44 protein-coding genes and 1 pseudogene are annotated in these 43159 nt (G+C 67.3%); 19 read left to right on the forward strand and 26 right to left on the reverse strand.

Features of this window, described 5'->3' with window-relative positions; genetic code table 11:
- The first annotated feature begins 135 nt into the window (after positions 1–135).
- From C662_RS16860 to C662_RS16890, 7 genes are all read left to right on the forward strand, one after another.
- Positions 136–777: an MBL fold metallo-hydrolase gene (locus tag C662_RS16860; RefSeq protein WP_002931778.1), complete on the forward strand. Its 642-nt coding sequence runs from the start codon at positions 136–138 to the stop codon at positions 775–777.
- 149 nt (positions 778–926) lie between these two features.
- On the forward strand, positions 927–3095 hold the full coding sequence (locus C662_RS16865) for a hypothetical protein (protein WP_002931780.1): 2169 nt from the start codon (positions 927–929) through the stop codon (positions 3093–3095).
- A 222-nt stretch (positions 3096–3317) separates the two neighbouring features.
- Positions 3318–4193, forward strand: a complete 876-nt coding sequence (locus C662_RS16870) for a branched-chain amino acid ABC transporter permease (RefSeq protein WP_002931783.1) — start codon at positions 3318–3320, stop codon at positions 4191–4193.
- A complete protein-coding gene (locus C662_RS16875; RefSeq protein ID WP_002931785.1) occupies positions 4190–5137 on the forward strand; it encodes a branched-chain amino acid ABC transporter permease in 948 nt (315 codons plus the stop codon). Before C662_RS16870 ends, C662_RS16875 begins: the two co-directional genes overlap by 4 nt.
- A 131-nt stretch (positions 5138–5268) precedes the next feature.
- The gene (locus tag C662_RS16880) at positions 5269–6432 is read left to right on the forward strand and encodes an ABC transporter substrate-binding protein (protein WP_002931790.1); all 1164 of its coding nucleotides are present in this window, start codon (positions 5269–5271) and stop codon (positions 6430–6432) included.
- A 373-nt stretch (positions 6433–6805) separates the two neighbouring features.
- The gene (locus tag C662_RS16885) at positions 6806–7453 is read left to right on the forward strand and encodes a flavin prenyltransferase UbiX (RefSeq protein ID WP_002931792.1); all 648 of its coding nucleotides are present in this window, start codon (positions 6806–6808) and stop codon (positions 7451–7453) included.
- 47 nt (positions 7454–7500) lie between these two features.
- Positions 7501–8100, forward strand: coding sequence for an LON peptidase substrate-binding domain-containing protein (locus C662_RS16890; RefSeq protein ID WP_002931794.1), 600 nt, complete (start codon positions 7501–7503; stop codon positions 8098–8100).
- Positions 8101–8133: 33 nt separating this feature from the next.
- Here the strand turns inward: C662_RS16890 and mutY are convergent, their stop codons facing one another.
- Entirely contained in the window at positions 8134–9201 is a 1068-nt protein-coding gene (mutY, locus tag C662_RS16895) for an A/G-specific adenine glycosylase (RefSeq protein WP_002931795.1), read from the reverse strand.
- 131 nt (positions 9202–9332) lie between these two features.
- On the opposite strand from mutY, the gene C662_RS16900 reads away from it, so the two are divergent.
- Positions 9333–9830, forward strand: coding sequence for a flavin reductase family protein (locus C662_RS16900; protein ID WP_002931796.1), 498 nt, complete (start codon positions 9333–9335; stop codon positions 9828–9830).
- Between the two features lie 16 nt (positions 9831–9846).
- Here C662_RS16900 and C662_RS16905 read toward each other — a convergent pair whose 3' ends face one another.
- Positions 9847–11028, reverse strand: a complete 1182-nt coding sequence (locus tag C662_RS16905) for a hypothetical protein (protein WP_002931799.1) — start codon at positions 11026–11028, stop codon at positions 9847–9849.
- Between the two features lie 228 nt (positions 11029–11256).
- Between C662_RS16905 and C662_RS16910 the strand changes: the two are divergent.
- Both C662_RS16910 and C662_RS16915 read left to right on the forward strand, forming a co-directional pair.
- Positions 11257–11535 (forward strand): annotated as a pseudogene (locus tag C662_RS16910) (HU family DNA-binding protein); the annotation flags it as partial.
- Positions 11536–12027: 492 nt separating this feature from the next.
- Positions 12028–13338 (forward strand): DEAD/DEAH box helicase, encoded by a 1311-nt coding sequence (locus C662_RS16915; RefSeq protein ID WP_002931806.1) that lies wholly within the window; start codon positions 12028–12030, stop codon positions 13336–13338.
- A gap of 12 nt (positions 13339–13350) precedes the next feature.
- Here the strand turns inward: C662_RS16915 and C662_RS16920 are convergent, their stop codons facing one another.
- On the reverse strand, positions 13351–13953 hold the full coding sequence (locus C662_RS16920) for a cysteine hydrolase family protein (protein WP_002931808.1): 603 nt from the start codon (positions 13951–13953) through the stop codon (positions 13351–13353).
- Positions 13954–14068: 115 nt separating this feature from the next.
- On the opposite strand from C662_RS16920, the gene C662_RS16925 reads away from it, so the two are divergent.
- Positions 14069–14956 (forward strand): LysR family transcriptional regulator, encoded by an 888-nt coding sequence (locus tag C662_RS16925; protein ID WP_002931810.1) that lies wholly within the window; start codon positions 14069–14071, stop codon positions 14954–14956.
- Positions 14957–14986: 30 nt separating this feature from the next.
- Here C662_RS16925 and hypE read toward each other — a convergent pair whose 3' ends face one another.
- From hypE to C662_RS16955, 6 genes are read right to left on the reverse strand one after another with little or no spacing between them, the layout of a single operon-like run.
- Entirely contained in the window at positions 14987–16048 is a 1062-nt protein-coding gene (gene hypE, locus C662_RS16930) for a hydrogenase expression/formation protein HypE (RefSeq protein WP_002931811.1), read from the reverse strand.
- Complete coding sequence (hypD, locus tag C662_RS16935; protein WP_002931812.1) at positions 16045–17202, reverse strand: hydrogenase formation protein HypD; 1158 nt, start codon at positions 17200–17202, stop codon at positions 16045–16047. Before hypD ends, hypE begins: the two co-directional genes overlap by 4 nt.
- Before the next feature lie 11 nt (positions 17203–17213).
- Positions 17214–17498, reverse strand: coding sequence for a HypC/HybG/HupF family hydrogenase formation chaperone (locus C662_RS16940; protein WP_002931813.1), 285 nt, complete (start codon positions 17496–17498; stop codon positions 17214–17216).
- Between the two features lie 2 nt (positions 17499–17500).
- Positions 17501–18706, reverse strand: a complete 1206-nt coding sequence (locus C662_RS16945) for a Kae1-like domain-containing protein (RefSeq protein ID WP_002931819.1) — start codon at positions 18704–18706, stop codon at positions 17501–17503.
- Positions 18703–19542: a hydrogenase nickel incorporation protein HypB gene (gene hypB, locus C662_RS16950; protein WP_002931822.1), complete on the reverse strand. Its 840-nt coding sequence runs from the start codon at positions 19540–19542 to the stop codon at positions 18703–18705. The genes C662_RS16945 and hypB overlap by 4 nt, the downstream gene beginning before the upstream one ends.
- A 39-nt stretch (positions 19543–19581) precedes the next feature.
- Entirely contained in the window at positions 19582–19923 is a 342-nt protein-coding gene (locus tag C662_RS16955) for a hydrogenase maturation nickel metallochaperone HypA/HybF (RefSeq protein ID WP_002931823.1), read from the reverse strand.
- Positions 19924–20067: 144 nt separating this feature from the next.
- Here C662_RS16955 and C662_RS16960 point away from each other — a divergent pair, with 144 nt between their 5' ends.
- Both C662_RS16960 and C662_RS16965 read left to right on the forward strand, forming a co-directional pair.
- Positions 20068–21057, forward strand: coding sequence for an META domain-containing protein (locus C662_RS16960; RefSeq protein ID WP_002931824.1), 990 nt, complete (start codon positions 20068–20070; stop codon positions 21055–21057).
- 64 nt (positions 21058–21121) lie between these two features.
- Positions 21122–21802 (forward strand): Lcl C-terminal domain-containing protein, encoded by a 681-nt coding sequence (locus tag C662_RS16965; protein ID WP_002931825.1) that lies wholly within the window; start codon positions 21122–21124, stop codon positions 21800–21802.
- Between the two features lie 100 nt (positions 21803–21902).
- On the opposite strand, the gene nusB is transcribed toward C662_RS16965, so the two are convergent.
- The 9 genes from nusB to C662_RS17010 all read right to left on the reverse strand — a co-directional run bounded on the left by nusB (position 21903) and on the right by C662_RS17010 (position 28468).
- Positions 21903–22412 carry a transcription antitermination factor NusB gene (gene nusB, locus C662_RS16970; protein ID WP_002931826.1) on the reverse strand — a complete coding sequence of 170 codons (510 nt, stop codon included), beginning with the start codon at positions 22410–22412 and terminating at the stop codon, positions 21903–21905.
- Positions 22409–22912: a 6,7-dimethyl-8-ribityllumazine synthase gene (gene ribH, locus C662_RS16975; RefSeq protein WP_002931827.1), complete on the reverse strand. Its 504-nt coding sequence runs from the start codon at positions 22910–22912 to the stop codon at positions 22409–22411. Before ribH ends, nusB begins: the two co-directional genes overlap by 4 nt.
- Positions 22913–22931: 19 nt before the next feature.
- Positions 22932–24023 carry a bifunctional 3,4-dihydroxy-2-butanone-4-phosphate synthase/GTP cyclohydrolase II gene (gene ribBA, locus C662_RS16980; RefSeq protein WP_002931830.1) on the reverse strand — a complete coding sequence of 364 codons (1092 nt, stop codon included), beginning with the start codon at positions 24021–24023 and terminating at the stop codon, positions 22932–22934.
- A 65-nt stretch (positions 24024–24088) separates the two neighbouring features.
- A complete protein-coding gene (locus C662_RS16985) occupies positions 24089–24700 on the reverse strand; it encodes a riboflavin synthase (RefSeq protein ID WP_002931837.1) in 612 nt (203 codons plus the stop codon).
- Between the two features lie 70 nt (positions 24701–24770).
- Entirely contained in the window at positions 24771–25064 is a 294-nt protein-coding gene (locus C662_RS16990) for a type II toxin-antitoxin system RelE/ParE family toxin (protein ID WP_002931839.1), read from the reverse strand.
- A complete protein-coding gene (locus tag C662_RS16995) occupies positions 25064–25276 on the reverse strand; it encodes an addiction module protein (RefSeq protein ID WP_002931840.1) in 213 nt (70 codons plus the stop codon). The genes C662_RS16990 and C662_RS16995 overlap by 1 nt, the downstream gene beginning before the upstream one ends.
- 39 nt (positions 25277–25315) lie before the next feature.
- Complete coding sequence (gene dsbD, locus C662_RS17000) at positions 25316–27169, reverse strand: protein-disulfide reductase DsbD (RefSeq protein ID WP_002931842.1); 1854 nt, start codon at positions 27167–27169, stop codon at positions 25316–25318.
- Between the two features lie 131 nt (positions 27170–27300).
- Positions 27301–27663, reverse strand: a complete 363-nt coding sequence (gene cutA, locus C662_RS17005) for a divalent-cation tolerance protein CutA (RefSeq protein WP_002931843.1) — start codon at positions 27661–27663, stop codon at positions 27301–27303.
- 226 nt (positions 27664–27889) lie between these two features.
- Entirely contained in the window at positions 27890–28468 is a 579-nt protein-coding gene (locus C662_RS17010) for a histidine phosphatase family protein (RefSeq protein WP_002931844.1), read from the reverse strand.
- Positions 28469–28654: 186 nt separating this feature from the next.
- On the opposite strand from C662_RS17010, the gene C662_RS17015 reads away from it, so the two are divergent.
- The 3 genes from C662_RS17015 (at position 28655) to C662_RS17025 (ending at position 29876) form a co-directional block, all read left to right on the forward strand.
- Positions 28655–29200 carry a hemerythrin domain-containing protein gene (locus C662_RS17015; protein ID WP_232433302.1) on the forward strand — a complete coding sequence of 182 codons (546 nt, stop codon included), beginning with the start codon at positions 28655–28657 and terminating at the stop codon, positions 29198–29200.
- Positions 29201–29347: 147 nt separating this feature from the next.
- The gene (locus tag C662_RS17020; RefSeq protein ID WP_002931846.1) at positions 29348–29593 is read left to right on the forward strand and encodes a type II toxin-antitoxin system ParD family antitoxin; all 246 of its coding nucleotides are present in this window, start codon (positions 29348–29350) and stop codon (positions 29591–29593) included.
- Positions 29586–29876 (forward strand): type II toxin-antitoxin system RelE/ParE family toxin, encoded by a 291-nt coding sequence (locus C662_RS17025; protein WP_002931847.1) that lies wholly within the window; start codon positions 29586–29588, stop codon positions 29874–29876. Before C662_RS17020 ends, C662_RS17025 begins: the two co-directional genes overlap by 8 nt.
- A gap of 259 nt (positions 29877–30135) precedes the next feature.
- On the opposite strand, the gene C662_RS17030 is transcribed toward C662_RS17025, so the two are convergent.
- The 5 genes from C662_RS17030 to C662_RS17050 all read right to left on the reverse strand — a co-directional run bounded on the left by C662_RS17030 (position 30136) and on the right by C662_RS17050 (position 34514).
- The gene (locus C662_RS17030; protein ID WP_002931848.1) at positions 30136–31386 is read right to left on the reverse strand and encodes an O-antigen ligase family protein; all 1251 of its coding nucleotides are present in this window, start codon (positions 31384–31386) and stop codon (positions 30136–30138) included.
- A gap of 52 nt (positions 31387–31438) precedes the next feature.
- Entirely contained in the window at positions 31439–32827 is a 1389-nt protein-coding gene (locus tag C662_RS17035) for a sulfatase-like hydrolase/transferase (RefSeq protein ID WP_083485776.1), read from the reverse strand.
- A gap of 181 nt (positions 32828–33008) precedes the next feature.
- On the reverse strand, positions 33009–33362 hold the full coding sequence (locus C662_RS20680; RefSeq protein ID WP_002931854.1) for a pilin: 354 nt from the start codon (positions 33360–33362) through the stop codon (positions 33009–33011).
- 254 nt (positions 33363–33616) lie between these two features.
- Entirely contained in the window at positions 33617–33892 is a 276-nt protein-coding gene (locus tag C662_RS17045) for a hypothetical protein (protein WP_002931856.1), read from the reverse strand.
- 10 nt (positions 33893–33902) lie between these two features.
- Positions 33903–34514, reverse strand: coding sequence for a glutathione S-transferase (locus tag C662_RS17050; RefSeq protein ID WP_002931858.1), 612 nt, complete (start codon positions 34512–34514; stop codon positions 33903–33905).
- A 197-nt stretch (positions 34515–34711) separates the two neighbouring features.
- Between C662_RS17050 and C662_RS17055 the strand changes: the two genes are divergently transcribed.
- Positions 34712–35302, forward strand: a complete 591-nt coding sequence (locus C662_RS17055) for a nucleotidyltransferase domain-containing protein (RefSeq protein WP_037983318.1) — start codon at positions 34712–34714, stop codon at positions 35300–35302.
- Positions 35303–35398: 96 nt separating this feature from the next.
- On the opposite strand, the gene C662_RS17060 is transcribed toward C662_RS17055, so the two are convergent.
- Genes C662_RS17060 through C662_RS17070 form a run of 3 tightly spaced genes read right to left on the reverse strand, consistent with a single transcriptional unit; the run spans position 35399 to position 37525 of the window.
- Positions 35399–36055: an alpha/beta hydrolase gene (locus C662_RS17060; protein WP_002931860.1), complete on the reverse strand. Its 657-nt coding sequence runs from the start codon at positions 36053–36055 to the stop codon at positions 35399–35401.
- Positions 36052–36375 (reverse strand): (2Fe-2S) ferredoxin domain-containing protein, encoded by a 324-nt coding sequence (locus tag C662_RS17065; RefSeq protein ID WP_002931861.1) that lies wholly within the window; start codon positions 36373–36375, stop codon positions 36052–36054. The genes C662_RS17060 and C662_RS17065 overlap by 4 nt, the downstream gene beginning before the upstream one ends.
- 49 nt (positions 36376–36424) lie before the next feature.
- Positions 36425–37525, reverse strand: coding sequence for a VanZ family protein (locus C662_RS17070; RefSeq protein ID WP_002931865.1), 1101 nt, complete (start codon positions 37523–37525; stop codon positions 36425–36427).
- A gap of 310 nt (positions 37526–37835) precedes the next feature.
- Here C662_RS17070 and C662_RS17075 point away from each other — a divergent pair, with 310 nt between their 5' ends.
- Entirely contained in the window at positions 37836–41348 is a 3513-nt protein-coding gene (locus tag C662_RS17075) for a transglutaminase family protein (RefSeq protein ID WP_002931869.1), read from the forward strand.
- 8 nt (positions 41349–41356) lie between these two features.
- On the forward strand, positions 41357–43159 hold a 1803-nt coding region (locus C662_RS17080; protein WP_002931871.1), incomplete at its 3' end, for a circularly permuted type 2 ATP-grasp protein.

Raw genomic sequence — 43159 nt, forward strand, 5'->3', positions numbered from 1 at the left:
AGGCATGGCTAGCGGCTGGCGCCGCTCACACAGGGGGGCGGGAGGCGTGTGCGCGGTGCTGTAGGAGCGGCGCAAGCCGCGAGCCTTTCATCGGCTAAACTGGCGGACGAACACGCAAACAGGAGCCCACCGCCCATGATCCAGGCCACCATCGTCCCCGTCACCCCCTTCCAGCAGAACTGCAGCATCCTGTGGTGCGAGAAGACGAAAAAGGCCGCGGTCGTCGATCCGGGGGGCGACATCGACCGCATCCTGGCGGCTGTCGCCAAGCTCGGCGTGAGCGTCGAGAAGATCCTCATCACCCATGGTCATATCGACCATGCTGGCGGCACCGCGCAGCTGGCGCGCAAGCTTGGTGTGCCGGTCGAAGGCCCGCAGGCCGAGGACCGCTTCTGGATCGAGGGCATGCCGCAGCAGAGCAAGATGTTCGGCTTCCCCGATGTCGAGACCTTCGAGCCCGAGCGCTGGCTCGAGGACGGCGACACGGTGACGGTCGGCGAGGAGTCCTTCAAGGTCATCCATGCCCCGGGGCACACGCCGGGCCATGTCGTGTTCGTGCATGAGGGCGCGCGCCTGGCGATCGTCGGCGATGTCTTGTTCGCAGGCTCGATCGGGCGCACCGACTTCCCGCGTGGCGACCACCAGACGCTGATTCGTTCGATCCGCGACAAGCTCTTCCCGCTCGGCGACGACATCACCTTCATCCCCGGCCATGGCCCTACCTCGACCTTTGGCGAGGAGCGCGACAGCAACCCCTTCGTCGGCGCCTACGGCTGAGCGGCTGCCCGCTGCGGGCGGGCTGATGCCGCCGGTGTTGCGGATCGCTCCCGCGCGCGATTGTTCTCGCCTGCATTCCGGCGCAATATCCCGCGTGAAGTCCAGTCCTGCGCGAGGGCTGGAAACAAGAACATTTCAGGGAGCATTCGATGAGCACTCAAGGCGACAACAAGAAGCCCTACCAGTGGCGTTTCTTCCGGTCCGGCGGCTTCGACCAGGTCCGCATCGAGACCGCGGACGACCTGCGCCACCTCGGCGAGCTCGATCAGAAGCTGTGGTCGGTGCTCGCGTGCCCGACCTCAGGGCTGGAGTTCGACACCCGCACGCTGCAATTGCTCGATGCCGATGGCGACGGGCGCATCCGCGCGCCCGAGATCGTTGCCGCGGTGCGCTGGGTATGTGCGGTGCTCAAGGAACCCGAGGTTCTCTTTCGCGCTCCCGCTGCCCTGCCGCTGGCGGCGATCGATGGCGAGCACCCCGAGGGTGCTCGCCTGCTCGCCACCGCACGCAAGGTGCTCGCCTATGTCGATAAATCCGATGCCGAGTCGATCTCGGTGGAGGACCTCGCCGACACCACCCGGCTGTTCGCGCCCGACCATTTCAATGGTGACGGCGTGGTGCCGGCCGGACTCACCACCGATGCCGGGGTCGTGAAAGCAATCGGCCACATCATCGACTGCTTCGGCGCAATCGATGACCGCAGCGGCACCCCTGGCGTTGACGCCGGCAAGGTCGAGACCTTCTTTGCCGCTGCGCAGGCGGTGTCCGACTGGCAGGCGCTGGCCGAGGCCGACCCGGCGCAGATCCTGCCGCTGGGCGCGGGGACGGCCGCTGCTGCTGCCGTGTTCGATGCGGTCGCCGACAAGGTGGGGGACTTCTTCACGCGCTGCCGCCTGGCCGCTTTCGACGCGCGTGCGGCGGACGCGCTGAACCCCGCGGACAGCGTATACCAGGGCCTTGCCGAGCAGGTGCTGGCTGCAGGCAGCGACGGTGTGGCGGCCCTGCCGCTTGCCCGTGTCGAGCCTGGACGTGCGCTGCCGCTCGCCGCGGGCTTGAATCCGGCCTGGGAGGCGCGTATCGCGGCGCTGCGTGAGCAGGTGGTCGCGCCGATTCTGGGTGATCGCGATGCGCTGTCGCAGGCCGAATGGCAGGACCTCGCCGCCCGCTTCGCGGCCTGGCGCGATTGGCAGGCGGCGCAGCCGGCGAGTCCGGTGGTGGCGATCCCGGTTGACGAACTGCGTGCGCTGCTCGGCGGTAGCGTACAGGCCGATCTGCTCGCCCTGATCGAGCAGGACCTGAGGGCCGAGACCGCTGCTGCTCAGGTCGATGCGCTCGAGCGCCTTGTCCGCTACCAGCGCGACCTGGTCACGCTGCTGCGCAACTTCGTCACCCTCAGCGACTTCTATGGCGCGCAAGCCAAGGCCATTTTCCAGGCCGGCACGCTTTACCTCGACCAGCGCAGCTGCGACCTGTGCCTGCGCGTGGCCGACATGGGGCGGCACAGTGCGCTGGCGCCGCTTTCGGGCACCTACCTGGTGTATTGCAACTGCGCCCGCCAGGGCGAGGCGCCGATGACCATCGTGGCGGCGATGACCGGCGGCGATGCCGACGAGATGATGGTGCCTGGCCGCAACGGCGTGTTCTACGACCGCCAGGGGCGCGACTGGAACGCCAGTGTGGTCCAGGTGGTCGAGGCGCCGATCAGCGTGCGCCAGGCCTTCTGGTCGCCTTACAAGCGTGTTGCACGCATGATCGGCGAACAGATCCAGAAGTTCGCCGCCTCGCGCGACAAGGCGGTCGAGGAGCGCGCTGCAGCCGGCGTCGCCGATGCCGGCGCGAAGGTCGAGGCGCCAGCGGCCGCTCCGGCTGCACCGGCCCAGGCCTTCGACATCGCCAAGTTCGCCGGTATCTTCGCCGCCATCGGCCTCGCCCTCGGTGCGCTGGGGACCGCGCTGGCCGCCGTGGTGTCGGGCTTTCTGTCGCTGCCGGCGTGGCAGATGCCTCTGGTCGTGGTCGGCATCGTATTGCTGATCTCCGGGCCGTCGATGCTGATGGCCTGGCTGAAGCTGCGCCAGCGCAACCTCGGACCGCTGCTCGACGCCAACGGTTGGGCGGTCAACACGCGTGCGCGCATCAACATCCCCTTCGGTGCCGCGCTGACCGGGGTCGCTGCGCTGCCGCCTGGGGCCGCGCGCTCGCTGTCCGACCCCTACGCCGAGAAACAGCGCCCCTGGGGAACCTGGATGTTCCTGTTGCTGGTCATCGCGGTCGCCATCTTGCTGTGGCGCCAAGGTGTGTACGACCAGTTCCTGGGCTGAGCCAGCTGGCCGAGCCCTAGGCTCACCCCGCAGGAGCGGCGCCAGCCGCAAGGGTTTGAAGGCGACGGGGCGTGTCGCAAGCCCCGAAAAGCTCGCGGCTGGCGCCGCTCCTACAGCAAAGCCACCCGCCGCGAGCCTTTCGGGGTCCGACCGCCTGCCCCTGCGGTGCTTGTGTGCGACGGGGCGTCGCGAGTCGTTGATCGGCTATGCTTCGCCCCCATCATGCTCGCCTTCATCCAGGTCCTCACCAGCGGCATCGCGATCGGCTGTGTATACGGCCTGGTCGCGTTGTCCTTCGTCCTGATCTACAAGGCCACCGAAACGGTGAGCTTCATGCAGGGCGATCTGCTCATGGTCGGGGCCTTTGCCGCACTTGGCCTGCATCTGGGGGCCGGATGGCCGCTGTGGCTGGCCGCGGCGCTGGCGGTGGCGTTCGTCGGTGTGCTCGGTGCCGGGCTCGAGCGTACCGTGTTGCGTCGTGCGATTGGTCAGCCGCACCTGGTGGCGGTGCTGCTGACTTTTGGCCTGGGTATGATGATGCGCGGCAGCGTGGCCTCGCTGCCGGCGGCGGCGCAGGAGGTACACCGCCTGCCTTTCGCCGCCGATACCTACGCCATCGGCCCCCTGGTGCTGGCTGCAAGCCATGTGTGGGTGGTGGTGGCCACCGTGGTGCTTGCGGCGGCGCTCGCGGCCTTCTTCCGCTATACCCGTGCCGGCCTTGCGCTGCGCGCCTGCTCCGAGGATGCGCGTGTCGCCGCTCTCATGGGGGTGCCGGTCGCACGCATGCACACGCTGGCGTGGTCGCTGGGTGCCGCGCTGGCAGCGGTGGCCGGGCTGCTGCTTGCGCCGGTCACCTTCATCCACCTCAATATGGGCCTGATCGCCTTGAAGGCGTTCCCCGCGGCGGTGCTGGGCGGGCTCACCAGCCTGCCCGGGGCCTTGCTCGCGGGCATCTTCCTTGGCGTCGCCGAGGCCGTGGCCGGCCTTCTGCTGCCCGAAGGGGCGAAGGATGTTGTCCCCTACGCGTTGCTGATGAGCGCGCTGCTGCTGTTTCCCAACGGCCTGGGGGCAGGGCTGCGCCGCGGGGGCGGCCGGTGAGCGGCCTGCGCACGGCCTGGCGCCATCTGTGGCCGTGGGCGCTGATCCTCGCCCTGGCAGTGCCTGCCATGGGGGCGGACTACGCCCTGGGCAAGGCGACCCTCGTCATCACCTATGCGATCGCCGGGCTGGGCGTGGTCATCGTCGTTGGTCAGGCGGGGCAGATCGCACTCGGGCAGGCGGCCTTGGTTGCGCTTGGCGCCTATGTTCAGGCAGTGCTGGTCGGGCATGGCCTGGCGCCGCTGCTGGCGATGCCTCTTGCCATTGCCGCCGGTGCGCTCGGTGGTGCGCTCGCCAGCTTGCCCGCGCGCCGGCTCGGCGGACTGTACTTCGGCATGAGCACGCTGGCCTTCGCCCTCATCGTGGAGGAGGTGCTGGCGCGCTGGGACTCGGTGACACAGGGTGCGGCCGGCATGGCGGTTGCGGGCTTCTCGGTGTTCGGCTGGCGCGCAGACGCCACCCTGGCGCAGGCGCTGGTGAGCCTGGGGGCGCTGGCCGCAGCGCTGCTGCTGTGCGCGCGCCTGGTGGATTCGCGCCATGGCCGTGCCTGGCGCGCGGTACGCGACGACGAGGTGGCCGCTGCAGCCTGCGGCGTGTCGCCGGCCGCGGCCAAGATGCAGGCCTTCGTCGTTGGCGGGGCACTGTCGGGCCTGGCGGGCGCCCTCTATGCGCACTGGATCGGTTTCATCAGCCCGGAGCAGTTCGGCCTGGTGTTCTCCTTCGAACTCCTGATGCTGGCCTTCATCGGCGGCGCCCGCCGTCTTGGCGGGGCACTCTGGGGGGCCTTGGTCATCGTCGCCATCCCGCAGCTGATCGCCGTGCTGCGCGACCACCTGCCCGGCGACTGGGCGCGGGCCGCCGGCCTGGAGCTGGTGCTGTTCGGGGCGGTGATCGTGGCCGTGGTCCTGCTGCGTCCGTCCGGCATTGCGGGCGCCAGGCCGTAAACTCGAGTAGATGCCGCAATTGACGCCCGTTCTGCATCGCCAGAGAATCGGCGCAGTCGAACATGGCTTGTTCGCCGCCCGGCAGTGTTGGCGTGGCGGCACGGCCTGGCCACCCACCGGAGACCCGCATCTTGAAGACCCTGCGTTCCTTCGCGCTCGCCGCACTGTCCTGCCTTGCCCTCAGCGCGCCGGTATCGGCAGCGCCCGGTGTGAATGCCAAGGAGATCGTCGTCGGCACTGTTTCGGACCTCTCTGGTCCGATCGCGATGCTCGGCGTGCCCGTGCGCGACGGCATGCTGATGCGCTTCGACGAGGTCAATGCCGGCGGTGGCGTCCATGGCCGCCGGATCCGCCTGGTCGTGGAGGATGCGGGCTACGATCCCAAACGCGCCGTGCTTGCCGCGCGCAAGCTGGTGCAGCGCGACCAGGCCTTTGCCTTCATCGCCAACATGGGCACGCCGGTAGTGATGGCGACCATGCCGATCATCGTCGATGCCGGCCGCCTGCACCTGTTCCCGTTCTCGCCCCACCGCGCGACCTACGAGCCGCTGCACCCGCTCAAGTTCCAGAACTTCGCGCCCTACTTCGACTACATGGAGGCGGCCACCCGCCACATGGTCGAGCAGCGCGGCTATGCGCGCACCTGCCTTCTCTATCAGGACGACGACTACGGCCTGGAAGTGATGAAGGGGGTCGAGGCCGCGCTCGCCCGGCTCGACCGCGAACTGGTCGAGCGCACCAGCTACAAGCGCGGCGCCACCGATCTGTCGAGCCAGATTGCACGCTTGCGTGCCGCACGCTGTGATCTCGTCGTTCTCGCCACCGTGGTGCGCGAGACGGTGGCGGCAATGGCCGAAGCGCGCAAGATCGGTTGGGAGGTGGACATGCTGGTGACGGCCTCGGGCTACTCGGCGCAGACTCACGAACTGGGCGGTGCGGCGGTCGAGGGCCTGTATGGCGTGTCGGTGCTGCCCCATCCCTATGTCGAAGGCGCCAACAGCCAGCTCGCCGCCTGGGTCGAGCGCTACCGCGCGCGCTTCAAGGCCGAACCCAATGTTTGGAGCGTGATGGGCTACACCCTGGCCGACCTCTTCGTGCGCACCGCCGAGGCCACCGGCCCCGAGCTGACGCAGGAGGCCTTTGCGCGCACCCTCGAGCGCATGCAGTTTTCCCGCGACTATTTCGGCAGCCCGAGTTACCGCTTCACGCCCGAGGACCATCTCGGCAATCGTCACGGCCGCCTGGCGCAGATCCGCGACGGGCGCTGGGTGCTGATCAGCGATTACCTGGAGTAAGTGGTGCCCGCGGTGAGGGTTGAAGGCGACATGGCCTGGTCGATATCCAGGAAGCTCGCGGCTTGCGCCGCTCCTACGGTAGCCTGTCGGGGCCGATCGCCCCGGTAGGAGCGGCGTTAGCCGCGAGGGGTTGAAGGCGACATGGCCTGGTCGATATCCAGGAAGCTCGCGGCTTGCGCCGCTCCTACGGCAGCCTGTCGGGGCCGATTATCCCGGTAGGAGCGGCGTCAGCCGCGAGGGGTTGAAGGTGACGTGGCCTGGTCGATATCCAGGAAGCTCGCGGCTTGCGCCGCTCCTACGGAAGTTCGCACGCGCCACGCTGACGTGCGAATGGGGTACGCTTGGGGGCGTCCGCTCACTCCCGCCAGTATCGATGAATACGCCCCGCACGATCACCGTCGCCTTTACCGGCGCTTCCGGCATGCCCTATGGCCTGCGCCTGGTCGAGTGCCTGCTGCAGGCCGGCTGCCGTGTGTGGTTGCTGTATTCGCAGGTGGCGCAGATCGTCGCCCGCCAGGAGATGGGTTGGAGCCTGCCGGCGCGCGCGGCCGAGGTCGAGGCCGAATTGTGCGCCCGGTTTGGTGCCGAGTCCGGCGCCTTGCGGGTGTTCGGCCGCGAAGAATGGTTCGCGCCGCCAGCGTCCGGGTCCAATCCGCCCGATGCCATGGTCGTGTGCCCGTGCACGATGGCCACGCTGGCCGCGGTCGCGGGGGGGCTCAGCCAGAACCTGATCGAGCGTGCTGCCGACGTCGTCATCAAGGAAGGCCGCAAGCTGGTGCTGGTGCCGCGTGAAACGCCGTACTCGGCGATTCATCTCGAAAACATGCTCAAGCTCGCCCGCATCGGCGTCTGCATCCTGCCCCCCAACCCCGGCTTCTACCATCATCCGCAGACTGTTCAGGACCTGGTTGATTTCGTCGTTGCGCGCATCCTCGATCAGCTCGGCGTGCCGCATGCATTGATGGCGCGCTGGGGAGAGGATCGCCTGCAGCACCATGATGGCGGGGCTGACCAGGGCTGAATCACGACCCGGGTTGCCATCAAGGCCGGCCCGTAAGGAGGCGCAACATGAACGAGCCCGTCCGGCTGCCGTTGTTCCCGCTCAAGACCGTACTCTTGCCCGGCGGCGTGCTGCCCTTGCGCGTGTTCGAGCCGCGTTACATGGACATGGTCACGCGCTGCATGCGTGAAAGCACCAGCTTTGGCGTCTGCCTCATCGCAGTCGGTGAGGAGGTGGGCGAGGCGGCGGTGCCGCATCCGGTGGGAACGGAGGCGCGCATCGAGCAGTGGGATATGGCGCAGGCCGGGGTGCTCAACCTGCTTGCGCGCGGTGGTGCGCGCTTTCGCATCGAGGATCACGAGGTGGAGCGCGACGGCCTGCTTGTGGCCAGTGTGCGCTGGCTCGAGGAGCCTCCCGCGCAGCCGGTGCCCGATGCCCAGGCCGACATGCTGCCCTTGCTGCGTACGGTCGTCGCCGAACTGGGCGAGCGCCTGCCGCCGCCTCACCATTTCGAAGATGCAGGCTGGGTGGGCGCGCGCTACACCGAGTTGCTGCCCATCCCGCTGCTGGCCAAGCAGAAGCTGCTCGAACTCGACGACCCGCTCAGTCGCCTGGAAATCCTGCAGCAGTTCCTGCGTGAGCACGGATTGCTGCCAAACCTTGCCTGAACGGGAGCGGGTGCCGCTGATGCGGCGCTGCGATCAGTTCGCGAACAGATCCGGCGCCGTCAGTGCGTCGAGGATGCGCCTTACCGGCGTCGGCAATGCTGCAGCATCGAGCTCGCCAAGCGCCTGCCAGCTCATCGTGCCGGCCTCGCCGGCCATGGTGGGGGGCGCTGCGGGCTCGGCGTGCAGCACCACGGGCTGGAGCTCGAGTACGAAATGGGTGAAGGCGTGGCTGAGCGGCGCCAGCCCGTCACCCGGGGTGCAGCGCAGGCCAAAGCGCTCGTACGCCCAGGCGAGGACGTCCGTGCTGTGCTCGGGAATTTCCGGCAAGGCCAGCAACCCACCCCAGATCCCCGCCGGTGGACGGCGTTCGAGCAGGACACAAGCGTCGCGCACCACGACCGCGTAGCGTGCGCTGCGCCGTGGTACGGTCTTGCGCGGGCGTGGAGTCGGTAGTTCGGCGATGCGACCATCGCGATAAGCGACGCAGTCGTCCTGGAACGGGCAGCGCACACAGGCCGGTCGTGCGCGCGTGCACAGGGTCGCGCCCAGGTCCATCTGGGCCTGGATGTAGCGGCCGATGTCGCGCTCGGGCAGCAGTGATTCCGCGAGCGTCCACAGCCGGTTTTCGACCGCCTTCTCCCCGGGGAAACCGTCCACGCCGAAAATGCGGCTCAGCACGCGCTTGACGTTGCCGTCGAGGATCGCACCGCGTTCGCCGAAGGCGAAAGCCGCGATCGCCGCAGCAGTGGAGCGGCCGACACCGGGCAGGGTGGAGATCTCGGCTGCGGTGGTGGGAAAGCGCCCGCCATGATCGCTCATGATGCGCTGCGCTGCACGATGCAGGTTGCGCGCCCGTGCGTAGTAGCCGAGCCCGCTCCACAGCGTCATCACGTCCTCGACCGGGGCGGCGGCCAGCGCCGTGACGTCGGGGAAGCGGGCCAGGAAGCGCTGGTAGTAGGGGATCACCGTTTCAACCTGGGTCTGTTGCAGCATGATCTCGGACAACCAGATCCGGTAGGGGTCGGTGCCGCCCTGCCAGGGCAGGTCATGGCGGCCGTGCTCGCGCTGCCAGGCAGTGAGGCGGGTGGCAAATTCACTCATGTAGCGGTTTTTCCGTGTGTTTTTCTCGCATCGGGGCAGTTGCGGTGTCGACGTTGTCGGCCGGCGCAGCGATAATCCGCGCTTCTTTCGCAATGCAGCAGAGCGCGGGTCGACCGTGCCAACCTTCTCCCATGACCCAACAGCAATTTTCCGGCGTCGACTTCCCGCGCCGCTTCCGCAACGCGCTCGGCATGTTCGCCACCGGCATTACCGTGGTGACGACGCGTACCCCGGCGGGTGAGCCGATCGGACTGACCGTCAATTCCTTCAATTCGGTGTCGCTCGACCCGCCGCTGATCGTGTGGAGCCTGTCGAACGACCTGCCAAGCCGTGGGCTTTTCGAGGCTTGCGAATACTACGCGATCAACGTTCTTGCCGAGGACCAGGTCGAACTCTCGCAGCGTTTCGCCAGCCGCCTTGACGACAAGTTCGCCGGCCTCGACTTCGAGACCGGCGTTGGCGGCGTCCCCTTGCTCAAGGGGTGCTGCGCGCGCTTCGAATGCCGCAACACTCAGCGTTACGAGGGCGGCGACCATCTCGTCTTCATCAGCGAGGTGCTCAGCTTCGACCGCGAGGAGCGCAAGCCGCTGGTGTACTTCGGCGGTGCCTACCGTCGCCTCGCGGACTGAAGCGCGCGGACGCGCTTCAGCGCGCCGGACTGCCCTTGCGTGGGCGGCGCTCGTCAACGAGTTCGACGCGATGAGGTAGCGAGGGGTCGAAGGCCAGCGCGAGCAGGGACAGGCGCAGCAGGGCTGCGTCGTGATCCTCGTTGCCGGCGCTCGGGCAGGTCGCCTCGCGGCAGAATGCGCCATCCGGGTGGAAGTTCCACGCGCCGGCAGGAACGATCGCGCAATCGGCAATCCGATCTTCCTCGAGTCTTACCCAGCACAGCAGCACGCCACGCGCGGTGTCCACCCGCGCCATGCCGACACCCGGGGCGACCTGAGTGGCATCCGCCAGCGGTGCGACCTCTTCATCGAGTGGGTAGCGCATGCGGCTCGCGCAGTCGCCGACGTCGATCGCCTTGGCGAACAGGCGGGCCGATACGCGATGGCCGCGTTCCAGCAAGACGCGCACCAGCGCGGATGCGGCGTGGCGCGCGAGCGGGCTGGTCTCCGCAGGCTCGCCGGCGTACTCCGGCTGGCGCACGAAGCTGGCATCGGGCCACGCGCCGACCGTCCCCACCCATGCCGCCGCGCTCAGCGTACCCAGCATGGACACGGGCTTGGGAACTGGTGCGCCCGATGGGCCGAGGGCAATCAGTTCGCTGAGCACCGCGCCCAGGCTGCCGCCGGCCTGCAGGCGCTCGAGGAATTCGCCGATGCCATGCGGCATGCGGATCTGGTTGAAGAAGCCGGCCAGCATTTCGCGTGCGACAAGGTCGAGCAGTTCGCCGCCCAGCGCGAACGCCGCCGGGCCGTCGGTATGCGGGTCGAGCGTCAGGCGGCGGTGGAACTCCGCGAAGCGGCTGTGGCGCGGCTCGAAATCGAGCAAGGGGGGCCATTCGATCAGCAGCCGGCGCAGGTGGGCGTCGGCCGCCTCCGCGGCCAGCGTGCGCTCGATGGCGAGGCGGCTGTCCACGTCGGGCTCGGGCCTGCCTTGGGCGGCCGCACAGGCCATGCTGAGGGCGCAGGCATGGGCTCGGGGGCTGTGGCTGGCTTCGTCGAGCAGGCGCTGTGCGGCGTGCTCGGGCGTAAGCCCCAGGACAGTGGCCCCCATCCAGGCGCACGGGGGCAGCGACACCGCAACCCGGGTAATCTGCCCCTTCGCATTGCGCGACGCGCGGATGTGGATGACGTCGCTGTCGCCAGCGTCCTGCTGTTCCATGCTTGGTGTCTTTCTGTTGTGACTTCAGTTGCAAGCATAGCGCGACTGGCCCCGGGACGGCAGCTGTATTGTGCACTGCGGCATGCGTGATCGGCTCAGGCGCGGATACGCGGCCGCAGGAACCTGCATCCATCCTGCACGCTCCGGATGCGCCAGAATCCGCGGCGGTGCTAGAATCCGCGGCGTAGATCGCGATATCCCACATCACACTCACACCAATCGAGGAAAAGCATGAACAAAGGTGAATTCGTCGAGGCTCTGGCCGACCGTCTGGATGTTTCCCGCGCGCAAGCCGACCGTGCACTGTCCGCCGTGCTCGACATCATCGCCGAGCAGCTGGGCAAGGGCGAGAAGGTTGCCTTCACCGGTTTCGGTTCCTTCGAGGTTTCCGAGCGTGCCGCCCGTACCGGCCGCAACCCGCAGACCGGCGCCACCATCGAGATCGCCGCGTCGAGCGTGCCCAAGTTCACTGCCGGCGCCACCCTCAAGGCCGCGGTCAACAAGTAAGCAGCAGCCGTATTTCCGGGGCGCAAGCCCCCGCAGGCTGGGCAGGCGCGACAGTGCCTCCCCAGCCTTTTTCTTTTGTTTCAAAGATTTCTAGAGACAGTCGAGCGATTGGCGGTTATACTCCGCGTCGTTGTGCAATGCAGCAGCAGGGCCACCGGCGCAATCCGCGACGGACAGGGGATCAGGTAATCTCCACTCCATGGCCCGAGGGACTGTAACCACAGCCCCATCGCCCCCGACCTCCCGCCGATTTCATTCGTTCTTCCGATCGTCTGGCTCGTGACAACCGGTTGGTGCCGATGCGCGGTCTTTCCGACATTGTCGGTTTGACCGGCCACGCCCATCGCGTTCGCCATACCAGCGACTCCGCATCCTGCCTCGGCATAGCCCGGCAGGCTGTGGCGCGATGTCCTCGCGGCCCACTCAATGGGCCCGGACCCGCCGTCCCTCTTGCCTTCAAGAGGCCGGCACGCAATGAACAGGAAGTATCAGATGACGTTCCAGACCCTCGGCCTTGCCGCAGAACTCCTCAAGGCCGTCGAGCAGACCGGCTACACCACCCCTACGCCGGTGCAGATGCAGGCCATTCCCGCAGCCATCGCGGGCCACGATCTGCTGGTGTCCAGCCACACCGGTAGCGGCAAGACCGCGGCCTTCACGTTGCCCGCGCTGCACAAGATCATCGATCGCCGCCCGGCTCCGGGCAGCGGTCCGCGCGTGCTCGTGCTCACCCCCACCCGCGAGCTTGCGCTGCAGGTGGAGAAGGCCGTGCAGACCTACGGCAAGGCGCTGCGCTGGCTCAACACCGCCTGCCTGGTCGGCGGCGCGCCGATGTTCGCCCAGCTCAAGCAACTGCAGCGTCAGTGCGACGTGGTCGTCGCCACCCCCGGCCGTCTGCTCGACCACCTCAACCGGCGCAAGGTCAAGCTGTCGGACGTCGAGGTGCTGATTCTCGATGAGGCCGACCGCATGCTGGACATGGGCTTCGCCGAGGACATCGACGCCATCGTCGCCGCGACGTCTTCCAAGCGCCAGACCCTGCTGTTCTCGGCTACGCTCGACGGCGTGGTCGGCAGCATGGCCGAACGCATGACGCGCAATCCGCAGCGCATCGAGATCGAGGTCGCACAGCAGGACCGTGGTCAGATCGAGCAGCGCCTGATGTTCGCCGATGACCTTGGTCACAAGAACCGCCTGCTCGAGGCACTGCTCGGTGCAGAGGGCCTCAACCAGGCCGTGGTCTTCACCGCGACCAAGAGGAGCGCCGACGAGCTGTCGCTGTCGTTGCAGGAAAAAGGCATTGCCGCTGCTGCGTTGCATGGCGACATGCACCAGACCCAGCGCAACCGCACCCTCGACCGCCTGCGCCAGGGCCGCATCGGCGTGCTGGTGGCGACCGACGTCGCCGCGCGCGGCATCGACGTTGCCGGCATCAGCCACGTCATCAACTTCGACCCGCCGCGCCAGGCTGAAGACTACGTGCACCGCATCGGCCGCACCGGCCGTGCGGGGCGCGATGGCGTGGCGATCACGCTCTCCGGGCCGCGCGAAACCGGCCTCATCCGTGCCATCGAGCGCTTCACGGGCGATCGCCTTGCGGTGCACACCATTCCCGGCATGGAGCCTTCGCCGCGCAAGCCTGCCGGCCCGCGTCCGGCTGGCAACGGTGGTCGCCGCTTCGGCAGCGGCGGTGGCTTCGGCCGTCCGGGTGGTGACGCACGCCGCAGCGGCGGCGGCTTTAGCCGCGACGGCCACCCCTCGCGCAGCGAGCGCAGCCACGGCGACCGCCGCTCGCGCGGCTGAGCGTAAGGACGCTCAGTCGGGAATCGCCGAACTGTCCGCCACCACAACGGCGAACAGGTCGGCGAGCGCGGCGAGCGCAGCAGACTGCAGGCTTGCCGCCTCGACCACGCTGCCGTCGGCTGCGGGTAGCGCCCGGGTTGCAGTGGCTGCGGCGGGTACGGTCACTGCATAGCCGAGGTTGAAGGCACCGCGCGCGGTTGAGTTGATGCACATGTGCGTCATGAAGCCGGTGATCACCAGGTTGTTGACGCCAGCGGCTTTCAGGTGCGCATCGAGGTCGGTGCCGACGAAGGCGTTCGGGTAGTTTTTGACCACCACCGCCTCGCCGGCAGCCGGCGCGACCTTATCGGCGATTGCGCCGCACTCGGCGCTCGGGTCGTAGGGCGAGCCCGGACCGGCGTCGTGCTGGATGTGCACGACCGGGATCTTCAGCGCACGCGCACGCGCCAGCAGCCGCGCGCACTCGTCCAGCGCCGGCTCTACCCCCTGGAGTTGCATCACGCCGTTGCGGTAGGTGTTCTGGGCATCGACGATGACCAGTGCCGACTCCGACAGACGGGCCGGTGTTGCCGGCAGCCCCGAAAGCGCGCGCAGGGTGGTGGAAGCGATACTCATCGACAGTCTCCTTGTGTGGTCGAGGAACAATCCAATCAGGCTACCCGCGGCTTGACGTCTGCGTAAATGTACATTCCTGCCTTACACTGCGGCATTTTTGCAGGGGCTGTCGGGCATGAACTGGGACGATCTGCGCATTCTCGTCACCCTCGGCAGGGAGGGTACGCTGGCCGCCACGGCGCGCCAGCTCGGCGTGGATCAGACCACCGTTGCCCGCCGCCTGCGCGCGCTCGAGCAGAGCCTGGGGACGCCGCTGTTCGAGCGTGACGAAGGCCTGTGGCGGCCTACCGCAGTCGGTAACCGGGTGCTCGAGAGAGCGGGCCGGATCGAGGAGGATGTGGCGGGAATCGGCCGCCTGGCCGAGGCCGGTGCGGGCAAGGTCGGCGGCGTGCTTCGCGTCACCGCAGTGAGTGCGCTGATCGCCGACTGGCTGGTGCCGCGGCTGGCGGATTTCTATGCCCGCCACGGCGAGGTCCGGGTCGATCTGGTGGCCAGCAACGACAACCTCAACGTTGCGCGGCGCGAGGCCGACATTGCCATCCGCCTGGCTCGTCCGGCGAGCGGCGACTTTCTCATGCGCAAGCTGGCGGACATGGGCTTCGCGCTCTACGGCGCAGCGCGCGGCGATCTGGCAGTCAGTGCCGGCGATTGGGTGGCCTATGGCGAGGATCTCGATCACACGCCTGAGATGCGGCGCCTGCAGGCCATGCTCGGCAGCGGGCGCATCCGGCTGCGTACCAATGACGTGCGCGCCTTGCTGCAGGCCGTCGCTGACGGTATCGGCCATGGTCTGCTGCCGTGCTTCGTGGCCGACCGCCACCCCGGCCTGGTGCGCCTGTCCGGTTCGGCGCCGATCCTGAGCCGGGAACTGTGGATGCTGATTCATCCCGATGCGCGTCCGCTGGCGCGTGTCGCCGTGATGGCCGACTGGCTGGTGGAGCGCTTCGCCGCCGATGCGGATGGTCTGCAGGGACGGCTGGGCGCCGGTCGGCCCAATGCATGATGGCGCCGATCGCGGTGGCGGCCGACGGTATCAGCAGATCCGCGGCAGTGGTTCGCCCGCCAGCCAGTCCAGCATACGCCGTCCGCCCAGGCAGGTGCGCAGCTGCACGAAACCTTGCGGATCGATGCACACCTCGCCGATGCAGGCTGCCCCACCACCGAGGGGATGGGCGCGCATCGCCGCCAGCAGCGAGGCAGTGGCGTGGGGTGCGCAGATCAGCACCAGCTTGCCCTCGTTGGCAAGATTGAGCGGGTCGAGCCCGAGCAGCTCACAGGCGGACTGCACCGCCGACGACACGGGGATGCTCGCCTCGTCGACCAGCATGCCGACACCCGACTGCGCGGCAATCTCGTTGAGCGTGCTCGCCAGCCCGCCGCGGGTGGGGTCGCGCAGCACGTGGATGGCGCTTGCGTCGGTCGCAGCGTAAAGCGTTTCGACCAAGTCATGCAGTGCGGCGCTGTCCGAGCGGATTTCGGACTCGAAGGCCAGCGCTTCGCGCTGCGCCATGATTGCCATGCCGTGATCGCCAAGGGGGCCTGAGACCAGGATTGCATCGCCGGGCTGCGCCCGCGCGCCGCCCGGATCGCGCCCTGCGGGCAGTGCTCCGACCCCGGTGGTGGTGATGAAGATGCCGTCGCCCTTGCCGCGCTCGACCACCTTGGTATCGCCGGTTACCACCGCCACGCCTGCAGCTCGCGCCGCCGTCGCCATCGAGTCGACAATGCGTGCGAGCTCGGCGAGCGCGAAGCCCTCTTCTAGGATGAAGCTCGCCGCCAGGTAGAGCGGCCGCGCACCCATCACCGCGAGGTCGTTGATCGTGCCGTGTACCGACAGGCTACCGATGTCGCCGCCGGGGAAGAACAGCGGGCTGACCACATGGGCGTCGGTCGCCAGTACCAGGCGCTCGCCCGCGGTGAGGGCCGGCAGTACTGCAGCGTCGTCACCGCGTGCAAGGTAGTCGTTGGCGAAGGCGCGTGCGAACAGTTCGGCTATGAGCTGGGCCATGGCCTGGCCGCCCGCGCCGAAGGCGAGGTCGACGCGGCCGTGCTTGAGGTCGATGGGCCGGCGATAGGCCGGATCGGGTGTGCTCATGGCTGTGTTCCAGTCGTGGCGGCTCGCTCCCGGTCGCGGAAGCGGCCATAGCTGAAGTGCGCGGCGCAGGCGCCCTCGGCAGAGACCATGCAGGCGCCGAGCGGGGTTTGCGGCGTGCAGACGGTGGCGAACAGTGCGCAGTCGCTCGGGCGTTTAGCGCCACGCAGGATCGCTGCGCACTCACAGGCCCTGTGGTCGGGTACCGGGCGGTCCTCGAGGGCGAACTTGAGCTCCGCGTCCCAGCGCGCGAAGGCGGGGCGGATGCGCAGCGCCGAATGCGGCAGGCTGCCGAGTCCGCGCCAGGCGAAGGCTTCGCGTCTTTCGAACACACCCTCGACCAGCGCTTGCGCCTTGCGGTTGCCCGTAAGGCTGACCGCGCGGGTGAATTCGTTCTCGACCGCCACGCGCCCTTCATTGACCTGGCGTATCAGCATCAGGATGGCCTGCATGACGTCGAGTGGCTCGAAGCCGGCGATCACGACCGGCGTGTGATGGTGCTCTGCGACAAAGTCGTAGGGCGCACTGCCGATCACGGTGGATACATGCGCGGGACCGAGGATGCCGTCCAGGTGCGGGGCGTCGTCCCGGCCTGTCGCGGCCGCGCCCAGCAGGGCGTCTATTGCTGGCGGCGTCAGCACGTGGTTGCAGATCACGCTAAAGTTGTCGACCCCAAGGGCGCGGGCCTGTTCGATCACCACTGCGGTCGGGGGCGTGGTGGTTTCGAAGCCGATGGCGAAGAACACCACTTCGCGCCGCGGTTCGCGCTGCGCGAGGGCGAGTGCATCCGCGGCCGAGTACACCATGCGCACGTCCGCGCCCCGTGCCCGGGCCTTGTGCAGCGACAGTCCGGCCGAGGCCGGCACGCGCAGGCAGTCGCCGTAACTGCACAGGATCACGTCGGGGCGTGCCAGCGCCAGTCCGATCGCTATGTCGATACGGCCGATCGGCAGCACGCACACGGGACAGCCAGGGCCGTGGATCATGTGCACATTGGCCGGCAGCAGGTCGGTGATGCCATAGCGCGAGATTGCATGGGTGTGGCCGCCGCAGAATTCCATGAAAGCGTAGTTGCGCCGGGGGCGGGCGGCATGCGCGATCGCACGTGCCAGTCCGGCCGCCAGCTGCGGGTCGCGAAACTCGTCGACGTATCTCATGCCGGTAGTGCTCATGGCTGACCGCCCTGCGGCGTGTGGTGCGTGCTCCTTGCGGTCTCCGGTTCCTTGTCTGCCTCGGGTAGCTGTCCGGCAGCGGTGAGCAGCGCGAGTGTTTGCGCGGCTTCCTCCGGGTCGAGGCGGTTGAGCGCGTAGCCGACGTGCACGATCACGTAGTCGCCGACCGCCACGTCATCCACCAATGCCAGCGAGATTTCCTTGCGGATGCCGCCGAGTTCGACGCGGCAGTTGCCGCCGGCGACCAGTTCGACGACCCGCGCGGGGATGGCGAGGCACATGTTCAGGTTTCCTTGAGGGTGAGTCGATGCCGGGCCACCCAGGCTTGACCGAGCGCGATGCCGGCATCGCCGGGCGACAGTCGGCGCGCACCGAGCACTGTGAGTCCGCGTGTGCTCAGAGCGGTGTCGAGCATGGCCGACAGCACGCGATTGTGCATGCAACCGCCGCCCAGCACGACGGTGTCGCAGTGCTCCAGTGCGAGCGCGTGCTCGATCCAGTCGGTCAGCGCCGCGGCCAGGGTGACGTGGAAGCGAGCGGCGCCGCGCGCGGCATCGGCCTCGTCGGCCAGCAGCAGCAGCAGCGGGTGGAGGTCCAGCTCCAGGTCCGGTGAGATGCGCCAGCCGTCAGCCAGTGCGGGCAGCTCGCCGTACGCGCGGGCAAGGCTCTCGAGCGCGACTGCGGCCTCTGCATCGGTGTGCATGACCTCGCACACGCCCAGCAGCCCGGCGGCGGCGTCGAAATGGCGGCCAAGGCTAGTGGTGGGCGGACTCAGCGTCGGGCGTGACAGCACTTGGGCAAGCAACGCCGCTGCCGGCTGGTGCGAGAAGCGGTGGGCAATCTCGCTGCCACGGCCGCAGGCATAGAGCAGCGCCGAGGCCATGCGCCAGGGTTCGCGTGCGGCACGGTCGCCGCCGGGCAGGCGCAGTGGACGCAGGTGGCCGATGCGCTCGCAACGTGCTCCGCGCACACGCAGCAGTTCGCCGCCCCAGGCCTGGCCGTCGCTACCCAGGCCGACGCCGTCGACAGCCAGGCCCAGTACGGGGCGCGTGTCGAAGCGGCCATGCTCGGCGAGCACGGCGCCGATGTGGGCGTGGTGGTGCTGCACGGCGAGCGCCGGCACGCCCAGGCGGTTGGCGGTGGCGAGCGCGACGCGGGTGGAGTGGAAATCGGGGTGCAGATCGTGGGCGACGACGAGCGGCGGCACGGGCGTGGCGGCGAGCAGGGCGGCGACCGCGGGCTCGACGCGGCGGCAGGCGTCGGGCGTATCCAGATCGCCGAGGTTGGGGCTGAACAACGCGCGCTCGCGCTCGAGCAGGCAGGGCGTGTTGTTGAACCAGGCACCCAATGCCAGGATCGGGCCTGCGAGCGCGGCGCCGTCGCCCGTGCAGCGTAGTGACTGCAGGATAGCGTCGCCTGTGTCCGCGAGCGCGGTCCGGCCCTGCCGATGCGCCTCGTCTGGTTGCTGCGCGCGCTGGGGCGGCCTCATGCCGAGGCCCGCTCACGCTCGATCCACGCCAGCCAGGCGTCGATGCCGTCGCCTCGGGTGGCGGAAGTCAGGATCACCTCGAGCCGCGGATTGACACGATGGGCGTATTCGATCGCGCGCTCGACGTCGAAGCTCAGGTAGGGCAGCAGGTCGGCCTTGTTGAGCAGCATGAGGTCGGCCGCGGCGAACATGTCCGGGTACTTGAGCGGCTTGTCCTCGCCTTCGGTCACCGACAGGATCACCACTTTGTGCGCCTCGCCGAGGTCGAAGGCTGCCGGGCAAACGAGGTTGCCGACGTTCTCGATCAGCAGCAGCCCGCGCTCTGCGAGCGGCAGGCGGGGCAGGGCGCGTGCCACCATGTCGGCGTCGAGGTGGCAGCCCTTGCCGGTGTTGATCTGCAGTGCGGGTACGCCGGTGGCACGGATGCGCTCGGCGTCGAACTCGGTCTGCTGGTCGCCTTCGATCACCGCTGCGGGCAGGCGCCCGCCAAGCGTCTCGAGCGCACGCACCAGCAGGGAGGTCTTGCCCGAGCCCGGGCTGGACATCAGGTTGAGGGCAAGGATGCGGCGTTCGGCCAACCAGCTGCGGTTGGCCGCTGCAATGCGCTCGTTCTTGCCCAGGATGTCGCGCTCGACGCGCTGCAGCCTGGCGACCGAGGCGCGATCGGTGCTTTCGTGGTCGAGGCCCGCCGGCGAGGCGGCCGGCCGCCGAGTATCGATCGCTCGCCAGGCCTGCGTAGTCCCGGTGCCCGCCCGTTGCACGCGCTTGTTGCGGTCACCGCCGAATACCGACCCGATACGCGCCTCGCTGCCACCGCATCCGCAGACGCCACACATGATCTGCCCCCCGCTGTTCGTTCCGTCCCTTGCGCCGTCCTACTCGAGCTCGACCGCCTGCACCCGCATGCGGTCCCCTTCTAGCACCTCAAGCCCGTACGCGCCGCAGCTGGGGCAGGGCGTGTGGCGCTCGTCGATCGGCGCCAGCGTGCCGCACTGCCGGCAGCGGCCCCGGCCGGGAACCTCGATGACATCGACCTCGGCGCCCTCGGCAATCGAGTCGCTCAGCACCTCATCGAGGCAGAAGCGAAGGGCGTCGGCGTCTACCGCCGCCAGTGCGCCGATCTCGAGCACGATGCGACGCACCCGTGTCGCAGCTTCCATGGTGGCCGTCTCTTCGACGATGTCACGAATGCCTTCGGCGAGCGAGAGTTCATGCATGGTGGTGGTGATGCCCGGTCATGCTAAAGTCGGCGGGTTTCACGGCAAGCGACGCGCTGGCGCGTGCGAGCCGTTGCGGTTGGTGATCCTGTGGCCGTGAGCGGTTTCGAGCCTGCGCGTGCCTCATAGACCGGAGTTTATCCCATGGTCCGAACTTATCTTCAGCTTGCGCTGACGGCATCCCTGCTGGGTGGTTGTGCGCTGTTCGGCGGGACGCCCGCGGGCAATGGTGCGCCGGATGAAGGGCGTGCCGCGGCCGTCCTCGAACTCGACCCCCAGCCGCCCCTGCACTACCGCTGCGGCGAGCTGGCGGTGAGCGTGCGCAGTTTCGGCGAACTGAGCACGCTCAGTACAGGTGAGCGCAACTTCACCCTGCGTCCGGTGCGTACCGCTTCGGGCGCCAAGCTGGTCGCGGTCGATGACGAAACCACCAGCTTCTGGAGCAAGGGCGATGCGGCGATGCTCGAACTCGCGGGCGTGGCTCAGCCCGAATGCCGGCTCATTGCCGACAAGCGCTTGTTCCGTGCTGTCGGCAATGAACCGGGCTGGCGGCTGGATGTGATCGAGGCAGGCCTTGACCTGCGCATGGATCATGGCGCGACCCACGTGTTCGCTCCCGGCCCGCTGGTCATCGATGCCGCCGGTGCGCGCAGCTACCAGGCGATGTCGGCGGGCGGCGAACTGGGGGTGCTGGTGTTCGACCGCGTCTGCGTCGACAGCATGAGTGCGATGCCGCACCCCAATACCGTCGAGGTGCGCTGGCAGGACCGTGTGCTGCGCGGCTGCGGTGGAGAGCCGGCAAGCCTGCTGGTGGGTGGCACCTGGCGTGTGCTCGATATCGACGGCCGCAGCACCGGCGACCCGCAGCGTGTCACCCTGGACTTTGCCGAGGATGGCCGCGTTGCCGGGCTGGCGGCCTGCAACCGCTACACTGGCGCCTACGTGCTGTCGGGCGAGGGCCTGCGCCTGGGGCCGTTTGCCGGCACCAGGATGGCCTGCCCGCCTGCTGTCATGGACGAGGAGATGCGCTTCCATGCAGCGATCGGACGCGTCACCCGTTTCGGTGTGGATGAGCAGGGCGGGCTGCTGCTGTATGCCGGTGACGACGTCGTGATGCGCGCCACGCGCGATTGACTGCCTGCAGTGCGCGTCAGCCAAGTTGGCGCGCCTTGACCCGAGAACCCGAGCTGGAGCAACGATGCCCTTGCGCAACACCGTGCCGCACCCCTTTCCGCTGTCCCGCCTTGCCTTGTGCGTGCTTGCTGCTGGCCTGCTCGGCGGCTGCGAATTCAAGCCGCCCGCAAGCGAGGCGCCGCCTGCCGCGGTGCTGAGCCCCGAGCAGGAGGCCGCGCGCCAGGCGGCGCTGGAGGCGCAGCAGGTGCGCGAGCAGGCCTTGCTGGCACGCTATCAGATCGCCGGCGATGGCACCGTGACCGATACCGAAACGGGCCTTACCTGGATGCAGTGCAGCCTCGGCCAGAGCTGGAGCGAGGGGCGCTGCCTGGGCGAGGCAAAGCTCTTCAGCTGGACGCATGCGCTGCGTGCGGCCGAGGGCTTCGAGTTTGCAGGCCACGCCGACTGGCGGCTGCCGACCCAGCCCGAGCTGCTCACCTTGGTGTATTGCAGCACCGGCAGGCGCAACGCGGTGAACGCCGAAGGCTATGGCGGCAGCTGTGCGGGCGACTACAGCAAGCCCACCTTGCTCACCGCAGCCTTCCCAGACACGCCCGCGGGCAACTTCTGGACATCGACGCCGCACGAGCGCTATGGCTACGCGTCCTGGGGCGTGGCCTTCGGCAGCGGCGCGACCGGCGTGGGTACGCACACCGACTATACCCACGCCCGCCTGGTACGCGGCACCTTGCGCACCAGCCAATAGGCGAGCGCAACGCGCCCGTGCAAAAAAGCGCCGCACCTGTTGCCAGGGCGGCGCCTCGATCTTGTACGCATCCGCGTGGATGCGGCGTCCCGGCCTTGTCTCAGCGCTTGGCGGCGCGTGCGGCCTCGACCTCTTCCGGGCGCAGACGCGCGGCGAGCTTGTCCATCACGCCGTTGACGAACTTGTGGCCGTCGGTGCCGCCGTAGCCCTTGGCGAGCTCGATCGATTCGTTGATCGCCACCCGGTAAGGGGTGTCGATGTTGTGGCGCAACTCGTAGGTGCCGAGCAGCAGGATGGCGTGCTCGATCGGCGACAGTTCGGCGAGCGGGCGCGACAGCAACGGCTCGAAGCAGCCGCGCAGCTCATCGGCGTCACCGATTGCGCCGCGCAACAGCGTGACGAAGAGCTCGCGATCGGTGCGGTCCAGGCTTTCGCTCTCGGATTCGAGGTGGCGCTGCACGGTGGCGCTGGAGTTGCCCGACAGCAGCCACTGGTACACGCCCTGCAGGGCCATCTCGCGCGCGCGGCGGCGCGCCATCTTGCTCGTCGGGTTGCCTGCGCCTGCGCCCGTGCCCTCTGCGGCGGGGCCGCCGTTGTCGATCTCGCTCATCGCACCACCTTCAGCAGATTGGCCATTTCGACCGCCGCGCGGGCGCAGTCTGCACCCTTCTCGCGCATGCGCGCGATTGCCTGGTCGTCGTCTTCGGTCGTCAGCACGCCATTGGCGATCGGCAGGCCGGTGTCCAGGCCGACGCGGGTCACGCCCGCGCCCATTTCGTTCGACACCAGCTCGAAGTGGTAGGTCTCGCCGCGGATCACCGCGCCGAGCGCCACCAGGGCGTCGTACTTGCCACTCCTGGCCATGGTCTGCAGCACCAGCGGGATCTCGAGTGCGCCGGGCACGGTGACGATGCGGACGTCGCCCTTGGCGACGCCGAGGCGCAGCAGCTCGTCGGTGCACGCCGACAGCAGGCCCTCGCAGATGTCGAGGTTGAAGCGTGCCATGACGATGCCGACGCGCACGCCCGTGCCGTCGAAATTGGGGTCGATCTCGTCGATGCCGTCGTAGCGGGTGCCCTGGCGGGCGTTTTCGGGTTGGTTGCGTTGCATGCTGTTCCCTGTAATTCGATCAGTTCTTGTCGACGAAGCCGGTGATCTCCAGTCCGAAGCCGGTCATGCTGGGGATCTTGCGCGGGCTGGCGAGCAGGCGCATCTTGCCGACGTTGAGCGCGCGCAGGATCTGGGCGCCGACGCCGAACAGGCGTGCGTCCCACTTCACCGGCGCGCGGTCCTGGGCGTTGTCCAGGCTGGCGAGCAGCTCGCGGCCCGACTGCGGGCGGTAGAGCATGACGATGACGCCGGCCTCGGCCGCCGCCAGGCTTGCGAGCGCGTCATTGACCGGGAAGCTGTGGCGGCCGCTTGCGGGGTCGAGAAAATCGACCACCGAGATCGGCTCGTGCACCCGCACCAGGGTCTCGCGTTCGGGCGTGATGTCGCCGCGCGACAGCGCGAAGTGCACGTCGCCCGAGGTCTTGTCCTCGAAGGCGGACAGGCGGAAGCGGCCGTGCGGCGTGTCCACCTCCTTGTCGATCACCTTTTCCACCAGGTGCTCGGTGGCGGCGCGGTACTCGATGAGGTCGCGGATGGCGCCGATCTTGAGCCCGTGCGCCTTGCCGAACTCGATGAGGTCGGGCAGGCGCGCCATGGTGCCGTCGTCCTTGAGGATCTCGCAGATCACCGAGGCGGGCTCCAGGCCGGCGAGCTGGGCGAGGTCGCAGCCGGCCTCGGTGTGGCCGGCGCGGATCAGCACGCCGCCCTTCTGCGCGGTGAGCGGGAAGATGTGGCCGGGGGTGACGATGTCTTCCGGCCTGGCATGGCGGCCCACCGCCACCTGCACGGTGCGGGCACGGTCGTGGGCCGAGATGCCGGTGGTGACGCCGGTGGCGGCCTCGATCGACACGGTAAACGCAGTGCCGTGCGGGGTGCGGTTGTCGCGCACCATCTGCTGCAGGCCGAGCTGGCGGCAGCGCTCGTCGGTGAGCGTCAGGCAGATCAGGCCACGGCCGAACTTGGCCATGAAGTTGATCGCCTCGGGGGTGACGAACTCGGCCGCCATCACGAGGTCGCCCTCGTTCTCGCGGTCTTCTTCGTCCACCAGGATGACCATCTTGCCGGCCTTGATGTCGGCGATGATCTCGGTAATCGGCGCGAGTGCGCTCATGCTGTGTCCTTTGTGTGCGTTCTTGCGGGCCTTGCCGTGTGGCATGGGGCGGGGCGGGAGGGCTTTCAGCCCTGCGCCGCTTCTTCCCGCTTCCACTCGAGCATGCGCTCGACGTAGCGGGCGATGAGGTCGATCTCGAGGTTCACGCGGCTGCCCGGCGCGAGGTGCTTGAGGTTGGTCATCGCCACCGTGTGCGGGATCAGGTTGATCCAGAAGTCGCGGCCTTCGACACGATTGACGGTGAGGCTGACGCCATTGACCGTGATCGAGCCCTTCTTGGCGATGTAGCCGGCGATCGCCGCCGGGGCGCGGATCACCAGTTCGTGGCTCTCGCCGATGGGGGCGAACTTCACCACCTCGCCCACGCCGTCCACATGGCCGGTGACCAGGTGGCCGCCGAGGCGGTCGGCCAGGCGCAGCGCCTTTTCCAGATTGACCTCGTTGCCGACGGCGTCCAGGCCCACCGTGCAGTTCAGCGTCTCGCGCGAGACGTCGTATTTGCACAGGGCGCCGTTCATCTCGACCACGGTCAGGCACACCCCGCTGTGAGCGATGCTGTCGCCGACGATGACGTCAGCCAGGTCCAGGCCGTTGGTGTCGACGCTGAGGCGAATGCCGTCCGCGAGTGGCTCGATGTGTTCGATGCGGCCGACGGCCGCGACGATGCCGGAGAACATGAAGGGTTTGAACCGAAAGGGGAAAGGCGGGATTGTAGGGGAAAACGTGGGGCTTGGTTCCGGACGCCGCTTACTCGACCCGGTCGATCCAGTACTCGGGCGCGCGATGCTGGTGCGCAAAGGCGATCACATAGAGGTGATCCGCCTCGACCGAATAAAGCAGCTTGTAGGGAAAGCGCGTCAGCAACAGGCGGCGGATGCCTTCTTTCTCGACCGCGCAGGACAGCGGCCACTGCCGGATGCGCAACAGCGCTTGCCGCGTGTCCTGCTTCAGGCGCTGTCCAAGCCCTTGTTGCTGGGCTTCGTAGTAGGCGTATGCGTCCTCGTACTCCAGCCGTGCTTCCGGCGAGAACAGAACACGCATCAAAGCGGCCCGAGGATGTCTTCGGCGGGGATGCCTTCGACCCGGCCCGCGCGGTAGGCTGCGAGGCGACGAGCAGCTTCTTCCTGCCACAGGCGATCAATCGCAGGGTCCGGGCGGTCAAGGCTGTGCAGGATCTCTTCGACAAGTGCGAAGCGCTCTTCAGGTCTCAGCTGGCGGGCTTTGGCTGCAAGTTCATGGGTCAGCGTGTTCATGGTGTTGCAAGTTTGCGTGTTCGGTCGTGCAAGTTTAGATCACAGCGCCCGATCCAGCACCGTCGCGAACGGCTCCGCCTTCATGAAGCCGACGACCCGCATGCCCTCGCGCTCCTGGCCCCCGGCGTCGAAGAAGATGATCCCCGGCGGACCGAAGAGGCCGAAGCGCTTGAGCAGCGCCTTGTGTTCGTCGGTGTTGGCGGTGACGTCGGCCTTGAGCAGCAGCATGCGGCCCATGCGTTCGGCCACGCGCGCGTCACTGAAGGTGAAGCGCTCCATCTCCTTGCACGACACGCACCAGTCGGCATAGAAGTCGAGCATCACCGGGCGGTCGGCGGCGGCCAGCCGCGCGTCGAGCTCGGCGATGGAGTCCACCTTCTCGAACTGCGGCACATTGACCGGTGCCGCAGCCTGCGCGCGCAGCACCGACAGCGGCTGCAGCGGGTCGCGCGAGCCGGCGAGTGCTCCCACCAGGATCGCTGCGCCGGACAGCAGCAGCACCACGCCCACGCCCTTCCAGAAGCGCTGCCAGCCCTTGGCGTTGTGCGGCAGCGGGTCGATGGCGTGCAGGAAGATGCCGGAGAACAGCAGCAGTGCTGCCCAGCCCAGCATCATCGCCAGCGCGGGGATCACCGGCGTGATCATCCACAGCGCCACTGCCAGCAGCATCACGCCGAAAGCCTTCTTGACGCCTTCCATCCACGGTCCGACCTTGGGCAGCAGGCTGCGCGAGGCCACCCCCACCGCCAGCAGCGGCGCGCCCATGCCGAGTGCCATCACGAACAGTGCCCAGCCGCCCAGCACGGCGTCGCCAGTTTGCGCGATGTAGAGCAGGGCGCCGGCCAGCGGCGCGGCCACGCACGGGCCGACGATGAGCGCCGACAGCACGCCCATCACCGTCACCCCGCCCAGGCTGCCGCCCTTGTTGTGGCTGGCGGTGTCGGCGAGCTTGCTCTGCAGCGCCGAGGGCAGCTGCAGCTCATAGAAGCCGAACATCGACAGCGACAGCAGCACGAAGACGAGCGCGAACACCGACAGCACCCACACGTTCTGCAGCGCGGCGCTCAGCATGGTGCCCGACAGGCCCGCGGCGACGCCCGCCAGCGCATAGGTGACCGCCATGCCCAGCACGTAGGCCAGCGACAGCACGAAGGCGCGCATGTGCGACACCTTGTGGCCCTGGCCGACGATGATGCCCGACAGGATGGGGATCATCGGAAAGGTGCACGGGGTGAAGGCGAGTAGCAGGCCGAAGCCGAAGAAGCTGAGCAGGATCAGCGGCACGCTGGCCCCTGAAAGCATGCGCGCGATGTCGCCGGTCTCGTCGCTGGAGACGGCGCCGCTGGCTGCGGCTTCGGCTCCCGGCTGTGCGGTCTGGTTGCCGAAGCCGCCGCTGCGCAGCTTGTCCAGGAAACCGCCGCTGGGTTGGATCGGGGGCGCATCGAGGTCGATCGACACCTGCTGCGTGGTCGGCGGGTAGCAGATGCCGCCATCCCAGCAGCCCTGGCTGGTGGCGAAGAGCTCGAAGCGGCGCACGCCCTCCGGCACCTGCACCGGCAACAGCAGGCGGAGCTCGCCGCGATGGGTCTCGACGTTGCCGAAGAAGTCGTCCTTCTTCCACTTGCCTGCAGGCTTGTCCACCGGGCCGAAGCTGATGCCTTCGGGCTCGGCCTCGAAGCGGAACTTGTCGCCGTAGAGGTAGTAGTCCTTGGCGATGGTGAACACCACTTCCACCGTTTGTCCGTCGAGCGCCTGTGCCCGCGGCACAAAGGCCTTCTCGGGAGCGATCGGGTTGGCCTGGGCGGCGGGGGCGAGCGCGAACAGGCTCGCGACCAGGGTCAGGAGCCAGAGCAGGCGGCGCAGGCTGAGCGATGAGCGTGTGGTGGAAGGCATGAGTGGGGCGTCAGGGAATAATCTCGGGGCAGGCTGTGGTCGAGTTCGTGCTCGAGGCAGGCGGTGGGCAGCAGCGCCCGACGGTGGCGCTTGAGCTCGGGCCCGGGACACGATTCACCACGATGCGCCCGTCACGTATCCGGAAGGGCGGTTTCGGTGGCGACCCAGCCGAGGTAGGCGTCCAGGCCTTGCTCCACAGGGACCGCCACGATCTCGGGAAGTTCGTAGGGGTGACGGGCGCGGATGGCTGCCTCCAGCGCTGCGTAGCGTGCGGCTGTGGTCTTGAGCAGTACCGGCACCTCGTTCGCGGTCTCGAGTGCGCCCTGCCAGCGATACACCGAGGTGCAGGGCGCGAGAATGTTCGCGCACGCGGCCAGGCGGGCTTCGACCAGTTCCGCAGCCAGCGCGGCTGCCGCGCCATGGTCGGGCAGGTTGGTGAGGACGAGCAGCACGCGCGCATCGTCACCCGGCGGCAGGGGTGGGCTTGCAGTCATCGACGTTGGTCAGCGAGGAGAACGCCGGCATTGTTCCAGAAAAAGTACGCGGGCGACCTGCGCAGGATCAAGCCTGCAGGGCGAATCGCCCGGATCCTTCCCAATACGCCGAGGATTGCGCCCGGGCGTTGCGTTCCCACAGGGCGCGCCGCGCCTGTTCACGCCGTAGGAGCGGCGCCAGCCGCGAGCTTTTGAGGGCGAGCAGGCGGGTTGCAATCGCCTTGTCTCAAGGCGCTGTCCGGATTCGCCCGGCCAGGCTCAGCGCATCCCCTTCCACCCGCATCACGATGATTTCGCCCGAGGCCGGGAACACGCCCGATAGCGCGGTGATGTTCACCTGATGCGTCACCAGCACCAGCGGCTTGTCTGCGCTCGCCTGTGCGGCGATGAGCGCGCGGGCGGCACGGGTGTGCGCAGCCTCCTCGCCGCGGTCGGCAAAGAAGGAGTTGAGCGCGGCGTCTGGCGTGACCTCGCCCAGCGCCAGCCCACGCGCCGTATCCAGGGCCCTGCACCATTGGCTCGAGAACACGGCCGCCGCTGCGATGCCGTTGGCGCGGAAGCGCTCGCCGATCGCCCGCGCCTGGGTGTGGCCCGCCGCCGACAGGTTGCGCTGCGTGGCGCAGTCATCCACACGGAAGCCCGCCGGGTCACCAGTGCCGGGGGCCAGCGCATGGCGCATCAGCGCGACGTGCCCGCCCGTACGCAGCGCTGCCCACAGTGCGGCTTCGTCCGTGGCGGCATCGGCATGAGCCGTCGTCGGCAGCAGAGGGGCGAACAGCGCCAGGATCAGCAGGAGTGGTCTCATGGGTGGTCATCGTCGAGGGGTGAGTGTGGGTGAGTGCTGGGGAGTGGCAACGCTCGATGGACCATGGCAAGGGGTCGAAAGTGCCCCTCGATACTTGATCTTCAGCAAAGACGCTGGTCATGCATTTGTATTACGTTGCGTCCGCCTCAGGGCGATCGGAATCGGATGCTTGTTGCGGAGATGCTCATGTTTTTTCTCGATTGGCTGTTTGGCAAGCGTCAGGCGCGGTCGGCAGCGGCCGCGCCGGCAGGGCGTGAGGATCTGTCGGCGGCGGCACAGGCCGGAGGGTGCGCGCCAGGGACGTCGATCCGCTACAGCCCGGAGCTGATCGACCGCCTCGTACGCGACCACCGCAGCCTGTTCGATCGCTTTGGCGCGATCCGCAGCGCCGCGCGCGAAGGGCGGTTGAAAGAGGCGGAGGCCTTGCTGGACCGGTTCCGGGCCGATCTGCACGATCACCTGCTGGTGGAGAACGTCCGGCTCTACGTCTATCTCGAGCATGCGCTCGCCAATGACCCGGTCAGCCATGCCCTGATTCGCGAGTTCCGTCACGACATGGATGAGATCGGCCGAAGCGTGGTCGCATTCCTTGCGCGATACGCGCAGATCGGCAGCAGCCCGGCGCTCGCCGAAGCCTTCGTGGCCGAGTTCGACGTCGTCGGCAAAGTGCTGGCCGACCGCATCAAGCGCGAGGAGGAGGTTCTTTACCCGCTGTACGCGCCGGTGGGCTGACCGGCGGGTTGTCCGCACTCAGTCTTGGGCCTGTCCGCCTGATGGGAAATTGGGGTCTGTCCCCTATTTCCTGTCCCCTAAGTGCTCTATAGTGCACCATTCGTACGAACTAATCATACTTTTGGTGTAACTCCAGGAGGCTACGTCATGGGCACCGTGCGCAAGACGATTACCTTGACCGACCAGCAGGACAACTGGGTCAAGGCACAGATCAACGCAGGTCACTACACCAACGATAGCGAGTGCATCCGCGATTTGATCCGCCGCGAGCAGGAGCGCAGCGCCGAGATCGAGGCGATCCGCGCCGCGCTTATCGAGGGGGAAGCCAGCGGCGAGCCGAGACGCTTCGATGCTGCGGCCTTCAAGCAAAGGATGCTTGCCGAGCATGGCTGAATATCGCCTGACCCCGGCGGCTGAGCGCGACCTCGAGGCAATCTGGGTCCACACGGTTCGGGAATGGGGCGTTGAGCAGGCCGTGCGCTACATCGACTTGCTTACGATGGCGTTCGCCAGGTTGGCTGCCTCGCCGAGGACGGCTCCAGCCTGTGACCACATCCGGTCAGGCTATCGGCGATGGAGCGTTGAGCGACACATGATCTACTTTCGAGCGACCGACTACGGCATCGCCGTAGTTCGTGTCCTGCATGAGCGGATGGACGCGCCTCGCCACCTGTGATCAAACGCTGCGCGAAGTTGCTGCCGCCTGCGCGGGAAGTCGGCAGTTCGGCCGGGCTTGTCCCTTTCTCGCCCGCAACCGCTGCCATCATCTGTCCATGTGGTCGTCTGGAGGGGCGTCATGCGTACGGTTGCAGTGGTCGAGGCCAAGAGCCAGTTTTCAGCGCTGCTGTCACTGACCGCCACAATAGGGGGAATTGGGGTCTGTCTCCTATTCCCGTCTGAGGGGGTAAATGAAGGATCCGAGCTCTTTCGCCCGACTACTCGCCAACTCTCTCGGAGCGTTCAATTGCCGCGAATATCATGCCGAAGCCTGCCATCATGAAGGCCATTGGTGTGCCATGGTAGAAGACGCCATCCACGATTGAAAGCGCCCATAGACCCATTGTCAGCGCAACGCCAAGTACGAGTTCAGCCGGCATCTTGCCATGTCCGAGCTGAGCGCAATACATGCGCAGTCCCTTGGTAGTGAGCCATCCGAGAGACAACAGAACCAACAGTGCGCCGATTGCTCCCCACTCAATCAATAGTTGCAGGAGGCCGTTGTGCGCCTGCACGGCTCCTCCCTTGGTCCAGACGGCGAGGAAGCCTTCGCCACCCCAGCCCAAGAGTGGGCGCTCGGCAATATAAGGCAGCAAATGAGACCAGATCGTGAGTCGACTGGTACTGAGCTGATCAAGGGACGCCGCTGTCGCAGAGCGCTCGAAAGCTCCCAGCCAGCCCATCGACCGCTGGCCGATGTCAAAGTGCGCGGATAGCGCCAGCGCGAGCACTGTGCCGACGAGCAGCGTGCCCCACCCTCTTGCGTGCCGTCTCGGAGAAAAGTGTAGAGACAGCGCAAAAAGTCCCACAAGCGCGGCAAGGAAGGCACCGCGACCGCCACTCCAAAGGAGTATCGAAAGCGCGACTACGTATGCAGCTAAAGCCAATCTTCCTTGCACGCCTCGATACTGGAGCGCCCCCCAGCTTGAGACGATGACGCCGACGCAGAGGAAATACCCGGCATGGCGTATGTGATTGAACAACGGGGGAGCATGAAACCATGGGTACGCATACGGATCCTCGGTCGATATCCAGCGCACGGCCAGGGCCACGAGGTAGAAGATTGTCGCTGCAAGAATCGCGTTTACAAAACAGTTGATTGCCCATCTTCTCGACATGAACCAGGCCGCACAGAACGCGCCAAATGCCATGTGGGCGCATGCACCGATCACGCGGCTCCAGTCCGACGTTTCTATCGCGTCGTATTGTGCGAGCCCGTTCGAGATGATCAACGACAGTGCTGTGAGTGCGGCCACCGATGCATAGGAGGCAAGTCTGGATAGGCTGCCGCGAAGATAGTAGATTGATGCTGTCGAGAAGGTGATCTGCAGGGTTGCAATAGTGATGTTGTTTTCCTGGATCGTACTGGAGTTGAACAATCCAAGGCCAAAAAAGCATGCGAACAATAGTAGAAGCTCTGTCGTGCGCATATCTCCAGGCGCTTGACTGCGTTGGTCGAATGTCTTCATCGTGACCGTATCCATGCTTCTAAATGGACCGAGGTCCTGGTCTTGCCTGGAATCACTGTGCCGGCGTCTTGAAGCGTACCCACGGAACTGAGCCAGAGCGGAAATTCTCCTCGCGCTCCTTCAGATTGAGCATGTTGGGTGCGTGGTCACCAACGATGATTACATCAACGTCCCTTAGCGACTCATGCCTCAGTTGTTCTGCGAGCCCGGCGAAAAAGTCAGCCTGCAGGCGTATCAGCCTGCAAGTTTCCGTTTCTTCCGGGAGGTTCAGTGCAGTGCAGTCGGCGGCGGGGCCGCGGAGATCCCGAAGGTCATAAGGGGCATGCGTGTTCAAGGTGAGCCAGTACATGAAGCGCTTGCCAGGTTTACTGAAGAAATTCTCCAGGACGGGCAGCATGTCAAGGTCGCATGCGCCGGGGAACGAGTAGCAGCGACGCGGCCAGATCCGGTCTTCGAAAAACGTCGTTTCCTGAAAGCCAACTCGAGGGTACCAATGCCGCCTGTCGTACATGAGGCTGGTTGCACCGTGCATTGCACCCGTGGTGTAGCCTGCGTCTTGAAGCATGTTTGGTAGGCAGTTCTCAAAGCCGACCTGTGTCTTACGAAGATCAAAGTGCAGAGGGGTAAGTTTGCACAGTTCTCGCAACTCGCCCGCGATAGTGAACCCATGGAAAAGCATTTCCCCGCTTTGATACTTCCCCTCTGATAGCGAGATTAGCGGCGCTAATAGAGTCTCGTTGACTCTGGGGCTATTCGTCGAGCCCCAGGATTCAACAACGATAAGCAGCAGTCGGTCCTCGTTGCCCAGTTGATTGAACCACGGCTGTGATGCTCCATCGGGCCCTGGCTTCAGCGCACTGCCGTCGCCGTTCAGTTGATCCAGGAAGGCGGACGATCGCATTGAGATGAGGGTGGATGTTTGACTCGCAATCGCCGGGGCTTCCAGTTTCCTATAGGTCGCCATGCGGTCGCCATCGCCGCTAGTGCTCATTAACAGCCACGCTGATGCTGCAAGAATGTTCAGCGTAATCAGAGCGGTCAACGGTGTGATGCGTTTTCCTGCGATGGAGAGAGTCACCAGTTTGCCGGCGAATATCACCATGACTGCCATCATGATCAGAAGGTGATCTGTTGATGCCAGCGCCGTGAATTTCAGTAGATAGAGAAGATCGGAGAGCCTAGGAAACGGGTAAAGCTGGCCGAGCAGAACCAATGCGTCAGTCAAGAGAAACAGCGCGGCCAGAGTCAAGCCAAGGCTTGGCAAACCAAAGGCGATGAGGACGACTGCGATCGCATAATCTAGGTTGATCCATGCGCGATCCGTGCCGGTCAAGTTTGCAGCTATCAGAAATCCGGCATTGAGCGCCAGTGCTAGAGCGATCGACAATGCTGGATTCTCGACCATTCCAATATTTTTGATTCTGAGCAATGCATTAAGCATTTATTTTGTCGCCGCTTGACTGACTTGTCTGGGCTTTAAATTGCCGCATTTTCAAGTCGAAGCCATTGCTTGAGGACGAATTGAATCTATAAAGTTGAGCCGCCGAGCGTGTATCTCGGCGGCTCAACTTTTCACAGCGCTTAAATCAGGCGAGTGATGCTACGCATCCACAACTCTAAGCTTAGCTGCCAAGTCGGCAGGAGGTGGTCGTCCAGTCACACGTGATAGTGACGTCGGTATTCCCCTTTTCGCCTTTGGCAGTCAAGTTGCCGGTCAGCTCGGCGACCGTCGTCGGGGTCTCTTGACCACCCACTCCAGTGCATGCTCTCCACACAGGAGCATTGAGATCCATGCTGGCAGTCACTGCCGCAGCGCGTGACTTGACGTAGGCGTTTGCCTCTGCAAGGCACGAATTGTCAGACGACTTCTTCACGTAATCCTGATACGCCGGCAGTGCCACTGCGGCCAAGATACCAATGATCGCCACCACGATCATCAGTTCGATCAGGGTGAAACCTTGTTGTGCCTTTTTCATGTCAGTGCTCCTTGAGAGGGAAACCACGGTAAGTCCGCTTGCGTACTCTTTAGCAACCCCCGTGCCAGCCCAGAAAACCCTGGTTTTCGTGACGCATTGCCGCCGATGTGACACGAATACAGGGCGGAATGTGACAAACACCCCGAGGCGGGCTGTCAACATGTGACAAAGGGGCGTGCGGCTCGGCGCGTCTGGCATGGGTGCCCGAACCCTGAAAGCCTGTGTGAAAACTGGGGATCAGGTCTTTCATCTGCTCACCCCGCCCGCTGCACGGCCACGCCGACCTTGTGTGTCGCCCGCGCCAGCGTGTCGTCCGCTGTGCACAGTGTCGCGCTCAAGCGCATGCATACGGCCAGATGCAGCGCATCGCGCGCACGTAGTCTGCTGCGGCAGTCGGCAATCCGGCCTCTGGCGCGGCCGAAGTCCGCGGTATCGACCGCTTCCACAGCGCGTCTTGCTCTGAGGAGGTTGTCGAAGCGCTCGAGCCCTTCGCGATCGAAGTCCGTGGAGACATCGCCTCTGCGCGCCATGATCCCCGCGTCACCCCGCCGGCGGCTGGGTGTTGGCGAAGCTGGGCCGCGCAAACAGGCGGTCGGCGAAGGGAACCAGCCCGGGGTGGCGGCTGCGCCAGTCGAGGTCGGGAAAGCGTAGATCGAGGTAGGCGAGGGCGACACCCACGGCGATGTCGCCGAGCTGCATGGCGCTGCCGTTGAACCAGTGGCGGTCGTCGAGGCGGCGCTCGAGTTCGGCCAGGCCGCGGTCGATCTTGTCTTTCTGGCGTTCGATCTCGCGTGCGCTGCGTTCGCCGTCGGGGCGGCGCGATTCGAGCAAGGCGGCGACCGCGGCATCGGTCACGCCGTCGGCGAGGGCCTCGGTCTGGCGTACGCGCACGGCGTCGAGCGCGTCGGCCGGCAGCAGGGCAGGCGGCGCGGCGAGGGTTTCCAGGTAGCCGGCGATGACCGGGGAGTCGAAGAAGGTTTCTCCGGTGGCGGTGATCAGCACCGGCACCTTGCCCAGCGGGTTGAGCGTGGGGATGCGGGTGTTGACCTCCCAGGGCGAATCCACCACCAGCTCGAAAGGCAATGCCTTTTCGGCGAGGATGATGCGGATCTTGCGGGCGTAGGGGCTGGTGAGCGAGGCGAGCAGTTTCATGGTGGCGTGTCTCCCTAGGGGTGAAGAACACGATACGCCACGCCGCAGGCCGCCGACATTAGGGAAACCGGAGAGCTTGTGGGCGAACGCCCGGCGGCAGCGTAATCGAGGGCTGACCCCGTTTCCCGTTTTCTCCCAACTGCGTTCCCCTGCCGTACAATGCAATTGTTTCTCAACAGGCAACGACCGTTTCCATTGTGAAAACAGAATCTGGCCTTTCCGACCTGCTCTTCCCTAACCAGTACCGGCGCAGGGTGTTGGGGTTGCTGCTCATGCGACCCGAGCAGCAGATTCATTTACGCGAACTTGCCCGGGTAATTGGGGCCGCACCCGGAACGCTCAAGAAGGAGCTGGATGCGCTTTGCGACGCCGGGCTGCTGCGTGCCGAGCGTGTGGGCAACCAGGTGCGGTTTTGTGCGAACACCGCGCACCCGGTGTTCCCGGAGTTGCAGGCCTTGATCAGAAAGACCATTGGCCTGGCCGATGCCTTGCGGCTCAGCCTCGCTCCGCTCGTCGACCGGATCGATGCGGCTTTCATCTTCGGCTCCATGGCTAGCGGTACGGAGCGTGCCGGGAGCGACATCGACCTCATGGTGGTTGGCGATGCCGGCTTCGCTGAGATCGTGGATGCGACCTATGAGGCGCAAGCTGCGCTCGGACGCGAGATCAACCCCAAGGTGATGAGCGCAAGCGAATGGCAGGCGAAGAGGTCGGAGCGCAATGCCTTCCTCCAGGATGTGTTGAACAAGCCCAGAATCATGCTGATCGGAGATGCCGATGCCCTCTGAGGCCGCGCTCGAGGCTTGGGGGCGCAGGGAAACCCCGAAGCCTTGCATTCGCTCAGGTCTCCCGCCGCTCCCTTACCCCGCACCTGGGTGCGCCGCTCAGGCGGGATCGACGTTGCGTGCGATCAGCTCGCGGATGAGGTGCAGCTTGCCGTGGAAGAAGTGGTCCGCCCCCGGGACGACCACGATGGGCTGCTCCTGCGGTCGCGCCCAGTCGAGCACGTTGGCCAGCGCCACGGTTTCGTCGTGCTCGCCGTGGATGACCAGGGCGGGGATGTTCTTCGGCAGCGCGGGGGTGTCGTAGCTGCGTCCGCTGCCGGTGGTGTCGCCCGCGGCCATGCCGACGAGGACGAGCTGGCGCGGCGGTGCGATGCCGTCGGCCAGGCGGTTGGCGACGCGTACCTGCACGTAGCCGCCAAAAGAGAAGCCGCCCAGCGCCAGCGGCTTCGCCCCCCAGCGCGATTCGGCCCAGCTGATCACCGCCAGCATGTCCTCGGTCTCGCCCTCGCCATGGTCGTGCGTGCCCTCGCTCTTGCCCACACCGCGGAAGTTGGGACGGATCACGGCGTAGCCGAGGTCGCGGTAGGCCCGCGCCAGGGTGTGCGCCACCTTGTTGGTGTTGGCGCCGCCGAAGAGCGGGTGCGGGTGGCATACCAGGGCGATGCCCCTGACCGCCTCGGGGGCGTCGATGAGTGCTTCGATGTGGCCGGCGGGGCCGCGCAGCAGGGCGGGCTCGGTGGGCAGCGGCCGGCTCATGCCGCGCCCTCGGGCAGGCGCAGGCGGTCGACGATGCGGCCTTCGCGCAGGTGGCTGTCGATGATCTCGTCGATGTCTTCCTTGTCGACGTAGGTGTACCAGACGTTGTCCGGGTACACGACGATCACCGGGCCGTCGTCGCAGCGTCCCAGGCAACCCGCCTTGTTGACGCGCACGCTGCCCTGGCCCTTGAGACCGAGCGCTGCGGTGCGTTCCTTGGCGTAGGTCTGCAACTCGCTGGCGCGATGGTCGTTGCAACAGGACTCACCTGCCGGACGCTGGTTGCAGCAGAAGAAAACGTGGTGTTTGAAGTAGCTCATGCCATCTCTCTTGGGCGGGGCAGCGGCGGGGGCGCTGCGCTGGCGGCCATTATAGGTGGCGCCGGCGCGGGTGTGCCGGGCTGGCGAGGCGTTCGCCGCGCCACAGCCCGAGCGCGGACAGATAGGCCAGTGCCAGGTAGGGCCACAGGCTGTCGACCAGCTGGGTGAGGCCGTGGAAGTTGAGGAAGTTGCTGTAGCTGGTGAGCTGCTGGTTGTAGGGCAGGTAAGGGTTCTCCGGGATCAGGTTGACCAGCGCCGTGGCCAGCAACAGGCCGGCGCCGGCCAGCGCGTGCTGTGCATAGCGCGGCAGCAGCAGGCAGGGCAGCAGCAGGGCAGCGCCGATCATCATGCCGCGTTCGGCGCCGGGGGTGAGCCAGGCCAGCGGCGCGGCGGGTTCGAAGAAGGTCCACGTGGCAAGCGTCTTGGCGAGCACGCCCAGGCCGAGCACCAGCAGTACGGGGGCCGGGTTGGCGCCGCGTGTCATGCAGCGCGCGAACAGGCCCACGGCGAGCAGTGCGCTGGCGGTGAGCGCGGTGTCGAAGGCGATGAAGCGTTCCGGGCTGAAGGGCAGGGGGGCAGGGATGCCGAGCAGGCTGCGCAGGTCTCCACTGGAGAACAGCAAGTCGTTGGCGGTGAGTTGGCCGAGCAGCCACAGGCCCAGCAGCACCAGCCCGGCCTCGCCGCTGCGTCCGCCGATGACGTATTGCGCCCGCCAGCGTTGCAGCCGGCCTTGCGGGCCGAACAAGGCGCCGCCCCAGCGTGCGCCAAGCAGTGCGCCCACCAGTGCGCCCGCGATGTTGCCGCCCAGGTCGAGGTTGCTGGCGACGCGGGTGGGCAGGTAGTTCTGCGCCGCTTCCAGGCCGAAGCTGAACAGGCCTGCGAGTACCGTTGCCACCGCCAGCTTGCGCGCCATGCCCCAGCCTTGCGGCAGCGCGGCGGCGAACAGGAAGCCGAGCGGCAGGTAGCCGAGGATGTTGAACAGGAAGTCCTCGACGATGAAGTAGCGCGGCCATGGCGCCCACAACCAGTCGAACGCCGGCAGCCCGCTGTCGCGCCATCCGGTCAGCGGATGCAGGCAGGCATAGGCGACGAGCAGGGCGTAGGCGAGCGCCAGGGCGCGCGGCAGGGATGATGATGTGCTGGCGGGCATCGTTAGAGGGCAGACGAGCCCACGAGTGTAACGGCAACGGAGGGTGGACAAGGCAGGGTAGGTGAGGGTTGCCGGGCAATGACACGACTTGCTGCATCGGCGCAGGGCGCTCGGACGATGCAAGGCTCGCCGTTGGCGCAGCGCGATGGTGCCAGGCACCAACCTGGTGCGCGTGCGGGCGGGCGTGGTGCGCCAGTCCGCGAAAAACCGTCCCCTGCTGCTGGCGATGCCTTGTGCTGCGGTTGGTTTGTCGGTTGCACGAATCTTGCTGTCGAGCTTGTATCGACCACCTGCACGCCGCGAGGGCTCCGTGTCCATCCACGTCAAACTGAACCACGTCACCCACTACCGCTACGACCGTCCCGTGGCCCTGTCGCCGCAACTCGTGCGCCTGCGCCCGGCGCCGCACTCCCGCACCCCCATCCATGCCTATTCGCTGAAGGTCGAGCCGGGCACGCACTTCATCAACTGGCAGCAGGACCCGCAGTCGAACTATCTCGCCCGCCTGGTCTTCCCCGAGAAGACGACCGAGTTGCGCATCGAGGTGGATCTGGTGGCCGAGATGTCGGTCATCAACCCCTTCGACTTCTTTCTCGAGCCTGAAGCGGAAAAGATCCCATTCGCCTACGACGAGGGGCTTGGCGTGGAGCTGGCGCCCTACCGCCTGCATGCGCCCGCGGATGCGCTGGGCCCGAGGTTCGACGACTATCTGGCCGCGATACCGCGCACGCCCCGGGCCAGCGTCGACTTCCTGGTCGCCCTCAACCAGCGCCTGCAGCAGGACATCCGCTACCTGGTGCGCCTCGAGCCCGGCGTGCAGACGCCGGAGGAGACGCTCACCCTGGCCAGCGGCTCGTGCCGCGACTCGGCCTGGCTGTTGGTGCAGTTGCTGCGCCACCTCGGGCTGGCGGCGCGCTTCGTGTCCGGCTACCTGATCCAGCTCACGCCCGATGTGAAATCGCTCGACGGTCCATCGGGCACCGAGGTCGATTTCACCGATCTGCACGCCTGGTGCGAGGTGTACCTGCCCGGTGCGGGCTGGGTCGGGCTCGACCCGACATCGGGACTGTTTGCCGGCGAGGGCCACATCCCGGTGGCGTGCACCCCAGAGCCCTCGTCCGCTGCGCCGATCACGGGCTTCACCGACGAGTGCGAGTGCGAGTTCGAACACCACATGCGGGTCGAACGCGTGTGGGAGGCGCCACGCGTCACCAAGCCCTACACCGACGAACAGTGGGCGGCAATCGAGGTCCTGGGGCAGCGCATCGACGGCGACCTGAACGTCAACGACGTTCGCCTCACCCAGGGCGGCGAGCCCACCTTCGTGTCGCTCGACGACCGCGACGGCGCGGCCTGGAACAGCGATGCGCTCGATCCGCAGCAGCGCGACACGAGCAAGCCGAGCAAGCGCACCCTGGCCGAGAACCTGATGTTCCGCCTCAAGGACCACTATGCGCCGCAAGGCCTGCTGCATTTCGGCCAGGGCAAGTGGTACCCCGGCGAGCAGCTGCCGCGCTGGTCGCTGAACTGCTACTGGCGCCGTGACGGCGAACCGATCTGGCGCAACTCGGCGCTGTTTGCGCGCGAACTCTCCGGCACCGCGGTGGACGAGGCCATGGCGGCGCGCTTCCTCGCCCGCGTCGGCGAGCGCCTGGGCGTGGATACGCAATGGATGATGCCGGCCTTCGAGGACGCCTGGTACTACCTGTGGCGCGAGCGCCGGCTGCCGGCCAATGTCGATCCGCACGACGCGCGCGTGGATGATCCGCTCGAGCGCGCGCGCTTGGCCAAGGTCTTCGACCAGGGGCTCAAGCAGGTCATCGGCCACGTGCTGCCGATCGTGCGCCAGCACATCGGCATCGCGGGTCGCAGTCCGCGCTGGCAGAGCGGGCCGTGGTTCCTGCGTGCCGAGCGTCTGTACCTGGTTCCCGGCGATTCGCCGATCGGCTACCGCCTGCCGCTGGATTCGCAGCCGTGGGCGGCCAAGGGCGACTACCCGTGGGTTCACGCCGCCGACCCCAACCAGGCCTTCCCGGTGCTGCCCGCCCATGCCGAACTGCGCCAGCAGTTGCGCCCGTCCGGCGGTGCGGCCAGCGCCACCATCGGCGCCGACAGCGGCCTTGGCTTCACTGCCCACGGTGGCGGCTGGACGCCCGGCCGCGTCGAGCATGCCGGCTTTCATGAGACCGAGGGCGCGCACGGCGGGGCGGCCATGCCGCTGCCCGGCGCGGCCGAGGCCGAGCTGGCGACGCGTGACGAACGCATCGATCCCGCTCGTCGCCCGAACCCGCACGAATCCGCCGCCTGGATCACGCGCAGCGCGCTGTGTGCCGAACCGCGTGGCGGCCTGCTCTACCTGTTCATGCCGCCGACGGTGGCGCTGGAGGACTACCTCGAGATCGTCACCGCCATCGAGGACACCGCGGCCGAGTTCGAGCTGCCGGTGGTGCTCGAGGGCTACGAGCCGCCCGCAGACCCGCGCCTGGCGAACTTCCGCATCACCCCCGACCCGGGCGTGATCGAGGTCAACATCCACCCTGCGGCGAGCTGGGACGAGCTCGTGGAGCGCACTACCACGCTCTACGAGGAGGCCCACCAGTCGCGCCTGTCGACCGAGAAGTTCATGCTCGACGGCCGCCACACCGGCACCGGCGGTGGCAACCACTTCGTGCTCGGCGGCGCCACGCCGGCCGATTCGCCTTTCCTGCGCCGGCCCGACCTGCTGCGCAGCCTGGTGAGCTACTGGCACAACCACCCCAGCCTGTCCTACCTGTTCTCCGGCTTGTTCATCGGCCCCACCTCGCAAGCGCCGCGGGTGGACGAGGCTCGCCACGACTCGGTGCACGAGCTGGAAGTGGCCTTCCAGCAGTTCCCCGCGCCCGGCGCGGCGGTACCGCCCTGGCTCATCGACCGTCTGCTGCGCAACCTGCTGATCGATGCCAGCGGCAACACCCATCGCGCCGAGTTCTGCATCGACAAGCTCTACAGCCCGGACACTGCCACCGGCCGCCTCGGCCTGCTGGAATTGCGCGCCTTCGAGATGCCGCCGCACGCGCGCATGAGCCTCGCCCAGCAGTTGCTGCTGCGCGCGCTGATCGCACGCTTCTGGCAGCAGCCCTATGCGCCCGGCCGGCTGCGGCGCTGGGGCACCGAACTGCACGACCGCTTCCTGCTGCCGCACTGGGTGGCGGAGGACTTCCGCGACGTCGTCACCGAGCTGCGCGAGTTCGGCTACCCGATCGAGTTCGACTGGTTCGCGCCGCACTTCGAGTTCCGCTTCCCCAAGTACGGTGAGTTCGCCGCGCGTGGTGTGCATGTCGAGTTGCGCATGGCGCTCGAGCCCTGGCATGTGATGGGCGAGGAGGGCGCGCCCGGTGGTACCGTGCGCTATGTCGATTCCTCGGTGGAGCGTGTGCAGGTGAAGGTGTCCGGCCTCAATGACGATCGCCATGTGCTCACCTGCAACGGCCGCGCCGTGCCGCTGCAGCCCACCGGTGTGGTCGGCGAGTTCGTCGCCGGCGTGCGCTACCGGGCCTGGCAGCCGCCGTCCTGCCTGCACCCGACCATCGGCGTGCATGCGCCGCTGGTGTTCGACCTGGTCGATGGCTGGATGCGGCGCTCGATGGGGGGCTGCGTCTATCACGTCGCGCATCCGGGCGGGCGCAACCACGAGACCTACCCGGTCAATCCCTACGAGGCCGAAGGCCGGCGGCTGGCGCGCTTCACCACCACGGGGCACACCCCGGGGGCGATCGAGCCCGTGCCTGCGCAGAGCAACGCCGACTTCCCCTTCACCCTTGATCTGCGCCGCAGGGGCGGCTGAGCGCGTCCATGCAGGTCAAGCTACAGCGCCCGCCCGAACTGCTCGCCGGCTACACGGCACGGCCCGACCGCTACGACGAGTTGTGCCAGCGCATCGGCAGCGTGGTGGTGGTGCGGCCGCATTGGCGCGACTTCTTCCACGGCGTGGCGGCGATGCCGCCCGAGGAGCTGTCGGCGCGCCGTGCCGCCTTGCGCCGTCAGGTCCATGAGAACGGCATCACCTACAACGTCTATGCCGATCCGCGTGGCTTTCAGCGCCCGTGGGAGCTGGATCTGCTGCCCTTCATGCTGCCGGCCTCGGAGTGGGCGCAGATCGAGGCTGCCGTCATCCAGCGTGCCACCTTGTTCAACCACATTCTCGCCGACCTCTACGGCGAGCAGCGCCTGCTGCAGGAAGGGCTGATCCCGCCGGCGCTGATCTACGGCCACAGCGGCTTCCTGCGTCCGCTGGTGGGGGCGAAGCAGCCGGGCGACCTGTTCCTGCACCTGTACGCCGCCGACCTTGCGCGCTCGCCTGACGGGCGTTGGTGGGTGGTGGCCGACCGCACCCAGGCGCCGTCCGGGGCCGGCTACGCGCTGGAGAACCGCAGCGTGCTGGCACGTGCCCTGCCCGAGCTCTACCGCGCGACCGGGGTGCAGCCGCTGGTGCCCTTCTTCGAGCGCTTCCGCGACAACCTGGCGGCGCTGGCGCCGGCTGGCGCCCTGGGAGATGACGAGGATCCCCTCATCGTCGTGTTGACGCCCGGCCCCTACAACGAGACCTACTTCGAGCACGCCTTCCTGGCGCGCGAGATGGGTTTCCCGCTCGTCGAGGGTCAGGACCTGACCGTGCGCGACGAGGCCGTCTTCCTGCGCACGCTCGACGGCCTGCAGCGGGTGCACGTGATCCTGCGCCGGGTGGACGACATCTGGTGCGATCCGCTCGAGCTGCGCGAGGATTCGGCACTGGGGGTTGCCGGGCTGGTGGCCGCGGTGCGTGCGGGCAAGGTGACGGTGGCCAATGCGCTCGGCAGCGGCATCCTCGAGACCGGCGCCCTGCTCGGCTATCTGCCGCACCTGTGCGAGGCGGTGCTGGGACAGAAGCTGCGCATGCCTTCGGTGGCGACCTGGTGGTGCGGCGAGCCCGCGGCACGCGACTACGCCCTGCAGCATCTGCGTGAGCTGGTGGTGAAGCCGGCCTACCCGAAACTGGGCGCGGGACCGGTGTTCTGCCGCGACTTGCCGGAAGCCGAGCTGGCGGCGCTGGCCGCCCGCATTGCCGCCCGCCCTTTCGACTTCGTCGCCCAGGAGATGGTGAACATCTCGCAGGCCCCGGTGCTTGCGGTCGATGGCGAGGCGCCCGGCGAGCGCAGCGCCGACGGACGGCGTTCGGCGGACTTCCCGGGCTGCAGCATGGTGGCCCGCAACGTGGCCTTGCGCGTCTTCGTGGCGGCCGGGGCCGACGGCTTCCGGGTGCTGCCCGGCGGGCTGACGCGCGTGGCTTCGGGCTCCGACATGCGTATCGTGTCCATGCAGCAGGGCGGCAGCAGCAAGGACGCCTGGGTGCTGAGCCCGACCGCGGTGGAGCGACCACCGCAGCACATCGTGCCCGGCCAGCTTGCGCCCCCTCCGGGCGGGCTGCGCAGGCTGGGGCTGTCGAGCCGGGTGGCGGAGAACTTCTTCTGGCTCGGGCGCTACAGCGAGCGGGCCGATGCCGCTGCGCGCCTCGGCCGCGAGACCCTGGCCCGCTTGGGCGGACTCGCGGGCGGCGCGGCTGCGGCGCCTGTGCTGCAGGGTGGTCGGCCGGAGCGCGTCTCGCAGGCCGCGGCGGCG

The sequence above is a fragment of the Thauera sp. 28 genome (assembly GCF_000310145.2).
Lineage (GTDB): Bacteria > Pseudomonadota > Gammaproteobacteria > Burkholderiales > Rhodocyclaceae > Thauera > Thauera mechernichensis.

What these genes read in the sequence shown, in the direction of transcription:
- C662_RS16860 (WP_002931778.1), top strand. Translation starts at nt 136, where the DNA reads ATGATCCAGGCCACCATCGTCCCCGTCACCCCCTTCCAGCAGAACTGC.
- C662_RS16865 (WP_002931780.1), top strand. Translation starts at nt 927, where the DNA reads ATGAGCACTCAAGGCGACAACAAGAAGCCCTACCAGTGGCGTTTCTTC.
- C662_RS16870 (WP_002931783.1), top strand. Translation starts at nt 3,318, where the DNA reads ATGCTCGCCTTCATCCAGGTCCTCACCAGCGGCATCGCGATCGGCTGT.
- C662_RS16885 (WP_002931792.1), top strand. Translation starts at nt 6,806, where the DNA reads ATGAATACGCCCCGCACGATCACCGTCGCCTTTACCGGCGCTTCCGGC.
- C662_RS16890 (WP_002931794.1), top strand. Translation starts at nt 7,501, where the DNA reads ATGAACGAGCCCGTCCGGCTGCCGTTGTTCCCGCTCAAGACCGTACTC.
- mutY (WP_002931795.1), bottom strand. Translation starts at nt 9,201, where the DNA reads ATGAGTGAATTTGCCACCCGCCTCACTGCCTGGCAGCGCGAGCACGGC.
- C662_RS16900 (WP_002931796.1), top strand. Translation starts at nt 9,333, where the DNA reads ATGACCCAACAGCAATTTTCCGGCGTCGACTTCCCGCGCCGCTTCCGC.
- C662_RS16905 (WP_002931799.1), bottom strand. Translation starts at nt 11,028, where the DNA reads ATGGAACAGCAGGACGCTGGCGACAGCGACGTCATCCACATCCGCGCG.
- C662_RS16915 (WP_002931806.1), top strand. Translation starts at nt 12,028, where the DNA reads ATGACGTTCCAGACCCTCGGCCTTGCCGCAGAACTCCTCAAGGCCGTC.
- C662_RS16920 (WP_002931808.1), bottom strand. Translation starts at nt 13,953, where the DNA reads ATGAGTATCGCTTCCACCACCCTGCGCGCGCTTTCGGGGCTGCCGGCA.
- C662_RS16925 (WP_002931810.1), top strand. Translation starts at nt 14,069, where the DNA reads ATGAACTGGGACGATCTGCGCATTCTCGTCACCCTCGGCAGGGAGGGT.
- hypE (WP_002931811.1), bottom strand. Translation starts at nt 16,048, where the DNA reads ATGAGCACACCCGATCCGGCCTATCGCCGGCCCATCGACCTCAAGCAC.
- hypD (WP_002931812.1), bottom strand. Translation starts at nt 17,202, where the DNA reads ATGAGATACGTCGACGAGTTTCGCGACCCGCAGCTGGCGGCCGGACTG.
- C662_RS16940 (WP_002931813.1), bottom strand. Translation starts at nt 17,498, where the DNA reads ATGTGCCTCGCCATCCCCGCGCGGGTCGTCGAACTGGTCGCCGGCGGC.
- C662_RS16945 (WP_002931819.1), bottom strand. Translation starts at nt 18,706, where the DNA reads ATGAGGCCGCCCCAGCGCGCGCAGCAACCAGACGAGGCGCATCGGCAG.
- hypB (WP_002931822.1), bottom strand. Translation starts at nt 19,542, where the DNA reads ATGTGTGGCGTCTGCGGATGCGGTGGCAGCGAGGCGCGTATCGGGTCG.
- C662_RS16955 (WP_002931823.1), bottom strand. Translation starts at nt 19,923, where the DNA reads ATGCATGAACTCTCGCTCGCCGAAGGCATTCGTGACATCGTCGAAGAG.
- C662_RS16960 (WP_002931824.1), top strand. Translation starts at nt 20,068, where the DNA reads ATGGTCCGAACTTATCTTCAGCTTGCGCTGACGGCATCCCTGCTGGGT.
- C662_RS16965 (WP_002931825.1), top strand. Translation starts at nt 21,122, where the DNA reads ATGCCCTTGCGCAACACCGTGCCGCACCCCTTTCCGCTGTCCCGCCTT.
- nusB (WP_002931826.1), bottom strand. Translation starts at nt 22,412, where the DNA reads ATGAGCGAGATCGACAACGGCGGCCCCGCCGCAGAGGGCACGGGCGCA.
- ribH (WP_002931827.1), bottom strand. Translation starts at nt 22,912, where the DNA reads ATGCAACGCAACCAACCCGAAAACGCCCGCCAGGGCACCCGCTACGAC.
- ribBA (WP_002931830.1), bottom strand. Translation starts at nt 24,023, where the DNA reads ATGAGCGCACTCGCGCCGATTACCGAGATCATCGCCGACATCAAGGCC.
- C662_RS16985 (WP_002931837.1), bottom strand. Translation starts at nt 24,700, where the DNA reads ATGTTCTCCGGCATCGTCGCGGCCGTCGGCCGCATCGAACACATCGAG.
- C662_RS16990 (WP_002931839.1), bottom strand. Translation starts at nt 25,064, where the DNA reads ATGCGTGTTCTGTTCTCGCCGGAAGCACGGCTGGAGTACGAGGACGCA.
- C662_RS16995 (WP_002931840.1), bottom strand. Translation starts at nt 25,276, where the DNA reads ATGAACACGCTGACCCATGAACTTGCAGCCAAAGCCCGCCAGCTGAGA.
- dsbD (WP_002931842.1), bottom strand. Translation starts at nt 27,169, where the DNA reads ATGCCTTCCACCACACGCTCATCGCTCAGCCTGCGCCGCCTGCTCTGG.
- cutA (WP_002931843.1), bottom strand. Translation starts at nt 27,663, where the DNA reads ATGACTGCAAGCCCACCCCTGCCGCCGGGTGACGATGCGCGCGTGCTG.
- C662_RS17010 (WP_002931844.1), bottom strand. Translation starts at nt 28,468, where the DNA reads ATGAGACCACTCCTGCTGATCCTGGCGCTGTTCGCCCCTCTGCTGCCG.
- C662_RS17015 (WP_232433302.1), top strand. Translation starts at nt 28,655, where the DNA reads ATGTTTTTTCTCGATTGGCTGTTTGGCAAGCGTCAGGCGCGGTCGGCA.
- C662_RS17020 (WP_002931846.1), top strand. Translation starts at nt 29,348, where the DNA reads ATGGGCACCGTGCGCAAGACGATTACCTTGACCGACCAGCAGGACAAC.
- C662_RS17025 (WP_002931847.1), top strand. Translation starts at nt 29,586, where the DNA reads ATGGCTGAATATCGCCTGACCCCGGCGGCTGAGCGCGACCTCGAGGCA.
- C662_RS17030 (WP_002931848.1), bottom strand. Translation starts at nt 31,386, where the DNA reads ATGAAGACATTCGACCAACGCAGTCAAGCGCCTGGAGATATGCGCACG.
- C662_RS17035 (WP_083485776.1), bottom strand. Translation starts at nt 32,827, where the DNA reads ATGCTTAATGCATTGCTCAGAATCAAAAATATTGGAATGGTCGAGAAT.
- C662_RS20680 (WP_002931854.1), bottom strand. Translation starts at nt 33,362, where the DNA reads ATGAAAAAGGCACAACAAGGTTTCACCCTGATCGAACTGATGATCGTG.
- C662_RS17045 (WP_002931856.1), bottom strand. Translation starts at nt 33,892, where the DNA reads ATGGCGCGCAGAGGCGATGTCTCCACGGACTTCGATCGCGAAGGGCTC.
- C662_RS17050 (WP_002931858.1), bottom strand. Translation starts at nt 34,514, where the DNA reads ATGAAACTGCTCGCCTCGCTCACCAGCCCCTACGCCCGCAAGATCCGC.
- C662_RS17060 (WP_002931860.1), bottom strand. Translation starts at nt 36,055, where the DNA reads ATGAGCCGGCCGCTGCCCACCGAGCCCGCCCTGCTGCGCGGCCCCGCC.
- C662_RS17065 (WP_002931861.1), bottom strand. Translation starts at nt 36,375, where the DNA reads ATGAGCTACTTCAAACACCACGTTTTCTTCTGCTGCAACCAGCGTCCG.
- C662_RS17070 (WP_002931865.1), bottom strand. Translation starts at nt 37,525, where the DNA reads ATGCCCGCCAGCACATCATCATCCCTGCCGCGCGCCCTGGCGCTCGCC.